Annotated in this window: 54 protein-coding genes and 1 pseudogene; 28 read left to right on the plus strand and 27 right to left on the minus strand. The window is 71.3% G+C overall.

All coding sequences use genetic code 11. The features are described from left to right. Positions 1-480 (minus strand): nitronate monooxygenase (locus PINTE_RS05985; RefSeq protein WP_174523990.1); only part of this gene is annotated, 480 nt, incomplete at its 3' end. A gap of 126 nt (positions 481-606) precedes the next feature. Between PINTE_RS05985 and PINTE_RS05990 the strand changes: the two genes are divergently transcribed. Continuing rightward, on the plus strand, positions 607-1470 hold the full coding sequence (locus PINTE_RS05990) for a LysR family transcriptional regulator (RefSeq protein WP_068427502.1): 864 nt from the start codon (positions 607-609) through the stop codon (positions 1468-1470). A gap of 13 nt (positions 1471-1483) precedes the next feature. Here PINTE_RS05990 and PINTE_RS05995 read toward each other — a convergent pair whose 3' ends face one another. The 3 genes from PINTE_RS05995 to PINTE_RS06005 form a co-directional block, all read right to left on the minus strand. After that, positions 1484-1786 carry an amphi-Trp domain-containing protein gene (locus PINTE_RS05995; RefSeq protein WP_068427504.1) on the minus strand — a complete coding sequence of 101 codons (303 nt, stop codon included), beginning with the start codon at positions 1784-1786 and terminating at the stop codon, positions 1484-1486. A 24-nt stretch (positions 1787-1810) separates the two neighbouring features. Then, the gene (locus PINTE_RS06000) at positions 1811-2701 is read right to left on the minus strand and encodes a universal stress protein (RefSeq protein ID WP_084343296.1); all 891 of its coding nucleotides are present in this window, start codon (positions 2699-2701) and stop codon (positions 1811-1813) included. Between the two features lie 186 nt (positions 2702-2887). Next, complete coding sequence (locus PINTE_RS06005; protein WP_068427507.1) at positions 2888-3484, minus strand: sugar O-acetyltransferase; 597 nt, start codon at positions 3482-3484, stop codon at positions 2888-2890. A 114-nt stretch (positions 3485-3598) separates the two neighbouring features. Between PINTE_RS06005 and PINTE_RS06010 the strand changes: the two genes are divergently transcribed. Beyond that, positions 3599-3994, plus strand: coding sequence for an NUDIX domain-containing protein (locus PINTE_RS06010; RefSeq protein ID WP_068427510.1), 396 nt, complete (start codon positions 3599-3601; stop codon positions 3992-3994). A gap of 533 nt (positions 3995-4527) precedes the next feature. On the opposite strand, the gene PINTE_RS23135 is transcribed toward PINTE_RS06010, so the two are convergent. Continuing rightward, the gene (locus PINTE_RS23135) at positions 4528-5193 is read right to left on the minus strand and encodes a hypothetical protein (RefSeq protein ID WP_169798468.1); all 666 of its coding nucleotides are present in this window, start codon (positions 5191-5193) and stop codon (positions 4528-4530) included. Here PINTE_RS23135 and PINTE_RS22585 point away from each other — a divergent pair. From PINTE_RS22585 to PINTE_RS06035, 4 genes are all read left to right on the plus strand, one after another. After that, positions 5183-5716 (plus strand): HNH endonuclease signature motif containing protein, encoded by a 534-nt coding sequence (locus tag PINTE_RS22585; protein ID WP_068427514.1) that lies wholly within the window; start codon positions 5183-5185, stop codon positions 5714-5716. The two genes, PINTE_RS23135 and PINTE_RS22585, sit on opposite strands and share 11 nt — an antisense overlap. 61 nt (positions 5717-5777) lie before the next feature. Beyond that, positions 5778-7028: an NADH:flavin oxidoreductase/NADH oxidase family protein gene (locus PINTE_RS06025; protein ID WP_068427516.1), complete on the plus strand. Its 1251-nt coding sequence runs from the start codon at positions 5778-5780 to the stop codon at positions 7026-7028. A 3-nt stretch (positions 7029-7031) separates the two neighbouring features. Next, on the plus strand, positions 7032-7370 hold the full coding sequence (locus tag PINTE_RS06030; RefSeq protein WP_068427519.1) for an ArsR/SmtB family transcription factor: 339 nt from the start codon (positions 7032-7034) through the stop codon (positions 7368-7370). A gap of 90 nt (positions 7371-7460) precedes the next feature. Next, entirely contained in the window at positions 7461-8249 is a 789-nt protein-coding gene (locus tag PINTE_RS06035; RefSeq protein ID WP_068427521.1) for a PrsW family intramembrane metalloprotease, read from the plus strand. Between the two features lie 22 nt (positions 8250-8271). Here PINTE_RS06035 and PINTE_RS06040 read toward each other — a convergent pair whose 3' ends face one another. Further along, positions 8272-9282: a hypothetical protein gene (locus PINTE_RS06040; RefSeq protein WP_157087104.1), complete on the minus strand. Its 1011-nt coding sequence runs from the start codon at positions 9280-9282 to the stop codon at positions 8272-8274. A gap of 138 nt (positions 9283-9420) precedes the next feature. Here PINTE_RS06040 and PINTE_RS06045 point away from each other — a divergent pair, with 138 nt between their 5' ends. From PINTE_RS06045 to PINTE_RS06055, 3 genes are all read left to right on the plus strand, one after another. After that, positions 9421-9819: an ArsR/SmtB family transcription factor gene (locus PINTE_RS06045; RefSeq protein ID WP_084343299.1), complete on the plus strand. Its 399-nt coding sequence runs from the start codon at positions 9421-9423 to the stop codon at positions 9817-9819. A 75-nt stretch (positions 9820-9894) separates the two neighbouring features. Next, positions 9895-10842 (plus strand): cation diffusion facilitator family transporter, encoded by a 948-nt coding sequence (locus PINTE_RS06050; protein WP_068427524.1) that lies wholly within the window; start codon positions 9895-9897, stop codon positions 10840-10842. Positions 10843-10895: 53 nt separating this feature from the next. Next, positions 10896-11996, plus strand: coding sequence for an NAD/NADP-dependent octopine/nopaline dehydrogenase family protein (locus PINTE_RS06055; RefSeq protein WP_084343300.1), 1101 nt, complete (start codon positions 10896-10898; stop codon positions 11994-11996). A 181-nt stretch (positions 11997-12177) separates the two neighbouring features. Here the strand turns inward: PINTE_RS06055 and PINTE_RS06060 are convergent, their stop codons facing one another. The 4 genes from PINTE_RS06060 to PINTE_RS06075 all read right to left on the minus strand — a co-directional run bounded on the left by PINTE_RS06060 (position 12178) and on the right by PINTE_RS06075 (position 16304). Next, on the minus strand, positions 12178-12825 hold the full coding sequence (locus PINTE_RS06060; RefSeq protein WP_245642824.1) for a GntR family transcriptional regulator: 648 nt from the start codon (positions 12823-12825) through the stop codon (positions 12178-12180). Further along, on the minus strand, positions 12822-13784 hold the full coding sequence (locus PINTE_RS06065) for an ornithine cyclodeaminase family protein (RefSeq protein WP_068427532.1): 963 nt from the start codon (positions 13782-13784) through the stop codon (positions 12822-12824). The genes PINTE_RS06060 and PINTE_RS06065 overlap by 4 nt, the downstream gene beginning before the upstream one ends. Beyond that, complete coding sequence (locus PINTE_RS06070) at positions 13781-14815, minus strand: proline racemase family protein (protein WP_068427536.1); 1035 nt, start codon at positions 14813-14815, stop codon at positions 13781-13783. Before PINTE_RS06070 ends, PINTE_RS06065 begins: the two co-directional genes overlap by 4 nt. A gap of 88 nt (positions 14816-14903) precedes the next feature. After that, complete coding sequence (locus PINTE_RS06075; RefSeq protein WP_068427538.1) at positions 14904-16304, minus strand: MFS transporter; 1401 nt, start codon at positions 16302-16304, stop codon at positions 14904-14906. Positions 16305-16446: 142 nt separating this feature from the next. On the opposite strand from PINTE_RS06075, the gene PINTE_RS06080 reads away from it, so the two are divergent. From PINTE_RS06080 to PINTE_RS06090, 3 genes are all read left to right on the plus strand, one after another. Beyond that, a complete protein-coding gene (locus tag PINTE_RS06080) occupies positions 16447-17310 on the plus strand; it encodes a helix-turn-helix transcriptional regulator (RefSeq protein ID WP_068427594.1) in 864 nt (287 codons plus the stop codon). Positions 17311-17392: 82 nt separating this feature from the next. Further along, on the plus strand, positions 17393-17902 hold the full coding sequence (locus tag PINTE_RS06085) for a DinB family protein (RefSeq protein WP_174523991.1): 510 nt from the start codon (positions 17393-17395) through the stop codon (positions 17900-17902). Between the two features lie 80 nt (positions 17903-17982). Continuing rightward, positions 17983-18396 carry a DUF1810 domain-containing protein gene (locus PINTE_RS06090; protein WP_068427539.1) on the plus strand — a complete coding sequence of 138 codons (414 nt, stop codon included), beginning with the start codon at positions 17983-17985 and terminating at the stop codon, positions 18394-18396. 18 nt (positions 18397-18414) lie between these two features. Here PINTE_RS06090 and PINTE_RS22590 read toward each other — a convergent pair whose 3' ends face one another. Beyond that, a complete protein-coding gene (locus PINTE_RS22590; protein WP_157087105.1) occupies positions 18415-19320 on the minus strand; it encodes a M15 family metallopeptidase in 906 nt (301 codons plus the stop codon). A gap of 121 nt (positions 19321-19441) precedes the next feature. Beyond that, on the minus strand, positions 19442-19678 hold the full coding sequence (locus PINTE_RS06100) for a hypothetical protein (RefSeq protein WP_068427543.1): 237 nt from the start codon (positions 19676-19678) through the stop codon (positions 19442-19444). A 333-nt stretch (positions 19679-20011) separates the two neighbouring features. Here PINTE_RS06100 and PINTE_RS06105 point away from each other — a divergent pair, with 333 nt between their 5' ends. Both PINTE_RS06105 and PINTE_RS06110 read left to right on the plus strand, forming a co-directional pair. Further along, positions 20012-20929: an SDR family NAD(P)-dependent oxidoreductase gene (locus PINTE_RS06105; RefSeq protein ID WP_068427544.1), complete on the plus strand. Its 918-nt coding sequence runs from the start codon at positions 20012-20014 to the stop codon at positions 20927-20929. Between the two features lie 225 nt (positions 20930-21154). After that, positions 21155-21594 (plus strand): annotated as a pseudogene (locus PINTE_RS06110) (DUF4262 domain-containing protein). Positions 21595-21624: 30 nt separating this feature from the next. On the opposite strand, the gene PINTE_RS06115 reads toward PINTE_RS06110, so the two are convergent. Both PINTE_RS06115 and PINTE_RS06120 read right to left on the minus strand, forming a co-directional pair. Continuing rightward, complete coding sequence (locus PINTE_RS06115; RefSeq protein ID WP_068427547.1) at positions 21625-22047, minus strand: type II toxin-antitoxin system VapC family toxin; 423 nt, start codon at positions 22045-22047, stop codon at positions 21625-21627. Further along, positions 22034-22279, minus strand: a complete 246-nt coding sequence (locus PINTE_RS06120) for an AbrB/MazE/SpoVT family DNA-binding domain-containing protein (RefSeq protein WP_068427548.1) — start codon at positions 22277-22279, stop codon at positions 22034-22036. Before PINTE_RS06120 ends, PINTE_RS06115 begins: the two co-directional genes overlap by 14 nt. Before the next feature lie 170 nt (positions 22280-22449). Here PINTE_RS06120 and PINTE_RS06125 point away from each other — a divergent pair, with 170 nt between their 5' ends. The 6 genes from PINTE_RS06125 (at position 22450) to PINTE_RS06150 (ending at position 28277) form a co-directional block, all read left to right on the plus strand. Next, on the plus strand, positions 22450-22701 hold the full coding sequence (locus PINTE_RS06125; protein ID WP_068427550.1) for a type II toxin-antitoxin system Phd/YefM family antitoxin: 252 nt from the start codon (positions 22450-22452) through the stop codon (positions 22699-22701). Then, positions 22698-23114, plus strand: a complete 417-nt coding sequence (locus tag PINTE_RS06130; RefSeq protein WP_068427552.1) for a PIN domain-containing protein — start codon at positions 22698-22700, stop codon at positions 23112-23114. Before PINTE_RS06125 ends, PINTE_RS06130 begins: the two co-directional genes overlap by 4 nt. Positions 23115-23882: 768 nt before the next feature. Then, a complete protein-coding gene (gene dnaK / locus PINTE_RS06135; RefSeq protein WP_068427554.1) occupies positions 23883-25790 on the plus strand; it encodes a molecular chaperone DnaK in 1908 nt (635 codons plus the stop codon). A 185-nt stretch (positions 25791-25975) separates the two neighbouring features. Further along, the gene (grpE, locus tag PINTE_RS06140; RefSeq protein ID WP_068427555.1) at positions 25976-26581 is read left to right on the plus strand and encodes a nucleotide exchange factor GrpE; all 606 of its coding nucleotides are present in this window, start codon (positions 25976-25978) and stop codon (positions 26579-26581) included. A 155-nt stretch (positions 26582-26736) separates the two neighbouring features. Beyond that, complete coding sequence (locus tag PINTE_RS06145; RefSeq protein ID WP_068427556.1) at positions 26737-27816, plus strand: DnaJ C-terminal domain-containing protein; 1080 nt, start codon at positions 26737-26739, stop codon at positions 27814-27816. Then, positions 27816-28277 (plus strand): heat shock protein transcriptional repressor HspR, encoded by a 462-nt coding sequence (locus PINTE_RS06150; RefSeq protein WP_068427558.1) that lies wholly within the window; start codon positions 27816-27818, stop codon positions 28275-28277. The genes PINTE_RS06145 and PINTE_RS06150 overlap by 1 nt, the downstream gene beginning before the upstream one ends. A gap of 71 nt (positions 28278-28348) precedes the next feature. Here PINTE_RS06150 and PINTE_RS06155 read toward each other — a convergent pair whose 3' ends face one another. Continuing rightward, on the minus strand, positions 28349-29815 hold the full coding sequence (locus PINTE_RS06155; protein WP_068427560.1) for a GntP family permease: 1467 nt from the start codon (positions 29813-29815) through the stop codon (positions 28349-28351). Positions 29816-30014: 199 nt separating this feature from the next. On the opposite strand from PINTE_RS06155, the gene PINTE_RS06160 reads away from it, so the two are divergent. The 3 genes from PINTE_RS06160 (at position 30015) to PINTE_RS06170 (ending at position 33380) form a co-directional block, all read left to right on the plus strand. Continuing rightward, complete coding sequence (locus tag PINTE_RS06160) at positions 30015-31049, plus strand: NAD(P)-dependent alcohol dehydrogenase (protein WP_068427561.1); 1035 nt, start codon at positions 30015-30017, stop codon at positions 31047-31049. Positions 31050-31236: 187 nt separating this feature from the next. Further along, positions 31237-32640 (plus strand): NCS1 family transporter, encoded by a 1404-nt coding sequence (locus tag PINTE_RS06165; protein WP_068427563.1) that lies wholly within the window; start codon positions 31237-31239, stop codon positions 32638-32640. Then, complete coding sequence (locus PINTE_RS06170; protein WP_068427565.1) at positions 32640-33380, plus strand: aspartate/glutamate racemase family protein; 741 nt, start codon at positions 32640-32642, stop codon at positions 33378-33380. The genes PINTE_RS06165 and PINTE_RS06170 overlap by 1 nt, the downstream gene beginning before the upstream one ends. Positions 33381-33404: 24 nt before the next feature. Here the strand turns inward: PINTE_RS06170 and PINTE_RS06175 are convergent, their stop codons facing one another. Together PINTE_RS06175 and vapB are read right to left on the minus strand one after the other, a co-directional pair. Beyond that, positions 33405-33812: a PIN domain nuclease gene (locus PINTE_RS06175; protein ID WP_084343302.1), complete on the minus strand. Its 408-nt coding sequence runs from the start codon at positions 33810-33812 to the stop codon at positions 33405-33407. Then, positions 33809-34030, minus strand: a complete 222-nt coding sequence (vapB, locus tag PINTE_RS06180; RefSeq protein ID WP_068427597.1) for a type II toxin-antitoxin system VapB family antitoxin — start codon at positions 34028-34030, stop codon at positions 33809-33811. The genes PINTE_RS06175 and vapB overlap by 4 nt, the downstream gene beginning before the upstream one ends. A 98-nt stretch (positions 34031-34128) precedes the next feature. Here vapB and PINTE_RS06185 point away from each other — a divergent pair, with 98 nt between their 5' ends. Further along, complete coding sequence (locus PINTE_RS06185) at positions 34129-35346, plus strand: MFS transporter (protein WP_245642825.1); 1218 nt, start codon at positions 34129-34131, stop codon at positions 35344-35346. A gap of 8 nt (positions 35347-35354) precedes the next feature. Here PINTE_RS06185 and PINTE_RS06190 read toward each other — a convergent pair whose 3' ends face one another. From PINTE_RS06190 to PINTE_RS06215, 6 genes are all read right to left on the minus strand, one after another. Next, entirely contained in the window at positions 35355-36068 is a 714-nt protein-coding gene (locus PINTE_RS06190) for an alpha/beta fold hydrolase (protein WP_068427570.1), read from the minus strand. A gap of 58 nt (positions 36069-36126) precedes the next feature. Continuing rightward, positions 36127-36429: a winged helix-turn-helix domain-containing protein gene (locus tag PINTE_RS06195; RefSeq protein WP_068427572.1), complete on the minus strand. Its 303-nt coding sequence runs from the start codon at positions 36427-36429 to the stop codon at positions 36127-36129. Continuing rightward, positions 36426-36872 (minus strand): hypothetical protein, encoded by a 447-nt coding sequence (locus PINTE_RS06200; RefSeq protein ID WP_068427574.1) that lies wholly within the window; start codon positions 36870-36872, stop codon positions 36426-36428. Before PINTE_RS06200 ends, PINTE_RS06195 begins: the two co-directional genes overlap by 4 nt. Continuing rightward, positions 36869-37051 carry a hypothetical protein gene (locus PINTE_RS06205; RefSeq protein WP_068427576.1) on the minus strand — a complete coding sequence of 61 codons (183 nt, stop codon included), beginning with the start codon at positions 37049-37051 and terminating at the stop codon, positions 36869-36871. Before PINTE_RS06205 ends, PINTE_RS06200 begins: the two co-directional genes overlap by 4 nt. A 130-nt stretch (positions 37052-37181) precedes the next feature. Then, complete coding sequence (locus PINTE_RS06210; RefSeq protein ID WP_068427577.1) at positions 37182-38177, minus strand: 2-hydroxyacid dehydrogenase; 996 nt, start codon at positions 38175-38177, stop codon at positions 37182-37184. 1 nt (position 38178) lies between these two features. After that, positions 38179-39393: a pyridoxal phosphate-dependent aminotransferase gene (locus tag PINTE_RS06215; protein WP_068427579.1), complete on the minus strand. Its 1215-nt coding sequence runs from the start codon at positions 39391-39393 to the stop codon at positions 38179-38181. Between the two features lie 276 nt (positions 39394-39669). Between PINTE_RS06215 and PINTE_RS06220 the strand changes: the two genes are divergently transcribed. Beyond that, a complete protein-coding gene (locus PINTE_RS06220) occupies positions 39670-40824 on the plus strand; it encodes a glycerate kinase (protein ID WP_084343303.1) in 1155 nt (384 codons plus the stop codon). Between the two features lie 88 nt (positions 40825-40912). Next, a complete protein-coding gene (locus PINTE_RS06225; RefSeq protein ID WP_245642826.1) occupies positions 40913-44344 on the plus strand; it encodes a pyruvate carboxylase in 3432 nt (1143 codons plus the stop codon). Positions 44345-44395: 51 nt separating this feature from the next. Here PINTE_RS06225 and PINTE_RS06230 read toward each other — a convergent pair whose 3' ends face one another. Continuing rightward, positions 44396-44860 carry an SRPBCC family protein gene (locus tag PINTE_RS06230; RefSeq protein WP_068427600.1) on the minus strand — a complete coding sequence of 155 codons (465 nt, stop codon included), beginning with the start codon at positions 44858-44860 and terminating at the stop codon, positions 44396-44398. Positions 44861-44932: 72 nt separating this feature from the next. Then, positions 44933-45664, minus strand: coding sequence for an SIR2 family NAD-dependent protein deacylase (locus PINTE_RS06235; protein ID WP_068427583.1), 732 nt, complete (start codon positions 45662-45664; stop codon positions 44933-44935). A gap of 390 nt (positions 45665-46054) precedes the next feature. Here PINTE_RS06235 and PINTE_RS06240 point away from each other — a divergent pair, with 390 nt between their 5' ends. Further along, positions 46055-48046, plus strand: coding sequence for a S8 family serine peptidase (locus tag PINTE_RS06240; protein WP_169798469.1), 1992 nt, complete (start codon positions 46055-46057; stop codon positions 48044-48046). Between the two features lie 36 nt (positions 48047-48082). Here PINTE_RS06240 and PINTE_RS06245 read toward each other — a convergent pair whose 3' ends face one another. Beyond that, positions 48083-48880: a carbon-nitrogen hydrolase family protein gene (locus PINTE_RS06245; RefSeq protein ID WP_174523992.1), complete on the minus strand. Its 798-nt coding sequence runs from the start codon at positions 48878-48880 to the stop codon at positions 48083-48085. Positions 48881-48940: 60 nt separating this feature from the next. After that, the gene (locus PINTE_RS06250) at positions 48941-49492 is read right to left on the minus strand and encodes an adenine nucleotide alpha-hydrolase family protein (RefSeq protein WP_068427588.1); all 552 of its coding nucleotides are present in this window, start codon (positions 49490-49492) and stop codon (positions 48941-48943) included. Positions 49493-49794: 302 nt separating this feature from the next. Between PINTE_RS06250 and PINTE_RS06255 the strand changes: the two genes are divergently transcribed. Continuing rightward, positions 49795-50173, plus strand: a 379-nt coding sequence (locus tag PINTE_RS06255) for a hypothetical protein (RefSeq protein WP_157087107.1), incomplete at its 3' end; no start/stop codon positions are given.

Genomic DNA, 50173 nt, shown 5'->3' on the forward strand with positions numbered 1-50173 from the left:
GGCCGCGGCCTGGCGCGCCTCGTCCGCGGAGGTGACCGTGGCGACCGCGGCGGTGCCGACCTCGTGGACGCGGGCCACGACCTCGCCGCTCGGGCAACCGAACGCGAACGACACGACGGTCACCGGATTCTCCAGCAGCGCAGCGATCTTCACGTCATAGACGTCGTCGTCGGCGTGCGGCTCCGGCAGCTGCACGCCATATCGCCGCGCGAGCGGGGTCAGCCGCTCCCGGTAGGCCCGGGCGGCCGCGAGATCGACCGGCTCCGGGTCGGGGACGAACAGGTTGACGCCGACCAGTTCGCCGCCGAGCTGCCTTGTGCGCGCAATCTGTTCGGTCATCGCCTCGACGCTCTTGTAGCCGGCGGCGAGGAACCCCAGGGCGCCGGCGCGCTCCGCGGCGACGACGAGTTCCGGGGTCGACATGCCGCCGGCCATCGGCGCGACGACCAGGGGGCGGGGTAGGTCCTGCAGTGCGAACATCGGCTCCTCCTCGAGCTGCCTTGCTCGACGGTAGGAGCTGCCGCGGCGAGGGGGAACTGCCGATGCGGCATGGATCATGCCCGAACGGCATGTCCGTGACGTCCGCGCGCTCTACGCTGCCGTGCCATGGACGTCGAGATCCGGCACCTGCGGGCGTTCATCGAAGTGGTGCACAGCGGTTCGATCACGGCGGCCGCGCGGCGCCTGCGGATCGGGCAACCCGCCCTGTCTCGCACGCTGACGCAGCTGGAGTCGAGGCTGCGGGTCCGTCTCGTCGATCGCGGACCCCGCGGCCTGACGCTCACGCCGGCCGGCCGCCGCTTCCTCCCGGAGGCGCAGGCTGCGGTCGCCCAGTTCGACGAGGCGGTGGCGAGCGTCGGGGCCGACGAAGTGCACGCCACACTGGGATTCAGCTGGCTGCTGCCGCCGTGGTTACCGCCGGACCTCGAACCGTGGCTGCGCGACCACCAGCCCGCCCTGACGCTGCGCGTGCGCCGCACCGAGCGGCCCCTGGAGGAGCTGCGGGCGGGGCGGCTGCACGCCGCCGTGCACCGCCTACCGGTCGTCGCGGACGATCTCGTCGCGATCCCCGTCGGGCGCGAGCCGCGCGTCCTGACGATCGCCCGCGGTTCCCGGTTCGCCGCGGCCGTCGACGCATCGTGGGACGAACTCGCGCGATTCCCCGTCGTGCTCAACCGCGCCAACGGCACGACGACGCCCGACCTGTGGCGCTCGAGGCCGAAGGAGGCGGTCTCCTGCGTCGACTTCGACGAGTGGCTCGCGTACGTCGCGGCCGACCGCGGCATCGGCATCGTGCCGGCGCTCGCCGCGGAGTTGGCCCCTCATCCGGGCGTCACCTATCACCCGATCAAGGACGCGCCCGAGGTCACGGTCTCGTTGGTCACCCGCGCTCGGGACCGCCGCCCGGCCGCGACAGCGCTCGCCGACTGGGCGGTGCAGCGCTCGCGGCCCGCGCGTCGGCAGGCGTGAACAGCCTCAGGGCTCAGCCGGTCTCGCTCGTGCCCGGCTCCGGGAGCGTCAGACCGCTGGCTCCGCCCACGGCGTCCGCGCCCTCGTACCACTCGATCTCGACGTCGATCTTCACCTTCGTTCCCGCGCTCTTCTGACGAGACGTCAGGTCGACATCGACCGTCACGCCCTCCGGCACCTGGACGGTCACGGAGTCGGTGGCGCTCTCGAGCAGCACGGTGCCGCCCCGGAGCCGCTCGGCGAGGGCGTTGAGCAGGTCGGCGGCGCCGTCCCGGTCGAGAGCCTCGGAGGTACTCAGCAGCTTCGTCTTCGTCATGGCCCCTCCGTTCAGCTGGATGGTTCAGTGGGCCGGCGTGGTGCGGACGAGCATCGTCGGGCAGGCCGAGTGGGTGATGAGCGACCGGCTCACCGACCCGAGCAGCAGCCCGGTGAACCCGCCCCGGCCCCGGCTTCCGACGACGAGCAGCGAGGCCGACGTGGAGGCTTCGGCGAGCACCCGTTCGGCCCGGCCGGTCTGCGCGCGCGACTCGGTCTCGACCGGGGCATCACCGCGAGCCTGCTCGACGATCTCGTCGAGCATCTCCTCGTATTGCTTTGCGATGGCGGCCTTCTCGGTGAGCAACGCGGTGACGATGTCGCCGACGATCGCGTCGACGTCCCACGCGTGCATGGCGAGCAGGGTGCGCTCACTGAGCTGCGCCTCGGCGACCGCCACCCGCGCCAGGTCGACCGCCGCGGGGGTGTCGTCGAGGCCGACGACGACCGGCCCCTGCGGGTCCCCGAGGGAGTGCGGGACGACGACCAGCGGACCGCGCGCGTGGTGCAGCACACCGGAGGCGGTGCCACCGAGGAGCACCCCGGAGACCCCCGAGGCGCCGGTCGAACCGATGACGAGCAGCCTTGCCGTCTCGGTGATGTCGGCGAGCGCACCGGCGGAGTCGCCCGTGATCACCTCGGTCTCGATGTCGAGTTCCGGGTGGTCGGCACGGGCCACGGCGGCCGCCTCGTCGAGTTGACGCTGCGCCGACTCGTGGATGCGGGCGTCGAGGTCGACGCCGCTGCGCATCGCGCGCATCGCGGCCGCGCGGCTGGGGATCAGCAACCGGGGAAGCACCCGCACGATCGTCAACCCGACCCCGTAGAGCTGCGCCCGCCCGGCGGCCCAGCGGACCGCATCGTGGGAACGGCTCGACCCATCGGTTCCGGCGACCACCCTGCCTGCGACGGACATGACGCACGACCTCCTCGACGTGACCCGCGCTCGTTCGCGGCACTCCCAGCCTAACGACGCACGCGCGCTCACTTCGGGGCTTCACGGGATGTTTCCCGTGGTCACCGCGCTGTCGCGCCCAATCTGTGGCTCGATCCGTGGCTCGGTTCGATGGCTCGGGTCAGGGGCTCGCTTCGGTGGCTCGAGTCAGTGACTGGGGCGGTACCCCGTGCGGTCGGCGGCGGTGATCTCGCGCAGCACCCGCGCGGGGTTGCCTGCGGCGATCGTGCGCGGGGGAACGTCCGCGGTGACGACGCTGCCGGCGCCGATGACGGCACCGGCTCCGATGGTGACTCCGGGTAGGACGCTGACGCCGCCGCTGATCCAGACACCGTCGCCGACGGTGATCGGCCGGGCTCGGCAGGCGCCGGCGAGGCGTTCGCCGACATCGAGTGCGTGGTCGGCGCTGTAGAAGCCGACCTTGGGCCCGATGAGCACGTCGTCGCCGATCGTGATCGGCGCGGCGTCGAGCATGACGCAATCGAAGTTGCCGAACACCCGCGAACCGAGGTGGATGTTGCGGCCGAACTCGCAGCGGAAGGTCGGCTCGAAGCCGACGTCGGTGCCCATCGAGCCGACGACCGAGCGCAGCAACGCCTCCCGATCGGTCTGCGGTCGACTGTACGAGGCGTTGTAGCGGTCGGTGGCCTGCACCGCCGCGATGCGAGCATCGACGAGAGGCCGGCGCAGGTCGTCGTACATGTCGCCCGTGGCCATGTGTGCAAAGATTTGTGTGAGATCCATGAGCTGCCCCTCGTCTCGTGGCCGGTGGCTTCTCGGCATCTTCGCATCGCCTCGTTGTCGCCCGGTGTCAGTGTCGCGGACGATGATGGGTGCCAGGGTGCGAAGGGGGCAACCATGGAGTTGGTGCGTGCGGCGAGCGCCGTCATTGTCGACGAGGTGGGCCGGGTGCTCCTCGTGCAACGGGGCCGGGAGCCGCAACGGGGGTGCTGGTCGGTGCCCGGAGGAAAGTGCGAGCCTGGCGAGACCCCGCAGGAGGCGGCCGCACGTGAGGCTCACGAGGAGACGGGCCTTCGGGTGCGGGTCGGTCGGGAACTGTGGCGCGTGCAGGTGCCCATCGGTGACGGACGTGCCTACGACATCCGCGACTTCGCAGCGACCGTCATCGGCGGCGAACTGACCCCCGGGGATGACGCCGACGACGCGCGCTGGGTGGCGCTTGCCGAGCTCGACGATCTGCCGCTGACCACCGACCTTGCCGTCTACCTGCGGGAGTCGGGCGTGCTCGGTTGAGAGCGCACCACCGGCGAGAAGTGACGCAACTCACACTGTTGCATATCGGCGAATTCCTTTCTTCGAGAAGGGAATTCATGGCCTCCCGAAGCGCTTTGAATTCCTCTGTCTGACAGGCGAACTCAAGGTTAGTCACAACCACCAAATAGACGTGTGTTCGATATCCTATGTGCATGGACTTCACCCCTGACGTCAACGCCTCCGACGGTGCTGCGGCATCGGCCGGTGACGTCGACCTGTCGGGAGGCGGGGCGCCGGTTGGGGAGGCGCTGCTGGCACAGGTGAAAGCGGCGCGCGCGGTGTTGTCGGGGTTGCCGGGCCTGTTGTCGCGGGTCGGGTCTGCTGAGTTGCCGGAACTGGCCGCTGCGGCGGCTGGTGCGGTCGCCGCAGCGTCTGCCGCGCAGGCGGCCGTCGTGCTGGAGGCCGAGAACCGCGGGGTCATTGCGGAGTCGGATCATCCGCGGGTGCCGGCGTGGGTGAGTCAGTCGCACGTCGACGCCGGGGTGCCGGTCTCGCCGAGCCGGGCCCGGGCGTTAGACGCGCTGGCGCGCATCTGCGATCGGCAGGACGCGGCGCCGCTGCGCGAGGCCGTGCTGGAGGGGCGGGTCGCCATTGAGGCCGCCGACTTGCTCGCCGCGACCTACCGGCGGTTGCAGGCCTCGATCACCGTGAAGTCCTGGGACGGTGTGATGGACGCGTTGATCGGCTTGGCCCCGCACGGCGTGAACCGGCGTGAGCTGGCGGCGATGGAAGAGCAGCTGATCGGGCAGTACGGCACCGAGGGCGAGTATGAAGAACGCGAACGCCGCTACGAGCGCCGCGACTTCACCGAGCTGACGCTGAACCCGCGGACCGGGATGTACGAAGGCCGGGTTCGGCTCGACGCGGCCTCGGCGGCCGTGGTGATCGCCGCGATCAACGCCCTGAGCGCGCCGCGCCCGACCAAGCCCGACACGACCGGAACGGATGAAACCACCGACCCTGCCGGAGCGACTAGTGCGGCCGACGCTGCCGCTGACGGATTCGACGCTGAGGCCGAAGCCCTGGACGCGGCGGTCACCGGTCGCACCGAGCCCGACCTGCGCACCGCCGGCGAACGCCGCGCCGACGCCCTCGTCGCGCTCGCTGCGCACGCCGCGGTGCCGGACAAGAACACGCCCGGGCACCGGCGCCAAAGCCAAGGTCGTCGTGACGATCAAGCTCGCCGACCTGGTCGCCGGGCTCGAATCCGAGGCCCTGCCGGGCCTGTTCGCCGACCTCGTGCGCAAGCACCGCGAACGCACCGGCGGCACCGGATTCCGCACCGACCACAACCACGGCAGCGGCACCACCGCCTTCGGCCACACCCTGACCCCCGGCCAGGTGCGGGTCCTGTCCTGCGACGCGCAGATCATCCCCGCCGTCCTCGGCACCGGGCCCGAACCCCTCGACCTCGGCCGCGGAAAACGCCTGATCACACCGGCACTGGCCACCTACCTGGCCATGCGAGACGGCGGATGCACCTTCCCCGGCTGCTCCATGCCACCCGCCTGGTGCGACGGACACCACCTCATCAGCTGGCTCATGGGCGGACCCACCGACCGCCACAACACCGCCCTGCTCTGCCGGCACCACCACACCGTCGTCCACCGCTACGGCTTCATCGGCGTCGTCATCGACGGCGAGGTCAGATGGAGCAGAGCCGACGGCACCCCCATCGGCAACCGACCACGTGCCGGCTAGCACCCGAACGTAATCTACGATTGGTCTAAACGTTCAAATACTTAAACGAATTGATGGACTCATGTCTCACACCCACCCAACCACCGCCACCCTCGCCGAGCCGCTGACGCTGCCCGGGGGTGCGGTGTTGAAGAACCGCCTCGCCAAGTCGGCGATGAGCGAGGCGCTCGCCTCCCGCGACGCCGCGCCGAACCGCAGGCACGTCGCGCTCTATCGCACGTGGGCCCGCGGTGGCGCGGGCCTGGTCATCAGCGGCAACGTCATGGTCGATCGCACTGCGCTCGGGGAGCCGGGCAACGTCGCGATCGAGGATGAGCGGCACCTCCACGTGCTGCGTGAATGGGCGCAGGCGGGCACCGAGGGTGGCGCGCACCTGTGGATGCAGATCAACCACCCGGGCAAACAGTCTCCGCGCTCGGTCAATTCGGCCCCGGTCGCCCCCAGCGCCGTGCCGATCGGCGGGGACATGAGCCGCCTGTTCGTGCCGCCGCGCGAGCTGACCCGCGACGAAATCCGCGACCTCGTGCGGCGCTTCGTCACGACGGCGCGTATCGCCAAGGAGGCCGGCTTCACCGGCGTGCAGATCCACGGCGCGCACGGCTATCTCGTCAACCAGTTCCTCTCGCCGCGCGACAACCACCGCACCGACGAATACGGCGGCGACCTCGCCGCTCGCATGCGCTTCCTCGTCGAGATCTACGAAGGCATGCGCGCCGAACTCGGCGGCGACTTTCCGATCGGCCTCAAGCTCAACTCCGCCGACTTCGTCGAGGGGGGTTTCACCCAGGAGGAGTCGATCGAGGTGGCCCGCAGAATGGCCGGCCTCGGCCTCGACCTGCTCGAGATCTCCGGCGGCACCTACGCCAGCCCCGTCATGCAGACCGGTGGATCGGCGGTGGGCGCCTACTTCTCCGACTACGCCCGGCGTCTGCGCGACGAGGTCGACATCCCCGTGCTGCTCACCGGCGGTTTCCGCACCGCCGAGGCGATGGCCGACGCGCTGTCCGACAACGTCACCGACGTCATCGGCCTGGCTCGACCCCTCGTCGTCGAGCCCGACCTGCCGGCCCGCCTCCTCACCGGCGGCGCGGAGCCGGTGCGCCTCCCGCGCCTGTCCACCCGGGTGCCGGCCCTCGACAAAGCCATGGGTTCGGCGCTCGCCCTCACCTGGTACGAACTGCAGATGCGCCGGATCGCCGACGGCAAGCGCGCCTCCGACTCCCAGAGCGCCTGGCCGGCCATCGGATTCGCGCTGAGGCAGCACGGTCCGGGTGCGCTGCGGCCGCGCCGCGCTGCCCGCGCCAGGGGCTGAGCCATGGCCGACGACCTGTGCAGCCTCGACCTGCTCAACGCGTGCATCCCCGTCTTCGAGACGCTCAAAGACGAACACCGCCAACGGATCCTCGTGCAACTCGTCGAGAACGGTCCGCTGTGCGTCGGCGACATCGCCGAGACCTCGACGCTCTCGCGACCTGCCGTCTCCCATCACCTCAAGCTGCTGCAGCACAGCGGGCTGGTCTCCGCCACCAAGTCGGGCACTCAGCGCTACTACCGCGCCGAGGTCACCGACGGCCTGCGTCTGCTGCGCCGACTTCTGGAGAGCCTGGAGGCGGACCTGGCCGCCGGTGCAGGCGAGGTGCCGCACAGCGATTGACGCGCTCGGGCCACCCTGCCCGATGTATCAAACATCCACTACAGCACGACGGACGGGGCGGCTTCGCGCCCGCACCGGTAGCCTTCGCGGGTGACGACAACCATCCCCTCGAACCCCTGGCCGTCCCGTTGGGGATGGGTGCTCGCGCTCGTCGGGGGAGTGCTGGCGTACATCGCGGTGCTCGAAGTCATGCTCGCCACCGACAACCCGAACTTCTTTCCGTCGCTGCTGCTCATCGGCTCGGTCACGGTGCCGTCGGCGGCGCTGCTGTTCGCCTCCGGAGGCCGGCGCGGGCCGATCGCCCCGGTCGGCGCGCTGGTTCTCGTCGCGATCGTCGGGGGCGTCGTCGGCACCCTGACCGCCGGCGTGCTCGAGTACGACACGCTGCGGGGGCTGTCGTTCCTGCCGATGCTCGCGGTCGGGCTCATCGAGGAGGGCGCCAAGCTCATCGTGCCCGCCGCTCTGCTGCTGCTCTACCGGCCGGCCCGCGGGTGGGCCGGGGTGGCCGTCGGCGTCGCCTCGGCCACCGGTTTCGCGACCCTGGAGACGATGGGCTACGGCTTCGTCAGCCTGCTCGCCTCCCGCGGCGACCTCGCCGCCGTCGACGCGACCCTGCTGCTGCGCGGCCTGCTGTCCCCGGCCTGCCACATCGCGTGGACCGGCGTCACCGCCGCCATGCTGTGGCGCTGGCGCAACGGCGTCGCCCCGTTCACGCACCTGCTCGGCGCCTACCTCGCGGCCGTCGTGCTGCACGCCGTCTGGGACGCCACCGCCTCCGTCACGCTGCATCTGGGGGTCGCGGTCGTCAGTACCGCCGCGCTCCTGTGGTTCATCCACGCCGCCCGCCGGGCCGGCTCCCTGACCGCCCCGGCTGCCTGACTCGCCATGACGCGGCTCCGGATCAGCGCGCCGTCCACGACAACTGGGCGTAGGCCCCCGCGTGCAGCCCGAACGTCAGCCCGGGCTTCTTCGTCAGGTACGTGACGGTGCGCCAGGTGCCGCAGGCGCCCACCGCGCGCCCACGCGGCGCCACCCCGGTGAGGTCGACGTGGTGGCCGAGATGGTGACGGGCCACGGACACCCGGTACGTGCGCTCGGGAGTCCGCACGCTGCGGCAGGCGCGGTTGGCCGGAATCAGCACGTGCCGTAGGGAGTAGACCGCCTCACCGGTGCGCGGGAACGAGCCGCGGGGGCAACCGGCTCCGCCGCCGCCGTAGCACGAGGTGATGTACAGGCTCGCGCGCACGGAGACCGACCGGGTGGTCGCCCTCGGCCGGAACGAATCCGCGTAAATCGCGTACGTGCGGTTCGCCACCACGTGCGTGTTCGCGGTCCGCGGGGAGGCGGTGCGCAGGTCCCGTGGCGGGATCGCCCCGCGCGTCACCGCCAGCCGGGCGCTCCTGAGCATCTGCGTCGCGGGCTGCAGCGTGTGCGAGTTGACGTAGGCGCGCAGCGAGCACACGTAGCGACCGGTGCGCGGCGGCACGAACAGGAGCCGGTTGCGCACCGTCGCGCCGCCCTCGGCGTTCAACGTGTTCGTGCCCGACCACGACTGCGCCACAATGCGGTTGCTCGCATCGGCGCAGGTGATCTTCTGCCCGAACGCGTTGCGATCGGGAACGCCGGTGCCGGCGGTGCCGCTCGCCTCCAGCTGGTACCCGCGCCCGGCGAGCGCCCGGGGCAGGATCATTCGGGCGCGCACGTCGCCGAGGGAGGCGGCGGGCCGCTCCGTCATCGTCAGCCGCGACACCCGCACGGTCAGCGGAGCCGACCGGTAGGTGCCGGTCGGTGGCGCGGCGGGTGAAGCGGTCGTGCGGGCGGTCGCGGGAGTGGTGGCCGCGCCCGCGGTCGCGGGAATCCCGAGCAGCAGCAGGACGACCACCGAGGCGATCGCCGATGGACGAACTGGCATGTGACCGCTCCTGACTCAGGCGCTGATCGGACACCTGCCCATCGGCCGATTCCCCTCTGCCACAAGGAAATCCGAATGCCATCGGGGGCCAGTGCTGTGGTCCTCCGTTTGAGGAATGACCGGCGATAACATCGCTTCATGGCAATGGATTCGGGAGTGCTCGACGAGCTGGTCGTCATCGACCCGGAGTCGACGGCGACCTACGCGCACCTGTTCCAGGGGTTGGCCGACCCCACCCGGCTGGCGATCCTGCAGCATCTCGCCTCCGGCGAGCACCGCGTCCGCGACCTCGTCGACCACCTGGGGTTCGCGCAGTCGACGGTCAGCAAGCACCTGAGTTTTCTCCTCGAGTGCCGCCTCGTCGTCGTGCGGCCGGCCGGCCGTTCCTCCTGGTACTCCCTCGCGGAGCCGGTGCGGCTCGGGGCGCTCATCGCCGCCGCGGAGGCGCTCCTGCAGGCCACCGGCACGCGGGCCGAACTCGGCGCGCACCTGCGGCGGCACCGCGACGCGGCGTCCACCGGGGTCGCCACCGGGTGAGACGGCTTGTCATAACTCGCTCAAGCGATAACATCGCCAGAAAGCGATGAATAGATCACCGAAGGAGGTCCGGACATGGGCGCCGGACATGCACACGACCACGGCGTGGACCCCGAACACGCGGCACAGGCTCCCGACTTCCGGCGGCGTCTGGCCATCGCGTTCGCGCTGGTCCTCGGCATCGTCATCGCCCAGGGCGTCGGGGCCTGGGTCACCGGCAGCCTCGCGATCCTCGTCGACATGGTGCACTCGCTGACCGACTCCGCCGGGCTGCTCGTGGCCCTGGTCGCGGCGACGCTCATGGTTCGCCCGCCGAACAGCAAGCGCACGTGGGGGTTTCGTCGTATCGAGGTGATCGCCGCGCTCGCGCAGGCGGCTCTGCTCGTCGGGGTCAGCGGGTACGCGCTCGTCGAGGCGGTGCACCGCTGGGAGAACCCGCCGCAGGTCGCGGCGCAGGAGCTGCTCGTCTTCGGCGTGGTCGGGCTCGTGCTCAACCTCGCCGCGATGCTCGTGCTGTCGGCCGGCCGCTCCGCGAACTTCAACATGCGGGCGGCGTTCCTCGAAGTGCTCATGGACGCGCTCGGCACGCTGGCGGTCATCGCGTCGGCGATCCTCATGATGACCACCGGCTACGCCCGTGCCGACACGATCGCGGCGCTGCTCATCGGGCTGCTCATCATTCCCCGCGCGGCGTTGCTCATCCGCGAGACGGTGGCCGTGCTCATGGAGTTCACCCCCAAGGGCCTCGACCTCGACGAGGTGCGCGGGCACATCCTGGCGCTCGATCACGTCAAGGAGGTGCACGACCTGCACGCCTCGACGGTCGCGACCGGCCTGCCGATCCTGTCGGCGCACGTGGTCGTCGAGTCGGGCTGTTTCGAGGACGGCCACGCGCCGCGCATCCTCGACGACCTGCAGCGTTGTGTCGCCGAGCACTTCGAGGTCGCGGTCCATCACGCGACGTTCCAGCTGGAGCCCGAGCACCACCGTGACCACGAGTCCGGCGGGGCCCTGCATCCTTGACGGGGGCGGCCGGTCCGGGCCGCCCCCTGTGAGCGACGGATGAGCGACAGACGATGAAGAGTAGGGGGAGCGCGACGATGCGCGTGGCGATCATGGGGTCCGGCAACGGGGGCACGGCGGCGGCGTTCGAGTGGGCGCAGGCCGGCCACGAGGTGTCGATGTGGGACTTCGAGCGGTTCGACGCGAACATCGCCGCGATTGCCGCCTCCGGGCACATCGAAGGACGGGTCAAGTTCGAGGGCACCGCGCCGATCCGCTACGCCGGGCACGACCTCGACCGCGCGCTCGACGGCGCCCGACTCGTGCTCGTCGTCGGTCCGGCGTACGCGCACGAGGCGATGGGCGAGGCGCTGCGCGGGAGGCTGTCGCGCGACACCGTCTACTGCGTGCTGCCGAGCTCGTGCAACGGCGCCGTGGTGCTCAAGCAGGCGCTCGGGCTCGACCTCATGGACGACACCTACGTCGTCGGCGAGACCCACACGCTGCCCTACGGGTGCCGGCTCGTGGAGCCGGGCGTCGTGCGCGTGACGACCCGGGTGCTGGACGCGCTGTTCGCCGCGGCGCTGCCGAGCAGCCGCACGCCGGAGCTGCTCGCGGCCCTGCAGGTGGTGTGGCCGCAGGCCGAGGCCGCGAAGAACGTGCTGCAGACCACGCTGCAGAACGGCAACCCGGTGCTGCACCCGGCGATCATGCTGCTCAACGCCGGGCGCATCGAGAACACCGGCGGCGACTTCCTCTTCTACACCGACGGAGTGACGACGGCCGCGGCCCGCCTCATGGAGGCGATCGACCGCGAGCGCCAGGAGCTGGGGCGCGTGCTCGGCATCGACATCGTGCCCGACCCGGAGCTCGGGCTGCGGCAGGGCTACGTCTCGGAGTCGACGTACCTCAAGGGCTACAACGAGGGCATCGGGTTCGCGACCTCGCGGGCGCCGAGCAGCCTCGACTTCCGCTACCTCACCGAGGACGTGCCCTACGGCCTGGTGTTCATGTCCGAACTGGCCCGCCAGTGCGGCGTCGCCACGCCCGCGATCGACACCGTGATCTCGCTGGCCTCGATCGTGCTCGACACCGACTTCCGCGCCGCCGGAAAGCGATTGCCGCGCGACCTGGGCTTCGTTGAGCTGACCCTGGAGCAGGTTCGCGGCCTCTGAGGCGACGGTCTCCCTTCGCGGCGGCGGGCGCGGGCCTGGCGCAAGCTTCAGGGCCTGACCGCCCAGCAGGTCGCCGACCGACGTCGGTCGCTTGCGTGCGGACGAGCGCCTGCCGCAGCGGGTGCGGTCGTGACGATCTACCTCCACATGCCCGCCGGAACCGTGTCGGTGAGTTCTGCGCTCAGCCGGTGGCCCACTCGCGCCGGACGCGTTCGATGTGCCGCCGCACGAGGGCTTCCAGGCCCGGCCGGTCGCGGCGCAGGGCGAGGTCGATCATCGCGCGGTGCTCCTGCGTGGAGGCGGTGAGCCGGCCCGACCGGGCCAGCGGCAGCAGCCCGCGCATGCGGCTGCGTTCGCGGGCGCGGCGCACGATCGCGACGAGTTCAGGGTTGCCGTGCAGCTCGAGGAACGACGTGTGGAACTGCGTGTCGACCATGAGGTACTCGACGATGTCGTTGGCTCGCTCGGCCGCCTCCATCGCCGCGACCAGCGGTTCCAGCGCGCGCAGGCGCTCGGCGTCGGCCTCGCTGTGCTCCGCGGCGATCGCGCCCATGACCGGCACCTCGAGCAGCAGCCGCACCTCGGCGAGCTGGTCGAGCTCGGCGGCGCTGACCTCCCGCACGCGGTAGCCGGTGTTGCGCACCACCTCGACGAGGCCGTCGCGCGCGAGGTCGAGCATGCTCTCGCGCACGGGCGTCGCCGACACCTCGAAGCGCGCCGCGAGCGCGGGCGCCGAGTACACCCGCCCCGGATCGAGGTCCCCGGACATCAGGGCGGCCCGCAGGCCGGCGGCCACCCGTTGCCGCACCGGGTCGCGGACCCCGCTCACGCCGATTGGGTCGTGTCGGTCGTGTCGGCTGCGTCGGCGACCGCCGCGGCGATGACGAGGTCCTCCCACGGCATCCCGGACGTCTTGAACACGACCGGCCGGCCGCCGCGCGGGCTGCGAACGCCCGTGACGACGTCGGCCATCGGCAGCAGCTCCTCGACGCTCAGCGCGCCCTCGTCGATCGCCAGGACGACGTCGCCGCACTCGCGCAGCGCGGCGCCGACCTCCTCGACGATGACGTCCGCGCGGCCCATGAGCCCTGCGTCCAGCTCCCTCTTGTCGGTCTCGTGCGACCCGACGGCCACGACGATCGCGTCGTCGCGCACGAGCGCCCCGTCGAACAGCGGCGTCGGCGACGTGGTCGTGCACAGGATCAGCCCGGCGGCCGCGGTCGCCGACACCGCCTCCTGGCTGCCGCTCGCGACGACCTGCGTGAACGCCTCCGAGGTCACCCGCTCGGGGTGGCGCACGACCCCGGTCACGCTGCGTAGTTCCCGCCGCCCCTCGACCACCGCGGCCAGGGTGCGCACGTGCGCCTGGCCTTGGTGGCTGGCTCCGTAGACGGCGACGTCGAGCGGACCGTCTGCGCAGAGCAGCAGGTCGTGGATGCCCGCCAGCGACACGGCCGGGGTGCGCACGTTGGTCAGGGCCGGGCCGTCGATGAGCGTGCGCGGGGTCAGCGTGTCGGAGTCCAGCAGCAGGTAGATGCCCTGAATGCGATCGTGCCCGCGCTCGGGGTTGCCCGGCGCGAGCGTGAGCACCTTGATGCCGGCGACCGGCCCCGCCTCCGCGGGCATGAGCAGGAACTCGCCGTTGCGTAGCGGCTGGGCCACGCGTTCGAGGTCGTTCTCCGGGCGAAAGCCGTCGGCCAGGGCGCTGCGCAGCGCGGCGACGGCCTGAGCCGGGCCGATGAGCTTGTCGACGGCGGCACGGTCGATGAACGGGATCATGGAGTTCATCGCAGCACGAATCCGGGCACGAGATCGTCGCGCGGGTCGACGAGGAAGACGTGTTCGCCCGTGCGGTACGCGGTGCCCGAGACCATCGGCACCACGGCCTCGCGGCCGGCGACCTGAGTGCGGTCGATGACGGTGCCGGTGAATCGCGAGCCGACGATCGAGCGGTGGCCCAGCACGCCCTGCGGCAGGAGGCCGCGCGCGGTGAGGGTCGCGAGCCGCGCGCAGGTGCCGGAGCCGCAGGGGGAGCGGTCGAGTTCGCCATCGGCGAAGATCGTCGCGTTGCGCTGCACGACCTCCCCGCCCGTGCTGAGGTCTTCGTAGACGATCGTGCCGTAGATGCCGCTGAGCCGGGGATCGCTCGGATGCCGCGCGTGCTCGGACTCGTCGAGCAGCCACTTGATCTCGCGCCCGATGGCGATGATGTCGCCGACATGCTCGGGGGTGACCTGCAGCCCCACGCTCGCTGCGTCGAGCTGGGCGTAGATCGCGCCGCCGTAGGAGACGTCGACGGTCAGCTCGCCGCGGGAGGTCTGCACCGGCACGTCGGTGGCGAGCACGTAACTGGGCACGTTGAGAAAGTCGGCCCCGGTCACCGTGACAGAGCCGCCAGAGCCACCAGGGCCGGAGTCGGTGTGCACCCGCGCGGTCACGCGCCCGGACGGCACGTCGATGACGACGTCGGTGACCCCGCTGGGGTCGGCGGCGACGAGGCCGCTCTCGATCGCCCACACTCCGAGCGCGATTGTGCCGTGCCCGCAGGCGGTGGAGAAGCCGTCCTTGTGCCAGAACAAGACGCCGAAGTGTGCGCCCTCGTCGTCGGGCTCGACGACGAATCCGCCGTACATGTCGGCGTGCCCGCGCGGCTCGTGGCACAGGATCCGGCGGATCCGCTCGACGTCGGGGGAGTTCATCGCGAACACCCGCTTGGTCGGCACGTCGGGCCCCTCGATCGTGACGGGCAGGCTCGTGACGATCCGGAACGGCTCCCCGCCCGTGTGGTAGTCGACGCTCTCGTAGCGCTCGATGGTCATCGTGACCCTCTCGTGTTGCCATTGCAATTGCACTGAGCGTAGGGGTGGGCGTGCGGCGGGGTCAACGATCGGCCGGGGAGATCGGCCGTCAGCGATCGGCCGCGCTGGGGCCGAGGCTCCGAGCTGTCACGAGCGCTGCAGCGAGCGCCAGAGCGGTGGCGACGAGCATGCTGAGCAGCGCTCCGGTCTCGAACGAGCCTGCTGAGGCCAGCAGGGATCCGAAGACCGCGACGGCGAGCGCGCCGCCGAGTTGGCGGCTCGTGTTGAGCACGCCGCTGGCGGTGCCGGACAGGCTCGGGTCGACGGCGTTGAGCAGCGCGGCGGTGGCCGGGGGCATGACGGTCGGCCCGCCGAACCCGACGAGCATCAGCAGGCCGGCGATGTGCCACAGCGGCGCGGAGGCGGGCGCCAGGCCCAGCCCGAGCAGCCCGGCCGCCATGACGACCAGCCCGCTGATCATGACCGGGCGGCGCCCGAACCGCTCGACCATGCGGGCGCTGAGCGGGGTGAGGACCAGGCCGACGAGCATCATCGGTAGGAACACCAGGCCCGTGGTCAGGCTGCTCAGCCCGCGCTGCTGCTGCAGGTCGAGACTCATGACGAACGGTGTGCCGTAGAAGCAGGCCATGAACGCGAACCCGACGAAGGACGCGGCCGACACGGCCGGTGCCGCGAACAGCGCGGGTGGCAGCATCGGGTGGGCCACTCGGCGCTCCAGCAGCCACAGCCCGGTGCCGGCGGCCACGGCCAGCCCGAACATCGCGAGCACGAGAGCCGAGGTCACGCCCGCGGAGCCCGATTCGATGGCGGCCCATGTCAGGGCGCCCATGGCGACGATCGCGAGCCCGAGTCCGCCGGCGTCGAAGGGGTGCCGGCGGCGCGGCGACGCGGGCGCGCGCCGAAGCAGCCACAGGGCGAGCAGGCCGACGGGCACGTTGATGAGGAAGATCGCGCGCCAGGTCCATTCGCTGAGCGCGCCGCCGACGACCGGTCCGGCGCTGGAGGCCACCGCTCCGCCCAGCGCCCAATAGCCGACGGCGCGGGCGCGCCGCACGGGGTCGCCGTAGGCCTGCCCGATGAGGGCCATCGACGTCGGCATGAGCAGGGCCGCGAAGGCGCCCTGGGCGACCCTGGCCGCGACGAGCAGCGGCAGGGTGGGCGCCAGCCCGCAGGCCACGGAGGCGGCGGCGAAGCCCGCCATGCCGAGGCCGAACGCCCGGTGGGCCCCGATGCGGTCGCTGAGCGCGCCGGCCGACAGCAGCAGCGCCGCGACCGTGAGCGTGTAGCCGTCGACGACCCACTGCAGGCCGGCCAGCCCGCCTCCGAGGTCGGTGCGGATGTGCGGGAGGGCGACGTTGACGACGACCGCGTCGAGGGTCACGACGAACATGCCGAGGAAGCAGGTGACGAGCGTCCATGCGGGGGAAGCGGGCTCGGCGTCGGGGTCGGCGGTCGGGAGATGCTCCTCGCGCAGGGTGGGGGAGTCCATGGGGCGCCTCGTGGGTCGGGGATGGCTTGACTCCAGTGCACTACCGCGCGAGAACCGGATGAAGGCCGTGACCAGGCACGTACTGACAGGGCGCCCCTGAAGACACGGGGAAGCGCGCCGGGTGCGCACGTACAGTGAGCGCGTGACCGCACGTGACGCCCGCGCCGCGGCCCGCCGGGAGGTGGCCGAGTTCCTCGCCTCGCGGCGCGCCCGGATCACGCCGCAGGAGTCGGGCCTGCCGCCGGCGATCGGCCGCCGCCGGGTCGCCGGCCTGCGGCGCGAGGAGGTCGCGCTGCTGGCGGGGGTGTCGGTGGAGTACTACGCGCGCCTCGAGCGCGGCCGGGTCGGGGCGGTCTCCGAGGGGGTGCTCGAGTCGCTGGCGCAGGTGTTGCGCCTCGACGACGTCGAGCGCGCCCACCTGGCCGAGCTGGTCCGCACGACCGGGGGCGGCGCCTCCGAGAACCCGGGCGGGCCCGGAGAGGTGCGTTCCGACCTGAGTGACCTGCTCGACCTGATGCCCGATGCCGCCGCGTTCGTGCGCAATGCCCGTCTCGACCTGCTCGCGGCCAACCCGCTGGCCCGAGCCCTGTACGCGCACGTCTTCGACACGGCAGCGGCCGGCGCGCCGGGGGCGGTGCCCAACCTGGCCCGCTCCCTGTTCCTCGACCCCCGGTCGCGCGCCTTCTACCGGCATTGGCCCCGGCTGGCCGACAACGCGGTCGGCGGGCTGCGCGCCGAGGCCGCCCGCTCCCGGGCCGACCGCGACCTGGCCGACCTCATCGAGCAGCTCAGCGAGCGCAGCGAGGAGTTCCGCACGCGCTGGACCGGGCACGTCGTCGACCACTACCGCTCCGGCGACCAGCACTTCCGTCACGAGCTCGTCGGCGACCTCACGCTGCGGTACGAGGCGCTCGATGTCGTCGCGGACCCGGGGTTGACCCTGCTCGTATACCACGCGGAGCCGGGCTCGCCCTCGGCCGCGGCCCTCGCGCGGCTGACCCCGTAGCCGGGGTGCTGCGTCCGCCGGATCGTGTCGCGCGTTGGGTGCGCACGGTGCGAGCCGCACGCGGGTCCGCCAGACTCGGCCCATGGTGCCGTTCCCCGAGCCCGCCCGAACCGACGACCTGCGGCTCCTGCTGCTGACCTACCTCGACTTCTACCGCGACGTCGTGGCCGCCAAGGTGCGCGGTCTGACTCCGGCTCAGATGTCACACAGTTGTGTGGGTTCGGGGTGGACGCCGGCCGGTCTCGTCACGCATCTGGCGTACATGGAACGTCGTTGGCTGCAGTGGGGTTTTCTCGGCGAGCAGGTGGAGGATCCCTGGGGTGACGGCGGACGTGACGGCTGGGTCGCCCCGTCGGCCGACCCGGCAACGCTGTTGGAGCGGTTGCATCGCGAGGGCCGGCGCACCCGCGAGATCGTGCTGTCCCACGAGCTCACCGACCTCGCCGCGACCGGAGGCCGGTTCGGCACCGAGCAGGACACCCCGCAGCTCCAGTGGATCCTGCTGCACGTGCTCCAGGAGTACGCCCGGCACGCCGGGCACCTCGACATCGCCCGCGAGCTCGCGGACGGCTCGGTCGGAAAGGCGGGTTGACCGCACGCGTCTCGTGCATCCCGTGCGTTCACGCGGGTAGCGGATGTGAAAGACACGACGTGCTGGAGGAGGAGGGTGTCATGACCGGGTTGGAACGGTTCGTGTCGGCGCAGGAGGGGACCTACGATCAGGCGCTCGCGCAGGTGCGCCGCGGGCGCAAGACCGGCCACTGGATGTGGTTCGTGTTTCCGCAGATCGCGGGTCTGGGCCGCAGTTCGACCGCGCAGCACTACGCGATCCGCGACCTCGACGAGGCGCGGTCGTATCTGGCCGATCCCGTGCTCGGGGAGCGTCTGCGGGAGTGCACTCGTGCGGTGCTGGAGTCGGGTGCGCCCAGCGCGGAAGCGATCTTCGGTGGCATCGACACGATGAAGCTGCGCTCGTCGATGACGCTCTTCGAGGCGGCCGCCGAATCCGACTCCCAGCTGTTCGCCGACGTGTTGGACCGCTACTTCGACGGCGAGCGCGACCCTGAGACGGTGCGGCGCCTCTGAGGCGTGGGTCGATCCGCCCTACTTCTCCACGTGCTGGTAGTCGTAGGTCGACAGCCACCGCCACCCCCGCGCCACGAACGCCTTGGTCAGGGGTGCGGAGGCGACCATCATGCCCGGCCGCACCTTCCGGCGGTCGGTGTAGGCGCGGCCGGCGGCGGGGGAGACGGTGCCGCGGTAGACGTACGGGTTCTGCACGGGGTTGATGTCGATGGCGCGCCCGTAGGAGTGGTTGGACCAGCGGGTGCCGTTGGTGATCCGCCGGCAGTTGAACGCGGAGGTGTTGTTCGCCGCCATGGAGGCGGTGTCGCTGCCGCCGTACGCCGACACCTCCCGCATCCGGGCGATCGGGAACCGCGAGCTGATGCCCACGGTGAACGCCTGCAACGCGCTCTTCTCGACCGAGGCGGCGAGCACGATCGTCCCGCGGTGGATGCGGCCGTCGAACCCCCAGTGATTCATGGAGACGGTCCGCAGCCGCGAGTAGTGCACGGGACAGCCCGCACGCCAGGTCTTGGCGACGTCGGCGCGGGTCGTCGGCCGCGAGGCGGCGGCGAGCACGGCGGTGCGCCGCAGCGTGATCGTCGGGCTCACGGCGCCCGGGGCCACGACGCGGAACGCGTAGGTGCCCACCGAGGCGCGCCCGTACCGCAGCGCGACGCGATACGCCCCGGAGGCGGGCACGGTGAACCGCTGGTGGGCCGCCCACGCGCCGCGCACCCGCACCTGCAGGGTCGCCGCGGCGCCCGCGGGTGCCCGGCCGGTGACGACCGGATCCCGCAAGGTGTCCTGGGCGATCGAAGTCGTGGAGACGGTGATTCGCGCGGCCGCCGCCGACGCGCTCTCGGGGGCGAACCCGGAGGGGCCAGACAGAGCGAGACCCACGGCCAAGGCGATCGCGGCTGGGCCGCGGCTCAGGAAAGGCATGCGCCCGAGTGTGCGGGCGTCGCCAATGCCTCGCCACGTCAGGTGGATACATCCGCAACTGGCCCGCACGGGGCTCGACACGCGTGACCTGACGACGACGGTCTGGCGTGATCGGTCGTCGTCACTCGTCGCGATGGGCGTTGACGAGCTCGCGTGAGATCACGTGGTCGGGATGGCCGAGCAGCACCGGGAAGGGGGAGTAGGACGTGTCGACCGAAGCTCCCGGGTGAGCGTCCGGCGCGTCGAGGCCACGGCGAGCTAGCTCGGAAACGGCGGCTCCCAGCGTCACGCCGTGCGCACGTGCCAACGATCGTGCAGCCGAGAGCACGACGTCGTCGATATCGAGGGTGATACGCACCGCAACATCGTGACATCACCACGCCGATCCGTCCGGCTCCTGACGGTACCGCCCAGCGGCGACCGCATCGCCCGCCACCGTCGTCGTCGAGGGCGCCCCGCCGCGCCGACGCCCGCACGGCCCGACCCGGTTCGCGCGGAGGTGCTGGTGAGCGCGAACACCACCGCCAGGTCGGCGGCGAGAACGGCCAACGTGACCGGATCGTCCTGCCCGGGTCGCCAGTGGCTCACGAGCGTCAGGCCCATCGCGGGGTTACCGTCGCACCCATGCCTCGCACTGTCTCCGAGCCGACCGCCCTCGTGGCCGAAGTCGTCGAAAAGACCGGACCCGCGCATGAGTGACCGGGCCGCGCGGGTGATCGTCATGACCGGAGCCACCTCCGGCATCGGCGCGCAGGCCCTGGAACGGCTCGCTCGAGAGCCGGGCAACCGAATGCTCTTGGGCGCCAGGGGAACCGGCCGAGCGGTCCCTGCCGGGGTGCAGACCGTGCCGCTGGACCTGGCCTCGCTGACGAGCGTTCGTGAGTTCGCGCAGGACGTCGTCCGGAATCTCGCCCGCGCCCGGATCGACGTGCTGGTGCTCAACGCCGCGGTGCAGGCGCGTCACCTCGACGGCCGCACCGCCGACGGCTTCGAGAGCACCTTCGGGGTCAACCACCTGGCGCACTATCTGCTGGTGCGTCTGCTGCTGCCGTACCTGTCCGACGGCGGACGCATCGTCATCACGACCAGCGACACCCACGATCCCGCGATCATCCCGTTCGGGCCGCGTCATCTCGACCCCGCGGCCCTGGCCCACCCGGCCGAGCGCGGGGCAGTGGCCGCGGGAATGCGGGCGTACGCCGCCTCGAAGCTGTGCAATCTGCTGACCGCACGATCCCTCGCGGCCCGCGACGAGGTGCGCGCCCGACGCATCCAGGTGGTCGCCTACAACCCGGGGCTGACCGGGGGCACCAACCTCATGCAGCTGAGCACCCGCGCGCAACGGGCGGCGTCGGCCGTGATCCGCCCGGCGCTCACGATCATCGGCCGGTTCAGACCGGCGTTCGCGATGGGCACGCCGGAGCGGGCCGGCGAGGTGCTCGCGCAGTTGGCCACCGGCGAGATCGCACCGCCGCCGGAGTCGGTCTACGTGTCGCTGGTTCGCGGCGAGGTCACCTTCCCCGAGCCGTCGGCGCTCGCCCGCGACGACGCCACCCGCGACGACCTGTGGCGCCGCAGCCAGGAGCTGGTCGGCCCGCTCGCGCCGTGACCCTCACCATCGACCAACCCCGCCGTGAACTGCGCGTTCGCGCAGGTCACGGATCTTGTCGGCGGTCGCCCCTAGCGTTCTCCTCACTCACCGAAGCGGCGTCACGAGGAGGACACCATGAGCACGACCACTGCCGAACTGGCCTACGAGGACCAGGTGCGGCGGCGCATGATCGACGCGATCCGCAGGTTCGGGTGCTGGTGCACGTACGTGTTCGGCGACGACATGCCGTGCGACTGCCACGAATGCGCGGCGCTGGGTCCGGCCCAGCCCGATCCCGGTGATCCGGAGGGCTCGGGCGACCACCCCGCGTTCTGCTACACGACCGGACTGCACGGCATCGGCCACCCCGAGTTCATCGTGCACGCGCTCGATCAGGAGGCCTCGGCGCGCGTGCTCAACGAGGCCACCCACATGGTCCTGCACGGGCGCGACTTCACACCGGGAGAGCAGCTCACGGTCGGCGGGCTCGTCGTCACCGTCGAGGCGGTGCCCAACCCGGGTGACATCTTCTTCGTCGCAACGACTTCTACGAGCGACCGCCGGAGGCCTCCGTCGCCGGGCTCCAGCTGACCTGGGCCGATGAGCGCGGCGCCTTCCCGTGGGAGCCCGAGTGCTCGCCCGCGGCGAAGCTGCAACCTCGGCCGGGTAGCTATACGGCGTGAACGTGGTCGGCCACCGGCGGGCGACGTCGGCTATGGCCCGACCAGCTCGTAGTCGACACCGAGCAGGTCGTACGTGCGGCGCGCCCGCTGGTCGCGAGTGAGGAGGCGATGGCCGGCGGTACGCGCGGCCTCACCGACCAGCGCGTCGTAGGTCGCGCCGCCAGAGATGCCGATAGGCGCGAGCCGCTCTCGCAGGGCGGCGGATTGTTCGCCACTGAGCCAGACGACGTGGGGAAACACTCGTGCAATGAGGGCGGCGGCGTCGCCTGGGTCGACGGCGGCCTGGCCGGGCATGCGGGTGATGACGGCGAAGACCTCGAAGGCCGCCTGGCCGGCGAGCGAGGGCCGGTGCCGCTGGACGGCCTGACGACACGGGATGTGGGCGCCGTGGCCGGCGTCGAGAGCGGCGACGGCCACGCTCGTGTCGACCGCCCACCGTTCAGCGCTGGCCATCGTCGCGCCAGCGCTGCACGTCGGCGTCGGTGATCGTCAGCCCTGGGACGGCCGCGATGACCGGCCACCCATCGACCTCGACGATCTGCCGTCCCGGCAGGCGCGGTCGGGTCAGTCGCAGGCTGTCGCCCTCGACAGTCACCTCCAACTCCGTGTTCACCCCCAGGTCGAGCTGGTCGCGCACGTCTTTGGGAATGACGATCCGCCCGGCCCGATCGATCGTTACCAGCATGGTTACCACGTTACCAGTACGACCTGTGCGGGCTCATGGGCTGACCCAACCGCTCTGCTGAACGGGCGACATATCGCCCGCTCAGCAGAGCGGCGCCCGGGCACGGGGCCGCAGGGACGATCGGCGCCCGAGCGTAGACACGTGTAGATATTTCTGCCTACGCTTATGGGGTGAAGAGGATCTCCGTGGGTGAGTTGCGGCAGAACCCCACGCGGATGCTCGATGACGTCGCGGCAGGCGAGACCTATGTCGTGACGCGCCATCAGCGTGAGGTGGCTCGGGTCGTGCCGACCGTGTCGTCGGCGGTGGTGATTCCGCCGAAGCGCAGCGGCCCGTCGCGAACCGTGGATCTGACCCGCGTCGAGCTCCCCGACGGCGCCGGCTTCGACGACTTCCTGGCCGATCTGAAGGGCGAGTCGTGACGTGGTACTACCTCGATAGCTCAGTGGCACTGCGCATCCTGCTCGGCCATTCGGCGGCGGCGGCTCTCTGGTTCGATGCGACCACAGCGTCGAGAGACGACGGCATCATCGCTTCCCGCCTGCTGCGCACCGAGATGACCCGCGCGCTTCGCCGAGTCGGTGAGCCGGTGGAGCGCCGCGACGAGGTGCTTGACCACATAGGCACGGTGTCGCTGGACCACGCCGTGCTCCAAGAGGCCGAAGCGATCGTGCCGCACATCAAGACCCTGGATGCCATCCACCTGGCATCTGTGCTGCGCAGCGGGCTGGAGGACGTCGTCGTGTGCACCCACGATCAGGCGATGTCGGCCGTCGCGCGGTTGCTGGGCCTGGAGATCCACGATCCCGTCACTGACGACCCTGGCTCTGCCTGACGGGAGCCGGTGTTGCGGGCCGATGACGGTCAATTGCTGGTCATGACCCCGGGGTACTAGCCGTCTTCCCTATCACTGCGCAGCGCCTCGGCCCCCGTGCGCAACTGCGCACGGTGCTCTCCCTCGGCGCCCAGGATCGCCTTGGGGGCATCCTCCGGATCGAGGGCATCCGGGTGGTGGCGTCGGGAGTGCGGCACCCGGACGACGAGCACGCCGCCTGCCTGCTTCGGCTGGTAGAAGATGCCGTAGGGGAACCACCTATCTGGTGTTGGAGCTAGGGGACCGCTCCACCCAGAACGAGATCGCGCAACGGTCAACGCGGCGTGGCAGGCAGGCTCGCGGGACCGCACGGGAGCCTGTGTCATGAGACCGGACCACCCGGGTTCCGCTGAATCACCTCCGCGGAGCCGGTTCAGCGGCAGCCGGCCGGTCCCGTCCCGCGGAACGAGACAGCGGGTCGACAGGCCGAGGCCCCGGAAGCACCCGCACCGCCGCACCCCGCTGCCCTAATGGCGGTGCCCGCGACCAGAAGGGCGAAACTCCCGGCCGGCGCGGGAATGATCTGCCGCCTCCAAGAGTTGAGCCAATCAGACGCAACTTTACGGAGCCTGAGCTTGACACTGGCCCTTCAGCCAGCGAGATTGAGCGAGGACGCCGCAAGGTTGCGGTAGAACCACCCAGCAACTTACAGACTCCTGGCCGGTCGGTGTCAGCCACAGGCGCACCGCCGGGCAGGGCGTGAACCGACAACCAAGGAGTACACCGAATATGGCTCGTGCAGTAGGCATCGACCTCGGCACCACCAACTCGGCCGTGTCCGTTCTTGAGGGCAACGAGCCGACCATCATCGCGAACGCCGAAGGCGGTCGCACCACCCCGTCGGTCGTCGCCTTCAGCAAGAACGGCGAGGTCCTCGTGGGCGAGATCGCCAAGCGCCAGGCGGTGACGAACGTCGACCGGACCATCCGCTCGGTCAAGCGCCACATGGGCACCGACTGGAAGTCCGGCGAGATCGACGGCAAGAAGTACTCGGCGCAGGAGATCAGCGCCCGCATCCTGCAGAAGCTCAAGCGCGACGCGGAGAGCTACCTCGGCGAGCCCGTGACCGACGCGGTCATCACCGTGCCGGCCTACTTCGACGACGCCGAGCGCCAGGCCACCAAGGAGGCCGGTGAGATCGCGGGCATGAACGTGCTGCGCATCGTCAACGAGCCGACCGCGGCCGCGCTGGCGTACGGCCTCGACAAGGGCAAGGAGGACGAGCTCATCCTCGTCTTCGACCTCGGTGGCGGCACGTTCGACGTGTCCCTGCTGGAGGTCGGCAAGGACCCCGAGGACGGCTTCTCCACCATCCAGGTGCGCGCCACCCACGGTGACAACAAGCTCGGCGGCGACGACTGGGACGACCGGATCGTGCAGCACCTGCTGACCACCGTGAAGAACAGCACCGGCGTCGACCTCGCCAACGACAAGATCGCCATGCAGCGGCTGCGCGACGCGGCCGAGCAGGCCAAGAAGGAACTGTCGACCGCGACGAGCACCAACGTCTCGCTGCAGTACCTGTCGATGAGCGAGAACGGCCCGATCCACCTCGACGAGACGATCACCCGGATCCAGTTCGAGAAGATGACCAGCGACCTGCTCGAGCGCACCAAGGCGCCGTTCCACCAGGTCATCAAGGACGCGGGCATCTCCGTCTCCGACATCGACCACGTCGTGCTCGTCGGTGGCTCCACCCGTATGCCGGCCGTCACCCAGGTCGTCAAGGAGCTGACCGGCGGCAAGGAGCCCAACAAGGGCGTCAACCCCGACGAGGTCGTCGCCGTCGGCGCGAGCCTGCAGGCCGGTGTGCTGAAGGGCGAGCGCAAGGACGTGCTGCTCATCGACGTCACCCCGCTCTCGCTCGGTATCGAGACCAAGGGCGGCCTGATGACCAAGCTCATCGAGCGCAACACCGCGATCCCGACCAAGCGCTCGGAGGTCTTCACGACCGCCGACGACAACCAGCCGAGCGTGCTCATCCAGGTCTTCCAGGGCGAGCGCGAGCTGGCGAGCGCCAACAAGCCGCTGGGCACCTTCGAGCTGACCGGCATCGCGCCGGCCCCGCGCGGCGTGCCGCAGATCGAGGTCACCTTCGACATCGACGCCAACGGCATCGTGCACGTCTCCGCGAAGGACCGCGGCACGGGCAAGGAGCAGTCGATGACGATCTCCGGTGGCTCCGCGCTGCCGAAGGACGAGATCGACCGCATGGTCAAGGAGGCCGAGGCGCACGCCGAGGAGGACAAGAAGCGTCGCGAGGAGGCCGAGGCCCGCAACACGGCCGAGCAGGTCAGCTACTCGACGGAGAAGTTCCTCTCCGAGAACGGCGACAAGGTGCCCGAGGACACCAAGAAGCCGGTGCAGGAGGCCCTCGACGACCTCAAGGCCGCGCTCGCCAAGACCGGTGACGACGCCCCGTCCGCCGAGGACCTCAACGCCAAGGTGACCAAGCTCAACGAGGTCTCCCAGGCGATGGGTTCGGCGATGTACGCCGCCGCGCAGGCCGAGCAGTCGGCCGGCGAGGGCGCCCAGCCCGGCCCGGACGCCGGTGCCACCGGCGGTCAGCAGGCCCCGGGTGACGACGACGTCGTCGACGCGGAGGTCGTGGAGGACGACGACCAGGGCAAGAAGTGACCTTCGACGGATCAGCGGGGTCGCCGGCAGCGGCCGGCGGCCCCGCCCGCGAAGGGCGCAGGCCCGCCCATGAGCAGGACGAGGAAACCCCGCGAATCGTCATCCGCGACAAGCGGCGTCTCGATCCGCAGACTGGAGACCTGCGCGTCACCTCAGACCCGCCAGCTTCGAAGGAGGCAGCGAGCATGACCGACAGCGACACGCTGTCCAGCGGCGACGACGCCTTCGGCGGTGCCGTCGGAGAGGACCTGCCCGGTCGCCAGAACGCCGGCCCGCAGGAGCCCGAGGAAGAGTCGAGCGCGGCCGCGCCGCAGGAGCCCCCGGCTCCGGCATCGGCTGCGGCTCCGGACGAGGAGCACCCCGACACGATCCTGGCCGCCGAGCGACTCGCCGACCTGCAGCGACTGCAGGCCGAGTACATCAACTACAAGCGGCGCGTCGACCGCGACCGCGCCGTCGAGAAGGACCGCGCGGTCGCCGGCGTCATCGAGTCGATGCTGCCGGTGCTCGACGAGATCCACCTCGCGCGCCAGCACGGCGACCTCGAGGGCGGTCCGTTCGCCAAGATCGCCGCCAAGCTCGAGGGAGTCCTCGGCAGGTACGGCGTTCAGCGGTACGGCGAACCGGGCGACACCTTCGACCCGATGATCCACGAGGCCGTCATGCACACCCAGGCCGAGCTCGCACCCGGCACGACGGAGACCACCGTCGTGCAGATCATGCAGCCCGGCTACAAGATGGGCGAGCGCGTCATCCGCGCCGCCCTGGTAGCGGTCGCCGACCCTGCCTGACCCACCCGACACACCCACCACGGGTCGAGGGCTGCCGGATCGGTCGAGGGCTCCTGCAACAGCAGGGGCCCTCGACCGAAAGGGCAGCCTTCGGCCAGAGGACGATACGACTACACCGACACCAACTCGCATGAGCGATCAGCGAAGGAGGGGACATGGCCAGTCAAGACTGGTTCGAGAAAGACTTCTACGCAGTCCTCGGCGTCGCGTCCGACGCTGACGCCAGCACCATCAAGAAGGCGTACCGCAAGCTCGCCCGGGAGTTCCACCCCGACAGCAAGCCCGGTGACGCGGCCGCCGAGAAGCGGTTCAAGGAGGTCGGCGAGGCCTACGCGGTGCTCTCCGACAAGGAGCAGCGCAAGCAGTACGACGCGATCCGCGCCATGCGCTCCGGCGGACCCCGGTTCAGCGCCGGCGGTTCCGGAGCCGAGGGCGCCGGCTTCGAGGACATCTTCTCCAACCTCTTCGGAGGCGGTGCCGCCCAGGGCAACCCGAACTTCGCCCGAGGCGGCGGCTACCCGGGCGGCTACCCGGGTGGTTCCCCCGGCGGCGGCGCCTACGCGGGCGAGTCCCCTGACCTGGAAGACCTGCTGTCGATGTTCGGCCAGCAGGCCGGGCAGGGCGGCTTCGGCACCCGCGACCGCACCTCCGGCGGTTTCGGCGGGGCGCGGCGCCCGCCGCGCAAGGGTCGCGACGTGCACGCGTCGGCGACGATGAGTTTCCGTCAGGCCGTCATGGGCGACACCGTGCGCGTCGGCGTCGGCGGCACGCCGATCACGACCCGCATCCCCGCGGGCGTCAAGGACGGCGCGACGATCCGGCTCGCCGGCAAGGGGGAGCCGGGCCTGTCGGCCGGGGCGCCCGCCGGTGACCTGCTGCTGAAGATCACCGTCGAACCGCACCCGGTGTTCACCCGCGACGGCGACAACCTCGTCGTCGACCTGCCGGTGACGTTCGCGGAGGCGGCGCTCGGGGCGACCGTGCCGGTGCCCACCCTCGACGGCTCCAGCGTGCGCGTGAAGATCGCGCCCGGCACCCCGTCCGGACGCACGCTGCGGGTCAAGGGCCGAGGGGTGCCGAAGAAGAGCGGCACCGGCGACCTGCTCGCCAAGGTGCAGGTGCAGGTGCCGCAGCGGCTCGACGACGACATGCGCGCCGCGGTGGAGACGCTGCAGCGCGCCGACGAGGGCCACGACCCACGGGCCGAGGTGTTCCGCAAGGCGGGGGCCGACTGATGTCGCCCCGCCTGCGCGGCGCCTTCGCGCACGACGACGACGCCCCGGTCTTCGTCATCTCCGTCGCGGCCGAGCTCGCCGGCATGCACGCGCAGACGCTGCGTCAGTACGACCGGCTCGGCATCGTCACCCCGTCGCGCACCCGCGGCGGGGGCCGGCGATATTCGTCCCGCGACATCGCCCGGCTCCGCGAGGTGCAGCGTCTCTCCCAGGAGGAGGGCGTCAGCCTCGCCGGCATCCAGCGGATCCTGCAGCTGGAGAACCAGGTCGAGGCGCTGCGCGGCCGCGTCGCCGAACTCGACGAGGAGGTCGCGCAGCTGCGCGCCGCCGCCGAGCTCGGCCGGCGCGTGTTCGCGGCCGGCCGAGCCGGCGACGTCGTCGCGGTCCGCGCCGGGGAGCGGCCGTCGCGGCCCGTGAGCTCGCAGGCGCTCGTCGTCTGGCGGCCCCAGTCGCGGAGCTGATCAACCCGACAACCCGACAGCCCGGCACCCTGAGGCAGGGGTGCCGGGCTGTCGGCGTGTGGACGAATCCGTCAGAACACCAGCGCGAGCGCGCAACACAGCACGAGGCCGATGATGGCCATGATCGACTGGGCCAGCGTGTAGACCTGGAACGCGCCGCGGGTCGTCAGGCCGAGCATCTGCTTGAAGATCCAGAACGTGTTGTCGGTGACGTTGCCGCCGAACGCCGCTCCCGAGGCCGCCGCCAGCAGGATGAGCATGGGCGGCACGCCGACCGTGCCCATGACCGGGGCGAGGATGCCGGCTCCGGTCATCGCGGCCACCGACCCCGAGCCCTGCGCGATGCGCAGCACCGCGGCGACCAGCCAGGCGAGCAGCACGGGGATGCCGGCGTTGGCCTGGAACAGGGCGCCGAGCATGTCGCCGATGCCGACCTCGGTGATGACGTTGCCGAGGGAGCCGGCCACGCCGGTGAACAGCAGGATCGAGCCGGACGTCTGCGCGCCGAGGGTGATGATCTCGTCGACGCCGCTGCGGGTGACCTGCGGGATGGTCTCGACGATGCCGATGAGCAGGCCGATGAGCAGCGCGACCACCGGGTTGCCGAGGAACTCGATCGCCGCCGGTGACTGCCCCAGCGCCAGGCGGGAGACGGTGTCGACGATGATCAGCAGGATCGGCACGATGATCGGCATCATGGCGAGCACGATCGGCAGCTGGTGCTGCCGGGCGCGCTCGAGTTGCTCGGCCTCCGCGGCGTCCTGCGCGATCGCGGCCTCGACGACGTTGATCTCGCCGTGCGGGCCGTGCGTGGCCTGGGCCGGCTCGTGGTGCAGCGGCTGCCCCTCGGCGACGCCGCCGAAGGACACGTGCTCGGTGGGGGTGTGCGTGTAGCCGGCGGTGGGCTCCTCGTCCCGCGCCGGGTTCCACGTGCGGTCGGTGACGGCGGTGTGCACGAAGACGCTGAGCAGCACGATCGCGAGTCCGAACGGGATGCCCCAGAGCAGCATCGTGCCCATGTCGATCTGCAGCGAGGCCGCCATGGCGAGGGCGGCGGCGCCGGGGATGACCATGAGCAGACCGACCTCGAGCCCGATCGCCAGCGCCCCGGCCAGCGGCGCGACGCTGCGGCCCGTGCGCTGGGCGATGGCCTTCGCGATCGGCGCCATGATGACGAGCGCGACGTCGAAGTAGATGGCCGGGAAGATGATTCCCGACGAGATGCCGAGCACGTACGACGAGGTGCGGGGGCCGCCGAGCTTCAGGAGCCCGTCGACGACGCGCTTCATCGTGCCGTTCGCCGAGAGGATCGCGCCGATCATCACGCCGAAGCCGATGATGAGCCCGACCTCGGCCATGAGGTTTCCGAAGCCCACGGTGGCCGCGAGCACCGTCTCCGTGGGGCCCAGTCCGCCGGCCAGCCCGAGATAGAGGCTGCCGACGACGAGCGAGATGACCGGGTTGATCTTGCCGATGACGATCAGCAGGACGATGCCCACGATCGCGATTCCGAGATGAATGAGTATTGCCGCGCCCATAGCGAGCCACCTTCCTGTCCGCCGCAACGACTCCAATGTCGTCTGTTGGCAGTTAACAGTCAACATTAGGGTGCTCCGGAGGCCTGTCAATGGTCCGGGCGTGCGGCGCCGGCTCTCGTCGCCCTGCTGCCCGGGCCTCGACGGCAGACCGTGGCAGGTGCGGGTACCGTTGGGACGCTTGCCTATCGAGAGGAAATCAATGCAGGTCAACGCCATTGCCGCGGTCGCGCCTGACGCGCCGCTGGAGCGCACGACCATCGAGCGGCGCGAGGTCGGTGAGCATGAGGTGCGCATCGCGATCAAGTTCGCCGGCATCTGCCACTCCGACATCCACACCGTGCGGGCCGAATGGGGCTCGATCGACTACCCGATCGTCGTCGGCCACGAGATCGCCGGGGTCGTCGAGGAGGTCGGCTCGGGTGTCACGAAGTTCACGGTCGGTGACCACGCCGGCATCGGGTGTTTCGTCGACTCCTGCCGCGAGTGTGAGAACTGCAAGGCCGGTCTCGACAACTACTGCGCCAACATGATCGGCACGTACAACGCGATCGGCCGCGACGGGTTGCCGACCGCCGGCGGCTACAGCGAGCAGATCGTCGCCGACGAGAACTACGTGCTGCACATCCCGCAGAACCTCGGCCTCGACGTCGCCGCGCCCCTGCTGTGCGCCGGCATCACCACCTACTCCCCGCTGTCCCACTGGGGAGCCGGGCCGGGCAAGAAGGTCGCGGTCATCGGCCTCGGCGGCCTGGGGCACATGGCGGTCAAGCTCGCCCACGCGATGGGCGCGGAGGTCAGCGTGCTGAGCCAGTCGCTGAAGAAGAAGGAGGACGGCGAGCGGCTCGGCGCCGACCACTACTACGCCACCTCCGACGAGTCGACCTTCGAGGACCTCGCCGGCGAGTTCGACCTCATCGTCAACACCGTCTCCGCGACGCTCGACATCGTGAAGTACCTGGGTCTGCTCAAGACCTCCGGCGCGCTCGTGCAGGTCGGCGCCCCGCCCGAGCCGATGCAGGTGCCGGCCTTCGCGCTCGTCTCGCAGCGGCGCACCCTGGCGGGCTCGATGATCGGGTCGATCGCCGAGACCCAGGAGATGCTCGACTTCTGCGGCGAACACAACGTCGGCGCCGAGGTCGAGGTCATCAGCGCCGACCAGGTCAACGAGGCCTACGACCGCGTCGTGCACTCCGACGTGCGCTACCGCTTCGTCATCGACACCTCGACGCTCTGACTCCTGGGCTTTACGCCTCCGACGCGTCGCACGCGTCGCACGAGCGGCCGTTCCGGGGCGCGAGATATATCTGCCCCGGAACGGCCGTTTTTCGTGGACATCCTCCGCGGCCGCCGCCTACGGTCTGGGCAATTCCGGCTCCCTCTTCTGGGGCCTGCCGGGCCGACCGAGCGAGCGGAGGTGGCTCATGGCCGCGCGACCCGACTCCGATGCCTCTGCGGGCGTCGTCACCGACAAGGCAGTGGGGCAGGAGAGCCTGGCGCCACAGCAGGCCCGGATCATGGGCCGGGTCAGCTACTTCCTCGCGTGGCTCGGCGGGTGCGTCTCGATCGGCACGTTCACGATGGGCTCGAGCCTCGTCGGCACGCTGAACCTCACCCAATCGGTGCTCGCCATGGCCATCGGCTGCTTCGTCATCGGCATCGGCCTCGCGGTCAACGGCGCGGCGGGGTACCGCTACGGCATCCCGTTCATGGTGCAGGCCCGCAGCGCCTACGGGTTCGCCGGCACCCGCATCCCAGGCCTCATCCGGGCGGTGCCGGCGCTCGTCTGGTACGGCTTCCAGAGCTGGATCGGGGCCGCGGCCCTCAACCAGGTCAGCGCCACGCTCTTCGGGTTCGACAACCTCGTCGCCTTCTTCATCGGCTTCCAGCTGCTCCAGATCGCACTGTCCGTCTTCGGCTTCCACGGCATCAAGTGGCTGGAGAACATCGGCGCCGCGTTCATTCTCGCGGCGCTGATCTACATGTTCTTCAGCGTCATCGACCGCTACGGCGCGCAGATCAACGAGTCGCTGGTGGCCACCGAGGGCAGCTGGGGCGTGCCGTTCTGGAACGCCACAATGCTCTTCCTCGGCATCTACGCCACGATGATGCTCAATGTCAGCGACTACTCCCGCGAACACACCCGCGGCACCGGCTCCGGGCTGCTCGTCACCATCTACGCGATGTCGATCCTGCCGGTGACCGTGTTCATGGGCCTCATCGGACTCATGGTCTCCGGCGCCACCGGGGTGGTCGACCCGATCGAGGTGTTCGCCAACGCCGTCGACAACACCGTGCTCATGGTCGTCACGTTGCTGTTCATCGCGTTCGCGCAGGTGACGACCAACGTGCTGAACAACGTCGTGCCGCCGACCTACGTGCTCATGGACGTCTTCCGGATGCCGTTCCGCGCCGCCGCCGTGCTCGTCGGGCTGCTCGCGTTCGCGACGTTCCCCTGGCTGCTCGTGCGCGACGAGTCGGCGGCCGGGTTGCAGTTGTTCGTGCAGACGTACTCGGCGTTCCTCGGCCCGATCTTCGCCGTGCTCGTCGCGGACTACTACGTCGTGCGTCGCCGCACGCTCGACCTCGGGGCGCTGTACGACGCCGAGGGGCCTTATCGCGGAGTCAATCCCGCGGCGCTGGTGGCCACGCTCGTCGGGGTCGTCGTGGCGTTCGCCGTGCCCGCCGTCGGGTGGTACGCGAGCCTGCTGCCGGCCGGTCTCACCTACGTCGCACTCATGCGCGCGTGGCCCGCATGCCGTCGGTTCGTCCCCGACGATCGTGAGTCGGTAGCCGAGGCGCCCTCTGCGCCTGGGAGCCTGGGCTGATGCGCATCCTCGTCGTCAACGTCAACACCACGGAGTCGATGACCGCCGCGATCGGGTCGGCGGCCCGCGCGGTCGCGGCGCCGGGCACCGAGATCGTCGAGCTGACACCGTTCGTCGGCGCCGACTCGGTCGAGGGCAACGTCGAGAGCTACCTCGCCGCGGTGGCGGTGATGGACCGGGTGCTCGCCTACGAGGGCCCGTACGACGCGGTCATCCAGGCCGGCTTCGGGGAGCACGGCCGCGAGGGCCTGCAGGAGCTGCTGGACGTGCCGGTCGTCGACATCACCGAGGCCGCGGCGCACGTGGCCTGCCTTCTCGGACACCGGTATTCGGTGGTCACGACGTTGGATCGCACGGTGCCGCTCATCGAGGACCGGTTGCTGTTGGCCGGGTTGCACACGCGCTGCGCCTCGGTGCGGGCCAGCGGGCTGTCGGTGCTCGAGCTCGAGGAGTCACCGGAGCGCACAGTGTCGGTCATCGCGGGCGAGGCGCGCCGGGCCGTCGAGGAGGATCGCGCTGAGGTCATCGTGCTCGGCTGCGGCGGCATGGCCGGCCTGCAGGAGGCGGTCCGCGACGCCACCGGAGGCGCGCCCGTCATCGACGGCGTCGCCGCCGCAGTCAAACTCGCCGAATCGCTCGTCGGGTTGGGGCTGACCACGAGCAAGCTGCGCACCTACGCCCCCGCCCGGCCCAAGGCGATGCGCGGCTGGCCGTTGCACGCGCAGCCGCCGCGCCACTGAGTCGGGCGCGGCGCCGAGCGCCGATCAGGGCAGGAGCAGGCGTTCGCAGGGCTGACCGGTGATTCCGGCGATCAGTTCGAAGTCCTTGTCGACGTGCAGGACCGTTCGCCCGGTTCCTTCGGCGGTGGCAGCGATCAACAGATCCGCGACCGACGGAGCGCGATGATGACCTCGCTGCGCGAGCAAACGCTGAACCTCGATGGCACGATCCTCGATCGCCGGTGCGAGGTATTCGACAGGCATGTCGCTGATCGGAGGGTTACCGAGTGCCGCGGACAGCTCGATTGACGATCGTGCCGAATAGCCGACTTCGAGCAACGTGACCGTTGAGATGGCGACCAGGCCGCGATTGATCCGGGTAACCCATTCCTGTGCCTCCACCGAGGCGCCGAGTCGTGTCAGTGCGGACTTGTCGATCAGCCAGGCCGTCATGACCAGGCGTCATCCATGACCTGTGGATCCGTCAGATCTGGAAGCAAGTCCGCCAACCTCTGGAAATCGGCCACCGTGACAGTGCCTTGCCCGCCGTGGGCGATCTGGTGTAACCGGCGTCGCAAGTACTCGGTTCGGGACAAACCCAGTTGGCGCGCCTGTTCGTCGATCAGGTCCAGATCATCTGCCGGAATGTTGCGAATCAGTAGATCAGCCACGAGCACCCCCTGATATCTCAGGATAGCGTAGGTCGCGCGACGCCTGAGGCTGGTCGGCAGCGCCGTCGCGCCGGGCGCGCACTGCATAGGGTGCGGTGGTGAGTTCTTCTCGTTCCCGCGCCTGGCTGTGGGGCTTGATCCTCGCCGCGGTGCTCGTGCAGGGCGGGCTCAACCTCGTGCGCCCGGTGACGACGTACAAGTTGCTCGCCCTGGGAGCCGGTGCCACGACGACGGGTTTCGTCACCGCCGCCTACGCGGTGTTGCCGCTGATCGTGGCCCTGCGACTCGGGCGGCTCACCGACGGCACCCCCTGGCTGCGGCAGCTCGTCATGGCCTCCGCCGCCCTGCTCGCGCTGGCCGGGGGGATCGTGGCCCTCGCGCCGAACGTCGCTGTCATCACCATCGGCTCCGCCCTGCTCGGGCTCGCCCACCTGCTCTTCACGATCTGCGGTCAGGCGATGATCGCCCGGTACTCCAGCGACGCCGACCTCGATCTCGGGTTCGGCTGGTTCACCGCCGCCTACTCGGTCGGGCAGGCCGCCGGCCCGTTGCTCGGCGGTGCGCTCGTCGGAGCCGGTGCCGTGACGGCCTCCGCCGAACGGCTCGCCGACGTCGACCGCGCGCTGTGGGTGGGCGCCCTCGTGCCGCTCCTCGCCGTGCCCTTGCTGTTTCGGGTGCGTCGACGCGGCAGTCACGCCCGCAGCGCCCGACCCGCTGAGGCGGCTCCGCACGCACCGGATCGAGCCTCGATAGGTGACGTGTTGCGGATTCCCGGCGTCGCCTCGCACATGTTCGCGTCGATGGGCCTGCTCGCGATGGTCGACATCCTCACGGCGTTCCTGCCGATCGTCGGGGAGCGGGCAGGCGTCGCGCCGGCCGTCGTCGGGGCGCTGCTCGCCGTCCGCGCGGCCGCCGGCATCCTGTCGCGCGTGCTGCTGCCCTGGATGTCGCGGCGCTGGTCGCGCCGGGGACTGGTCATCGCGAGCCTGCTGGTGTCCGGTCTGGCCCTGGCGGTGCCGCCGCTGCTGCTGGACAACCTGCTGGTCGCCGGGGCCTTTCTCGCCGTCGGCGGCTTCTTCCTCGGCATCGGTCAGCCGCTGACCATGACGCTGGTCTCGACGGCGGTGCCGGTGGGGTGGCGCTCGCAGGCGCTCGCGGTGCGCCTCATGGGCAATCGCGTCGGCCAGGTCGGTTTTCCGCTGCTCGCCGGCCTCGTGGCCCGACCGTTCGGCCCCGGCGCTGCGGTCTGGATGACGTGCGTCGTGCTCGTGCTCGCCGGCACCGAGAAGCTCACCTTCGGTCGCCGCGCGGATTGACCGGTGCGTCAGCGCTGGTCGAGCGGGTAGCCGAGGAAGTCGTAGAGCAAGGCGTTGAACGCGGCGGTCGCCTCGTGCATGACGTCGTGACCGGCTCCGTCGACGAGTTCGAGCCGGGCCCCGGGGACGCTCTCGGCGATGTATCGACTCGCCGGTACATTCGCGGTGTCGCGGGCGCCGCAGACCACGAGCGTCGGGCAGGCGACCTGATCGAGGGAGCCCGCGCCCTCGAACTGATCGCCGTTGCGCAGCGCCTCCATGAGCCGCTCCTTGCTGACGCCCTGGGCGGCGAGTCGGCGCGCCGGCATGAACCGCAGCATGAAGCGCTGGGTGCGCAGCATCGCCGTCGACGGCCGCGCCTGACCGGCGACGAGCACCAGGTGGGAGACCGATTCGGGGTCGTCGATCGCGCACTGCAGCGCCACCATCGCGCCGAGCGAATGGCCCACGATCGCGCCCTCGTTGACGCCGTCGAGCTTGAGGGACAGGCGGATGTCCGCAGCGGCGGCCGCCAGCGAGAACTCCTCGTGGCTGCCGGGGCGCATGCCGCGCAGCCAGGGTGCGCGGGCCGGTAGCTGCGCCGGCAGCTTGCTGACCTGCTCTTCCCACGACAGCGGTGAGCCGCCGACTCCGTGCAGGAAGGTGACGTACTGCGCCGGGGCGGGTCCCTCGGCGGGCCGGCCGCTCGCGGCCGACGTGGCTGGTGGCTCGTCCCGGTGCATGCTCCGATGAAAGCATCTCGCCGCGGCGGCGGTCCGGCGCTCGGCCGAACGCGGCGGCTCAGGCTCCGGCGATCCCGCGCAACGCGACGAGGTGAGCGTTCCAGGCGGTGCGGCCGTCGGCAGTCAGCGACAGCCAGGTGCGCGGGCGCTTGCCGACGTAGCCCTTGCGGATGCGCACGATCCCGGCCTCCTCGAGCGCCGACGCCTGCCGACTCAGCACGGAGTCGCTGACCTGCAGGTGGTCACGCACCGCCGCGAACTCGATCTCGTCGGTGGCCGCGAGGGCGGCGGCGAGCGAGAACCGCACCGGGTGGGTGAGCAGGTCGTTGAGGTGGTGACGGGGGTGTTCGGAGGCGGTCACCGCCGGGCCTCTCGCCACGCCCCCCAGGTGCTGACCGCCGTGAGCGCGAGGCAGGCCGCGACCGCGAACCACAGTTGGCCCCTCCACCACATCGTCGAACCGAGGATCGTGACCACCCAGGTGATGCCCCAGGCGCCGATCGCCTGGCTCCAGCGCCGGCCGAAGCCCGCCTTGCTGGCCCGCGTGAACACGACCATCACGGTGAGCAGGATGGCGAGCCACACGCCCATCGCGATCATCGGGAACCAGATGAGGTGCTCGTCGTAGAGCACGACGAGGTAGGTCGCGACGACGAACATCGTCGACACCCCGCCCAGTCCCAGGAGGCAGGCGATCTGCGGCCAGCTCGCGCCCGCGCGGGCGGCCGAACCCAGCCGGCCCGCCTCGTCGAGGAGCTCGCGCGCCCGCGCCGCGTCGATCGGCTCGGCCGGCTGCTCGGTCATCGCGTGGGCTCCCGCCGGCTCGCCAGGTGCAGCGATGCGCCGACGCCCACCAGCGCGGCGGCCGTGCTCGCCGCGACCACCATCAGGCCGGGGGTGTGGTTGAGCAGGCCCATGACGAACAGCGCGGTCATCGCCGCGATGCCGAGGGCGGGGCCGATCCAGGCGCGGGTGGGGGTCATGGCGTCTCCTTCGGGGATGTGCCTTAACCCTAACAAGTACTTTCTATATTGGGAAGTACTTGCTGAACGGACTCATGGCCCGCGGGGCGGCCCCACCCGGTCGAACCCGGGTGGGGCCGCCCGAGGCGCGTCAGCCGCGGATGCGCCGCGCCTGGGTCACCGGGGTGATGGCCTCCTCACCGCGCAGCAGCGCGAGGGCGTTGTTCGCCGCCAGCTCGGCCATCGCCGTACGGGTCTCGACGGTCGCCGAGCCCAGGTGCGGCAGCAGCACGACGTTGTCGAGTTCGAGCAACCCGGGGTGCACCGTCGGCTCGTTCTCGAAGACGTCGAGACCGGCTCCGGCGATCTGGCCCGCGCGCAGCGCCTCGACGAGCGCCTCCTCGTCGATGATCGGCCCGCGAGCCGAGTTCACCACGAACGCCGTCGGCTTCATCCGCGCCAGCGCGTCGGCGTCGATGAGGTGGTACGTCGAACCCTCCTGCCCGGCCGGGATGAGCGGGCAGTGCAGCGAGACGACATCGGCACTGGCCAGCAGCTCGTCGGTCTCCAGGCGCTGCGCGCCCAGCTCGGCCGCGACCTGCGGGTCCATCTCGTAGGCGTCGCAGTAGACGACGTTCATGCCGAACGCCTTGGCGCGCCGGGCCATCGCGACCCCGATCTGCCCGGCTCCGACGATGCCCAGCGTCTTGCCCTGCAGGCCTGTACCAAGCAGATAGAACATTCCCCACTGCCACGGGGTCTGCGAACGGATGATCCGCTCGCCCTCGCCGAACCGCCTCGTCACCATGAGCATGAGCCCGAAGGCGGTGTCGGCGGTGGTCTCGGTGAGCACCTTCGGGGTGTTCGTCGCGACGATCGAGCGCGCGTCGCAGGCTGCCACATCGATGTTGTTGAAGCCCACCGCCACGTTCGCGACGACCTTGAGCTGCTCGCCCGCGGCGTCGAGGAACTCGTCGTCGACCTTCTCGGTGAGCAGCGTGAGCACCGCGTCGGCGCCCGCGATGCGCCGCAGGCACTCCTCGCGGGAGATGGTCTCCTCCTCGTCCCACATCCACACGTCGTGCTCGGCCTTGAGCAACTCGACGCCTTCGGTGGGAATGCGGTTGGTGATGACGATCCGCGCCATGTCAGGCCTGCCCTTCCGTCTCGCCGGTCTCGATCCACGCCTTGAGCTTGGTCAGACCCTCGGTGATGTCGTCAGCCGGCAGCCCCGAGTAGGCGAACCGTACGTACTGGCGCTCCTCGCCCGGCTGGGGCCGGCCGAAGTGCTTGCGGGTGCAGAACGACACGCCGGTGGCGTGCAGCGCCTGGGTCGCGAAGTCGTTGACCTCCTCGATGCCCCGGGCCGCCATCGCCTGCGTGACATCGGGGAACAGGTAGAACGTGGATTCCGGCCGGGCGATCTGCACCCCTGAGATCGTCTCGAGCACATCGACCGCAGCGTCGCGGCGACCCTTGAGCGTCTGCAGGATCTGCTGCACCTCACTTTGGTCACCGCGCAACCCGGCGGCGCCCGCGTGCTGGATGAAGTGCGTCGTGCACGACTCGTTGTTCGTGTTCATCGTGCCCATGACCTGGGCCACCTCGGCCGGGGCGATTCCGGCCCCCAGACGCCAGCCCGTCATCGCGAACTTCTTGCTGAACGTGTAGAGGATGACGGTGCGCTGCGCCATCCCCGGCAGCGACGCGATGCTCGAGCTCACACCCGAATAGCGGGTCTCGAAGTACGCCTCGTCGGAGAGCACCCACAGGTCGTGCTCGATCGCCAGCTGCGCGATCGCCTCTCGCTCCGCGGCGGTCGATTCCGCCGAGATCGGGTTCTGCAGGTCGTTGTAGATGATCGCGCTCGTGCGGTCGGTGATCAGCGAACGCACCCGGTCGAGGTCGATCGCGAAGCCGGAGTCGGTGGGCACATAGCCGTACGGCACCGCCTCCCCGCCGAGGTACTCGATCTGCGACTCGTAGATCGGGAAGCCGGGGTTGGGGTAGAGCACCTGGGTGCCCTCGTTCATGACCGCCTGGAGGAACTTCGTGATGACCGGCTTGCCGCCGGGCTGCACGACGACGTTCTCGGGGGTGTAGGCCGTGCCGCGACGCTCGTTCGTGTCGTCGGCGAGTGCCTCGCGAAGTGGCATGATGCCCGGTCCGGGGCAGTAGCCGGTGTAGCCGTCGGCGATCGCCTTGGCCGCCGCCTCGGTGATGACCCGCGGCGTTGCGAGGTCGATGTCGCCGAGGTGGAACGGATAGACCCGGTGCCCCTGCGCGGCCCATGCCGCGGCGGCCGCCGAGACGGCGAACGCCGTCTCCGTGCCGAGTCGATCCAGTCGGTGCGCTAGTGCCATACAGGCTCCTTTCGATATCCCCGGCCGGCGCGGTGCCTAGGTCCGGGGTGGCGCGGCCGTCGCCTCGCGCGGTCAGCCTAGGTGGGCGACCCGGGGTTACGGGAGACGTTGAACGGATCGGTTCCCGCTGGTAGACCCGCTGAAACGAGTCAGCCTCGCCACGTGACGACGGCCGTCCGCAGGCGGGCGCACCAACGTCGTCCGCCCGTACCCGACCGACCGCGCCGCACCCTAGGCTGAGGCGGACGACGAGGTCGATTGCCGGAGGTGGCGACAATGACGGAAGCCGGAACACGCAGCGAGGGCGGCCCGGGCCATGTGGTGGTGGCGTGTGACAAGTTCAAGGGCTCCCTGACCGCCGGTCAGGTGCTGGCGTGCATCGCCGACGGCCTGCGCCGCGCCGACCCGGACCGCGGCGTGGAGACGGTCGTCGTGGCCGACGGCGGAGACGGCACCCTGGACGCCGCCCTGTCGGCGGGCTACGAGCGCGTGCCGGTGACCGTCGACGGCCCCACCGGTGAACCCGTCGAGACGGCCTACGCGGTGCTCGACGGGGTCGCCGTCGTCGAGATGGCCGACGCCTGCGGCCTCGTGCGGCTGCCCGGCGGTGAGCTGGCGCCGCTGACCGCCTCCAGCCGCGGGGCCGGGCAGGTGCTCGCCGCGGCCCTCGACGCCGGCGTCGACCGCATCGTCTTCGGGGTCGGCGGCAGTGCCTCCAACGACGGCGGTGCCGGCATGCTGCAGGCCCTCGGGGCACGGCTCCTCGACGCCCGGGGCGACGACCTGCCTGCTGGCGGCGGGCCGCTCGCCGACCTGCACACCCTCGACCTGTCCGGCCTGCACCCGCGGCTGAGCGAGGTCGACCTCACGCTGGCCAGCGACGTCAACAACCCGCTGCTCGGCGAGCGCGGCGCGGTCGCGATCTTCGGCCCGCAGAAGGGCGCCGACGAGGCGAAGCGCGAGCAGCTGGAGGCCGCGTTGACGCGGTTCTCGTCGGCCGTCACGGCGGCCACCGGTCGCGACGACACCGGCCGGCCCGGAGCCGGTGCCGCCGGGGGCGTCGGATACGCCGCGCTCGCCGTGCTCGACGCCGACATGCGCCCCGGCATCGAGCTGCTGCTCGAGCTGACCGGCTTCGAACAGATGCTGCCAGGCGCCTCGCTCGTCATCACCGGCGAGGGCTCGCTCGACGAGCAGACGCCGCTCGGCAAGGCGCCCGCGGGCGTCGCCTCCGCCGCGCGCGCCGCCGGCGTGCCCGTGGTCGCCGTCTGCGGCCGGGCGCTGCTCACCCAGGAGCAGGCCGCCGACTCCGGCATCGAGCACGTCTACGCGCTCACCGACCTCGAACCCGACCCAGCCGTCTGCATGAGCGATGCCGGGCGGCTGCTCGTCGACCTTGCCGAGAAGGTCGGTCGCGAGCATCCCGCCTGAGCGCCGGGATCGGCGGGAGCGCCGGTACCCGTGGCCCGGGCCCGCCGGCGACAGCGCCGTTCGGCGGCGTCGGCGGTATCCTCCGGGAGTGACTACCCTCGGCATCGACCCCGGGCTGCCCCCGTTCGCCAAGATCCTCGTCGCCAACCGCGGCGAGATCGCGATCCGCGCCTTCCGCGCCGCCTACGAGCTCGGCTCGCGCAGCGTCGCGATCTTTCCCTACGAAGACCGGGGCAGCGAGCACCGGCTCAAGGCCGACGAGAGCTACGAGATCGGGGAGCGCGGCCATCCCGTGCGCGCCTACCTCGATCCCGAACTCATCGTCGCGGCCGCCAAGGAGGCGGGCGCCGACGCCGTCTATCCCGGCTACGGATTCCTCTCCGAGAACCCGCTGCTCGCCGAGGCCTGCGAGCGCGAGGGCATCACGTTCATCGGTCCCAGCTCCCAGGTGCTCTCGCTGACCGGCGACAAGTCGCGCGCGATCGCGGCCGCCAAGGCCGCGGGCGTGCCGACCCTGCAGGGCGTGCCGCCCACCCGCGACGCGGCCGCGCTCGTGGAGTCGGCGCAGGGGCTGGAGTTCCCGGTGTTCGTCAAGGCCGTCGCGGGCGGGGGCGGGCGCGGCATGCGCCGGGTCGACGAGCCCGGGCAGTTGCGGGAGGCGGTCGAGGCCTGCATGCGAGAGGCCGAGGGCGCCTTCGGCGACGGGACGGTCTTCATCGAGCGGGCGGTCGTCGACCCGCGCCACATCGAGGTGCAGATCCTGGCCGACGGCAGCGGAGAGGTCATGCACCTCTTCGAGCGGGACTGCTCGGTGCAGCGCCGACACCAGAAGGTCGTCGAGATCGCGCCCGCACCCAACCTGGATCCGCACGTGCGCGAGGCGATCTGCGCCGACGCGGTGCGCTTCGCCCGCGAGATCGGCTACGCCAACGCCGGCACCGTCGAGTTTCTCGTCGACACGGCCGGGCGGCATCACTTCATCGAGATGAACCCGCGGATCCAGGTGGAGCACACGGTCACCGAGGAGGTCACGGACGTCGACCTCGTGCAGTCCCAGATGCGGATCGCCGGCGGGGCCACCCTCGCCGACCTCGGGCTGTCACAGGACTCTGTGCGGTTGCGCGGCGCCGCCCTGCAGTGCCGGATCACCACCGAAGACCCGGCGAACGGGTTTCGCCCCGACACCGGCAAGATCTCCACTTACCGCTCCCCGGGCGGCGCGGGGGTGCGGGTCGACGGCGGCACGACGTTCGCCGGTGCGACGATCAGCCCGCACTTCGACTCCCTGTTGGCCAAGCTGACCTGCCGGGGCCGCGATCACCAGGCGGCCGTGGCCCGGGCCGCGCGGGCCGTCGCGGAGTTCCGCATCCGCGGCGTGAGCACCAACATCCCGTTCCTGCAGGCTCTGCTCGACGAGCCCGACTTTCGCGCGGGCCGCCTCGACACCTCCTTCATCGAGCGCCACCCGCACCTGCTGACCGCGCGCGGCTCGGCCGACCGCGGCACCAAGCTGCTCACCTATCTGGCGGAGACCTCGGTGAACCGGCCGCACGGCGACGCCCCGGTCGCGCTCGAGCCGCGCACCAAGCTGCCGTCGATCGACCGTTCGACACCGCCTCCGGACGGCAGCCGGCAGTTGTTGCGCTCGCACGGGCCCGAGGGCTTCGCGCGCCGGCTGCGCGAGCAGAACGTCGTCGCGGTCACCGATACGACGTTCCGTGACGCCCACCAATCGCTGCTCGCCACGCGGGTGCGCACGTACGACCTGCTCGGCGTGGCCGGTCACGTCGCCCGGCTCACCCCGCAGCTGTGGTCGCTGGAGGCCTGGGGCGGCGCGACCTACGACGTCGCCCTGCGCTTTCTGTCCGAGGACCCCTGGGAGCGGCTGGCACGGCTCCGGGAGGCGGTGCCGAACATCTGCCTGCAGATGCTCCTTCGCGGGCGCAACACCGTCGGCTACACCCCGTACCCGACCGAGGTCACCGACGCATTCGTCGCCGAGGCCGCGGCCACCGGCATCGACGTGTTCCGGATCTTCGACGCCCTCAACGACGTCGAGCAGATGCGCCCGGCGATCGAGGCGGTGCGCTCCACCGGCTCCGCGGTGGCCGAGGTGGCGCTGTGCTACACCGGCGACCTGTGCGACCCGCGCGAATCGCTGTACACCCTGGACTACTACCTGCGCCTCGCCGAGTCGATCGTGCAGGCCGGTGCCCACATCATCGCGATCAAGGACATGGCCGGTCTGCTGCGGGCTCCCGCCGCCCGAACCCTGGTCAGCGCCCTGCGGGAGCGCTTCGACCTGCCGGTGCATCTGCACACCCACGACACGGCCGGGGGGCAGCTGGCCACGCTGACCGCGGCGATCGACGCCGGGGTCGACGCCGTCGATGCGGCGTGCGCGGCGCTGGCCGGCACGACCTCGCAGGTGGCGCTGAGCTCGCTGGTCGCCGCCACCGACCACTCGGCGCGCGACACCGGCCTGTCGTTGGACGCCGTCTGCTCCCTGGAGCCCTACTGGGAGGCGGTGCGGCGGGTCTACGCGCCGTTCGAGTCCGGCCTGCCCGCGCCGACCGGCCGGGTCTACCGCCACGAGATCCCCGGCGGCCAGTTGAGCAACCTGCGCCAGCAGGCGACCGCGCTGGGGCTGGGGGAGAAGTTCGAGCAGATCGAGGACATGTACGCCGCGGCCGACCGGATCCTGGGGCGGCTCGTCAAGGTGACCCCCAGCAGCAAGGTCGTCGGTGACCTCGCGCTGCACCTCGTGGCGGTGGGCGCCGACCCGGATGACTTCGAGGCCAACCCGCAGAAGTACGACGTGCCCGACTCCGTCGTCGGCTTTCTCTCCGGCGAGCTCGGCGACCCGCCGGGCGGCTGGCCCGAACCGTTCCGCAGCCGGGCTCTGAAGGGCCGCACGGTCAAGGCGCCCGCGGCGCAGCTCGACGACGCGCAGCGGCACGGACTGGCCACCGATCGCCGGGCCACCCTGAACGAGTTGCTGTTTCCCGGGCCGACGCGCGACTTCCTCGCCACGTCGTCGGCCTACGGCAACCTGTCGGTGCTCTCGTCGATCGACTTCTTCTACGGGCTGCGCCCCGGCGACGAGCACGAGGTGCGGCTCGAGGAGGGCAAGGTGCTGCTGCTCGGCCTCGAGGCGGTCGGGCGGGCCGACGACCGCGGATATCGCACAGTGATGTGTGTCATCAACGGTCAGCTGCGGCCGATGCAGGTGCGTGACACCTCGATCGCCGCCGACGTCGCGGATCTGGAGAAGGCCGATCCCGGCCGGCCGGGGCACGTCGGGGCCCCGTTCGCCGGAGCGGTCACGGTGACCGTCTCTGAGGGCGAGGAGGTGGCCGCCGGGCAGGCCGTGGCGACGATCGAGGCGATGAAGATGGAGGCCTCGATCACCACCCCGGTGGCCGGCGTCGTCGAGCGCGTCGTGATCGCCGACACCGGCCAGCTCGAGGGCGGCGACCTCGTGGTGGTCATCGCCCCCGCGGAGGGCCACGCGAACTAGACGGGCGGCGCGGTGATCGTCAGCGGCGGCTGACCCTGCCCGGGGGCTAGGTCAGCTCGACACCGCGGCGGCGAGGCGGCCGAGGCTGTCCTCCAACTCCGACTCCGAGACCAGCGGGAAGCTGACCTTCTTGAGCAGGTCCTTGTCGGTGACCGCCGACCAGTCGTAGGTCAGGCTGACGTCGGTGCTGTCGGCGTCCTGCGGCTTGAGCTCCCACACCCACTGCCAGCCGGGCGGCTCGGTGCCGGCGGGGGCGGTCTTCCACGCGAGCAGCTTGTTCTCGTCGTAGCCGACGACGTGGTTGTCGGTCTTGTACTCCCCGCCCATGTGGTCGCCCTCCATGTTCATCGTGAAGACCTGGCCGGTGGCGGTGATCCGGTCGGTCTTGTCGTCGGACACGATGAAACCCGAGCCGTCCAGCTCGGCGTGCCGCTGCGGGTTCGACAGCACGGTGAAGATGTCGGCCGCGGAGGCGTCGATGGTCCGGGAGACGGTGATCTTCTTGTCGTCGCTCATGACGCCCAGCCTGGTGGCCGAGGCGCCCGCGCGCCACCGGAATGACACTGGCCGCCGGACCGGTTCGGGTGGTCAGTCGTCGGTGAGCCAGTGCGGGACGGTCTTCTGGCAGTCGCCGACGACGTGGGCGTCGAAGTCGTCCTCGTAGGGGGTGTCGTCGTCGAGGTTGACGTTGACGCACAGGGCCCCGGCGCGGCGGGCGATCGGGATGAGCCAGCGGGCCGGGGTGACGAACGCCGACGTGCCGATCGCCAGCACGAGGTCGGCCTCGCGGACCGCCCGCTCCGAGGCCTCCCAGACGTCCGGGTCGAGGGGCTCGCCGAACAGCACGACGTCGGGCCGCAACCGGCCGCCGCACGCGGGGCACGCCGGGATGTGGCCCGGCTCCGGCTCGTCGGTGAAGTCGATGTCGCCGACGTAGTAGCACCCGGGTTCGATGCACACGTCGCGCGCGGCCGACCCGTGCAGCTCGAGCACGTCGCGGGAGCCGGCATCCTGGTGCAGGCCGTCGACGTTCTGGGTGATGATCTGCACCTGCGCGCGCGCCAACGCCAGGTGCGCGGGCGAGGGGCCGGCGGCGATCGCCTGCCGGCGGATGCCGCCCCACACGTCCCACAACACCGGCAGGTTTCCCGGCAGCAGCGACGACTCCATCGCCGTCGCCAGGTCGGGGCGGGCCGTCCACAGGCCGCCGATGCCGCGGAAGGTCGCCAGGCCGGCCGCCGCGCTGATCCCGGCCCCGGTGAGCGCCACCACCTTGCGGTAGCGGTTGCGGGGGGCCACCTCGGCCAGCGTCGGCGTCATGTCACCGATTCTCAGGGACGCGGGGCCGGCTCTGCACAGCACATCGGCGAAAACGGGCCGGACGTCCTGCATCTATCGGGCGCGCCCGCGTGCGGGGAGCCGGCCGCGCGGCCGGCTCCGGCGGGGAATCGCAGGCCGGCGGCACTCAACGACACGCGCCGCCGGGCGATTGAGGGTCCATGGCCTACCGCCGCCGACCCCGGGGGGCGCATCGCGGCCGCGCAACGGAGGTGCCGCATGGCGACTGGACGGCTGGGACGAACCGATGACCTCGCGCCCGCTCGGCGTGCGGCCGCCGCGTTGGTCGCCCTCGCGTGCGCCCTGCCGGCGCTGGGGGTGCTGCAACCGTCCTCGGCCACGGCGGCCACGCCATCAGCTGCACACAAGTCTGTGCCGACAGCCGAGCCGGCCACCGAGGAGCCGGAGCGGCCGGAGCAGACCGAGGTCGAACCGACGGGCGACGTCATCGTGCGCTTCAAGGAGGGCACGGGCGCCGCGAGCTCCACGGTCGGGCGGGAGAAGGCCCTCGACGCGGTCTCGGCGACGTCGGACACCGACCTGGCGCCCGAGCGCACCCTGAGCACCGGCGCCACCCTCGTGCAGGGTGGCGAGCCGGGCGACGCCGCCGCGATCGCCGAGCGCTTCGAGGCCCGCCCCGACGTCGAGTACGCCGAGCCCGACCTGCGCTTCCGGCTCACCGCCGCCCCGAACGACCCGATGTACGCGCCCTACCAGTGGGACCTGTCCTCGTACCGCTACGGCATCGACGCCCCGGTCGGCTGGCTGCGCAGCCAGGGCAGCGGTGTCACGGTCGCAGTCGTCGACTCCGGCATCGTCGCCCACCCTGACCTCGCGGGACAGGTCGTGGCCGGGTACGACTTCATCAGCGACCCGCTGACCGCCCGCGACGGCAACGGCCGCGACAACAACCCCGCCGACCAGGGCGACTGGGAGCAGACCGACACCGACTGCTGGCCGGAGGCCGCCCCGTACGCCGCGAGCAGCTGGCACGGCACGCATGTCGCCGGCACGATCGGCGCCGTCTCCGGCAACGGCATCGGCGTCGCGGGGATCGCGCCGAAGGCCCGGATCCAGCCGGTGCGGGTCATCGGCCACTGCGGCGGCACGCTGTCGGACATCGCCGACGGGATCGCCTGGGCCAGCGGCGCGTCGGTCTCCGGGGTGCCCGCCAACGCCACTCCCGCCCGGGTCGTCAACGTCTCCCTGTCGGGCGCGACGACGTGCCCGGTCACCATGCAGTCGGCGATCACCACGGCCACCCAGCGCGGCGCGCTCGTCGTCACCGCCGCGGGCAACTCCTCCTCCTCGGCCACCTACGAGGCCCCCGGCAACTGCACCGGCGTGCTCAACGTCGCCGCGACCGCCCGCAACGGCACCCGGGCCTGGTACTCCAACTACGTCGGCACGAACGCGATCGCCGCGCCCGGGGGAGACGACGACAACCCGATCATCTCCACGATCGACACGGGCGCGACGACCCCGCAGACCCCCGACTACGGCCCCATGATGGGCACGTCGATGGCAGCCCCGCACGTCTCCGGCGTCGCGGCGCTCGTGTCTGCGGCGCGTCCCGGACTGACCGGCGCGCAGGTGCGTTCGCTCCTCATGCGCTCGGCGCGGCCGTTCCCGGTGAACTGCGACCGGTGCGGAGCCGGGCTGGTCGACGCCGGCCGCGCCGTCGCACTCGCCACCGGCACCCCGCTGCCGAGGCCGCCCGTCAACGACGCGACGCCGGTGCCGGCCAAGGTCGCCACCGGCAAGGCCCGGCTGGCCTGGGCGGCGTTCCCCGGCGCCCGCGGACCCGTGCGGTACGCCGTGCAGTGGCGCCTCATCAACGTGGGCACCGGGGGCGTGCGCTCCTACGGGCCCTGGACGGGGCTGACCAGCTCGACGACCGCGACCTCGATGTGGCCGAGGGGTCTGGCCGGCCGCGCGTACCAGTTCCGGGTACGGGCCACCGACGCCGCCGGGATCGTCAGCGCCTGGTCGACCCCGACGTCGGTCGGGGTGCCCGCCGACATGTCGACGGCCGTCGGCTCACGCACCGGCACGTGGCGGGCGGTCGCCAACGCCTCGGCCGTTTCCGGATCGCTGGTGCAGACCGCCTCCACCGGCGCGACGTGGACGCTGCCGGCCACCTACGCCGCCGGCGTCGCGGTCATCGCCGGGAAAGGCCCGGGGTACGGCGCGGTCGACGTCTACGTCGACGGCACGCGGCACGCGCGGGTGTCGACGAGCGCCACCGCGCTCAGCGGCGCCAACACCGTCTCCACCGTGCGGTTTCCGTACGGGCGGCACGTGATCCGGTTCGTGCGGGTCTCCGGCACCGTCGCCCTCGACGCCGTCGCGTACGTGCGCTGAGCGGTCAGCCCGCCGCGCGGTGCGCCGAAGAGGCGGTCAGTCGGCCGGTTGCACGACGGGCACGAGGGCGCGGGTGCGCTCGACGAGGCCGAGGTCGATGTCGGCGACGAGCACGTCGGGCTCGTGCGTGAGGCGGGCGCGCACGCCGCCGGTGGGGTCGACGAGGGCGCTGCGGCCCAGGCCGAGCGGGGCGCTGCCCTGCGGCGGCGTCCACGCCTGGTCGCAGGCGAGTAGCCACGCCTGGGCGTCCATGGCGCGGGCGCGCACGAGCAGGTCCCACTGCTGCGCCTTGCCGGGGCCCTCGCCCCAGGAGGCGGGGAGCACGACGAGCTGCGCCCCCGCCCGCCCCAGCGCGGTGAACTGGTCGGCGAAGCGCACGTCGTAGCAGGTCGCCAGGCCCACGCGCACGCCGTCGACGACCGCCGTCACGAGCTCGGAGCCGGGCGCCACCGTCTCCGACTCCTTGGAGCCGAACGCGTCGTAGAGGTGGATCTTGCGGTAGACGGCCTCGCCGTCGGGTCCGGTCAGCAGCAGCGTGTTGTGCACCCGGCCGTCGGGTGCGGGCTCGAACATGCCGGCGACCACGGTGATCCCGTGCCGCCGCGCCGCTTCGCGCAGCCCCTGCGCGAACGGGCCGTCGAGCGGCTGCGCGACCTCGGCCAGCGGCGTCGCGAAGTGTGCCATCGAGGCTTCCGGCAGCACCGCGAGGCGGGCGCCGCCGTCCGCGGCCCGCGCGATCGCCGCGTTCGCCGTCTCGAGGTTCTCGGTCGGGTCGGACGACGAGAGGATCTGGCAGGCGGCGACGCGCAGCGTGTCATCGGTCGACTCGGGCATGCAGACCACCCTGCCACGGGCGCTCGCGGGGGAGCGCGGGGGCGCGCGATCAGGTGGAGGTCAGGTGCCCGTCTCGTCGGCGGAGTCGGTCTGCAGCCCGAGCGCCCGCGCGCACGCGGCGATGTCGCAACGGCTCAGGCCGGCCTCGGCGAACGGGAAGATGACGCGCTGCCGCCGAACGGCGTGCATCGGGGCGCCCGAACGCGCTTCGGCGACATCGCAATAGGCGATCGTGTCGATGGGCAGCTCGGCGAGGGCCCGGCGCGTCGAGCCGTGGCCGGCAGGCCCCCAGGTGCGCAGCACGGGCAGGCCGAGGGCGTCGGCGACCAGCTGCGCGAGGGCGTCCGCGGCCGGAGCCGGGCGCTGCGTCGGGTCGAGCACGAGCACCACCCGCTGAGCGCCGAGAGCCCGGGCGCTGATCGTCAGCAGGAGCGCCGAGCGCGGGTCGCCGCCGAAGACGACCCCGACCCGACCGGCCCCGATGAGGGTGGCCTGCACGCGACCGACCATCCCGGCGAGATCGGCCGCGACGGGATCGTCCTGGCAGCGGTCCGGCGCCGCGAACGCGGGACCGAAGTCGTCCCGCCACGCTGTCAGGCCCTGAGCGCTCATGGCCTCCAGTGTCCGTCGACCGGGCCGCGGCGGCTCGGCCGACATGCCGCGAATAGATACGAGATGTCTTGCGACGGTGTGCTTCTCGGGCGGACGACCGACTCGGTCGCCGGCCTCTGGCGCAGGGCGCCGCGCTGCCGGTTCGTCCGTTTCACCAGGTGGGGCCTGCCAGGTGGACGGCGCGTTACCGTCCGGTCACGGTGCGAGTCGACCGTGCCGCATCCCGTGTCGAGGGCCGCTCGGCCGGGTATTGTTCGGGCGCAGACAGGCCGGACAACACGGGCGACATGGAGCCCTCGGCCATGGCAGAGAGGGTCAACATGACCGCACTCGGCGTCATCTTCATCGCCGCCGCCGCGCTCGTGGGAGGCGCCGCCTTCTGGGTCGCTTCGTCGAACGCCTCCATCGAGGCCACGGTCGAGCTGTTCAACAACACCCTCAGCCTCACGCCGCTGACGATGTTCCTCGCCGGCGCGCTGACCGTCTTCCTCCTCCTCATCGGCCTGTGGATGGTGGCGTCGGCGGCACGTCGCCGCGCTCGCCGCAACAAGCAGCGCCGCGACCTCGAGAAGCAGGCGCGCGAGCAGGAGCGCGAGCTCGCGCAGACCCGCGCCCGCCTCGCCGAGGGCGAGCGCAAGAACGCCCAGCATGTGCGCACCGAGCCCGCCCGCACCGAGCCCG

This window comes from Piscicoccus intestinalis NBRC 104926 (genome assembly GCF_001515525.1).
In the GTDB taxonomy this organism is placed as follows: Bacteria; Actinomycetota; Actinomycetes; order Actinomycetales; family Dermatophilaceae; genus Kineosphaera; species Kineosphaera intestinalis.

Coding starts and splice junctions, on each gene's coding strand:
- PINTE_RS05990 (WP_068427502.1), top strand. CDS start 607: ATGGACGTCGAGATCCGGCACCTGCGGGCGTTCATCGAAGTGGTGCAC.
- PINTE_RS05995 (WP_068427504.1), bottom strand. CDS start 1,786: ATGACGAAGACGAAGCTGCTGAGTACCTCCGAGGCTCTCGACCGGGAC.
- PINTE_RS06000 (WP_084343296.1), bottom strand. CDS start 2,701: ATGTCCGTCGCAGGCAGGGTGGTCGCCGGAACCGATGGGTCGAGCCGT.
- PINTE_RS06005 (WP_068427507.1), bottom strand. CDS start 3,484: ATGGATCTCACACAAATCTTTGCACACATGGCCACGGGCGACATGTAC.
- PINTE_RS06010 (WP_068427510.1), top strand. CDS start 3,599: ATGGAGTTGGTGCGTGCGGCGAGCGCCGTCATTGTCGACGAGGTGGGC.
- PINTE_RS06025 (WP_068427516.1), top strand. CDS start 5,778: ATGTCTCACACCCACCCAACCACCGCCACCCTCGCCGAGCCGCTGACG.
- PINTE_RS06030 (WP_068427519.1), top strand. CDS start 7,032: ATGGCCGACGACCTGTGCAGCCTCGACCTGCTCAACGCGTGCATCCCC.
- PINTE_RS06040 (WP_157087104.1), bottom strand. CDS start 9,282: ATGCCAGTTCGTCCATCGGCGATCGCCTCGGTGGTCGTCCTGCTGCTG.
- PINTE_RS06045 (WP_084343299.1), top strand. CDS start 9,421: ATGGCAATGGATTCGGGAGTGCTCGACGAGCTGGTCGTCATCGACCCG.
- PINTE_RS06050 (WP_068427524.1), top strand. CDS start 9,895: ATGGGCGCCGGACATGCACACGACCACGGCGTGGACCCCGAACACGCG.
- PINTE_RS06055 (WP_084343300.1), top strand. CDS start 10,896: ATGAAGAGTAGGGGGAGCGCGACGATGCGCGTGGCGATCATGGGGTCC.
- PINTE_RS06065 (WP_068427532.1), bottom strand. CDS start 13,784: ATGAACTCCATGATCCCGTTCATCGACCGTGCCGCCGTCGACAAGCTC.
- PINTE_RS06070 (WP_068427536.1), bottom strand. CDS start 14,815: ATGACCATCGAGCGCTACGAGAGCGTCGACTACCACACGGGCGGGGAG.
- PINTE_RS06075 (WP_068427538.1), bottom strand. CDS start 16,304: ATGGACTCCCCCACCCTGCGCGAGGAGCATCTCCCGACCGCCGACCCC.
- PINTE_RS06085 (WP_174523991.1), top strand. CDS start 17,393: ATGGTGCCGTTCCCCGAGCCCGCCCGAACCGACGACCTGCGGCTCCTG.
- PINTE_RS06090 (WP_068427539.1), top strand. CDS start 17,983: ATGACCGGGTTGGAACGGTTCGTGTCGGCGCAGGAGGGGACCTACGAT.
- PINTE_RS22590 (WP_157087105.1), bottom strand. CDS start 19,320: ATGCCTTTCCTGAGCCGCGGCCCAGCCGCGATCGCCTTGGCCGTGGGT.
- PINTE_RS06105 (WP_068427544.1), top strand. CDS start 20,012: ATGAGTGACCGGGCCGCGCGGGTGATCGTCATGACCGGAGCCACCTCC.
- PINTE_RS06115 (WP_068427547.1), bottom strand. CDS start 22,047: ATGGCCAGCGCTGAACGGTGGGCGGTCGACACGAGCGTGGCCGTCGCC.
- PINTE_RS06120 (WP_068427548.1), bottom strand. CDS start 22,279: ATGCTGGTAACGATCGATCGGGCCGGGCGGATCGTCATTCCCAAAGAC.
- dnaK (WP_068427554.1), top strand. CDS start 23,883: ATGGCTCGTGCAGTAGGCATCGACCTCGGCACCACCAACTCGGCCGTG.
- grpE (WP_068427555.1), top strand. CDS start 25,976: ATGACCGACAGCGACACGCTGTCCAGCGGCGACGACGCCTTCGGCGGT.
- PINTE_RS06145 (WP_068427556.1), top strand. CDS start 26,737: ATGGCCAGTCAAGACTGGTTCGAGAAAGACTTCTACGCAGTCCTCGGC.
- PINTE_RS06150 (WP_068427558.1), top strand. CDS start 27,816: ATGTCGCCCCGCCTGCGCGGCGCCTTCGCGCACGACGACGACGCCCCG.
- PINTE_RS06155 (WP_068427560.1), bottom strand. CDS start 29,815: ATGGGCGCGGCAATACTCATTCATCTCGGAATCGCGATCGTGGGCATC.
- PINTE_RS06160 (WP_068427561.1), top strand. CDS start 30,015: ATGCAGGTCAACGCCATTGCCGCGGTCGCGCCTGACGCGCCGCTGGAG.
- PINTE_RS06165 (WP_068427563.1), top strand. CDS start 31,237: ATGGCCGCGCGACCCGACTCCGATGCCTCTGCGGGCGTCGTCACCGAC.
- PINTE_RS06170 (WP_068427565.1), top strand. CDS start 32,640: ATGCGCATCCTCGTCGTCAACGTCAACACCACGGAGTCGATGACCGCC.
- PINTE_RS06175 (WP_084343302.1), bottom strand. CDS start 33,812: ATGACGGCCTGGCTGATCGACAAGTCCGCACTGACACGACTCGGCGCC.
- PINTE_RS06190 (WP_068427570.1), bottom strand. CDS start 36,068: ATGCACCGGGACGAGCCACCAGCCACGTCGGCCGCGAGCGGCCGGCCC.
- PINTE_RS06200 (WP_068427574.1), bottom strand. CDS start 36,872: ATGACCGAGCAGCCGGCCGAGCCGATCGACGCGGCGCGGGCGCGCGAG.
- PINTE_RS06205 (WP_068427576.1), bottom strand. CDS start 37,051: ATGACCCCCACCCGCGCCTGGATCGGCCCCGCCCTCGGCATCGCGGCG.
- PINTE_RS06210 (WP_068427577.1), bottom strand. CDS start 38,177: ATGGCGCGGATCGTCATCACCAACCGCATTCCCACCGAAGGCGTCGAG.
- PINTE_RS06215 (WP_068427579.1), bottom strand. CDS start 39,393: ATGGCACTAGCGCACCGACTGGATCGACTCGGCACGGAGACGGCGTTC.
- PINTE_RS06220 (WP_084343303.1), top strand. CDS start 39,670: ATGACGGAAGCCGGAACACGCAGCGAGGGCGGCCCGGGCCATGTGGTG.
- PINTE_RS06230 (WP_068427600.1), bottom strand. CDS start 44,860: ATGAGCGACGACAAGAAGATCACCGTCTCCCGGACCATCGACGCCTCC.
- PINTE_RS06235 (WP_068427583.1), bottom strand. CDS start 45,664: ATGACGCCGACGCTGGCCGAGGTGGCCCCCCGCAACCGCTACCGCAAG.
- PINTE_RS06245 (WP_174523992.1), bottom strand. CDS start 48,880: ATGCCCGAGTCGACCGATGACACGCTGCGCGTCGCCGCCTGCCAGATC.
- PINTE_RS06250 (WP_068427588.1), bottom strand. CDS start 49,492: ATGAGCGCTCAGGGCCTGACAGCGTGGCGGGACGACTTCGGTCCCGCG.